The following is a 43,896-nucleotide window of genomic DNA, read 5'->3' as shown; positions in this document are numbered from 1 at the left end:
CCGACCGCTTGCGCGGCCATCGCAGAAATTTGTTTCGGCGTTCGGAACGCCTCAACAATGTTTGTTGACGTTTTGCTGTTCAGTTTTCAAGGTTCGTTTTGTTCGCCCTGTAAAAGCGACTCCTCTAATTTAACATCGTTAACTTTCAGAGTCAAGCGTTTTTTTAGGTTTTTTATTATCGCAGAAAACTTAATTGCCTTAGCGACGTGTATTATCATAATACGTATTGCCTAGTCCTGTCAACAATAAATTTTAAAAAAGTTAAACCATTTAAAAACCTGTTGTCTTTAAAACTATTTCATTATTACTTAACCCCCACCTTTCACCCTTTCCCCAAATGAAAAGGAGCTGATTTCATAATAGAAATCAGCTCCTTTTTAACCTTTAACATAATAGTAACGATGGAAGATTCCTTCACTTTTTGTCTTTACTCCTTTAACTGATATTAAGTCTTTCTCTACTAAATATTCGATAAAGACTTCTAAGTCTGAAGAGTAGTTTTTCAATTCTTCTTGTTCATGAAGTTCTTGGATCGTCCAACTCTCCTGCTTCTCCATCACTTCTCTAATATGTTGGGCTCCATCATTTGTCCGAGAATGGATATGGAATTCACTTGCTAAAAATAATAGTTCCAACCTTTTATGGATCGGTTCGTCACTTAAGATCAATTCTTCGTATAGCTTATAGATAGATGGTTCCATTTGTTTAACCTGCGACCAGACGGTCACTTCAGGAGGAAGCCCATTTTCCAATACAGAGAGCCGGGCCAAATTATGAAGTGATTCTACTATATGATTATAAGCATCCATATAATTCTTTTCTTCAAAAAATACTTTCCCTTCCAAATAACGTCGTATAAGCTTCGCAAATTCGATTCCCATCTTGATCTTTCGTCCGTAAAACGGATAGTCCTTCAATTCAGTCTTCAGCTTTTCCATAAATTCATTGCGGTCGTAAATGATCCGCCCGTGAAAGAGCCAGTCTACAATTTTACGATTGGTTCCCAGCAAAAGCCATTTTCGCAATTGCTTTTCAGTTACAATATGCATTGCTGCTTTTTTATCTAAGTATGTGTAATGTTTAGTGAAAACAGATGTATCGTTTTCTTTTGTAATAATCAGCAGCACCGAATCGAATGTATCGGTGATCGGACTGACTTTTTCCCTTTTCTCTACCAATACTACACCTAGGGTGCTTTCTTGGCTGGCGCGTTCCTGATAAATTGGCCGTAAAATTTGCTCCATTGAATTTCACTCCTTGAGTGGCTAACTTTTCGTATCTTCTTTCTTAAACTAACTGAATAAAAAAGCTCTTTTCCCCTTTTTCTCTAATTCGACATATTTCTATTAGATTCCTTCATTCGAAAATCATTATCACTTTTGAACACACATTATGATATAGTATGATGGATGCAAGGAGGAACGAAGAAATGAAACCTTATAAAAATAAAATCAATCGAATCCGGACTTTCGCATTGTCGCTGGTCTTTATCGGAATCGTTATTATGTACGTTGGCATTTACTTTAAAAACCAACCGTTAGTTATGGTCATCTTTATGTTGCTTGGTGTGTTGGCAGTCGTAGGAAGCACAGGGGTATATGCATGGATTGGACTTTTGTCAATGAAGACTGTTCCTGTAGAATGTCCAAACTGCGGCAAACAGACAAAAATGCTTGGCCGGGTAGATATGTGCATGCACTGCAATGAGCCATTAACGATGGACCCTTCCCTTGAAGGAAAAGAATTTAACGAAGAATACAATAAGAAAAATTCTTAACTATAACGAGAAGCTCCACCGGACATACAGTCCAGTGGAGCTTTTTTAAATTCTATTGCTGCATCGGCAATAAAAAAATGAGCATGGTAATCATGCTCATTGTGCTTTAGCAGGTTTTTCTACACAATCCTTACATGTCCCATAAAGCTCTAAGCGGTGATAATCCACTTGGAAACCTGTTACATGGGAAGCTAAATGCTCCACTTCATCCAAACCAGGGTAATGGAAATCGACGATTTTGCCGCAATCGCTGCAAATCATATGGTAATGGTCATGTGTTACAAAATCAAAACGGCTTGAAGAATCACCGTAAGTCAATTCCTTTACCAGTCCCGCTTTTCGAAATACACGCAAATTATTATATACTGTCGCTACACTCATATTCGGGAAAGTTTTCTCTAATGCGCGATAAATGTCATCCGCTGTTGGGTGTGCTGTTGAATGAATCATATACTCCAGAATCGCATGGCGCTGGGGCGTGATTCGTACACCTGTTGACTTCAAAGCATCAAGCGCGTCTTTTAATTGAACTTCAGACATCGCTGTGCACCTCACTTCATAAGTATTCTTACATTGTAATCGTTATAATTAGTGTACTTAAAAAGGAGGCTGGATGTCAAGAATACACCATATTGCAGTATTGTTCGGGGCTTTTTGTCATATTTATTGGCTGTGAAGTTCCTGTTCTTTCTTGCCAAGCTTAATGTTCACGAATCGGGCTGCGACAAATAAAAAATCAGACAAGCGGTTCAAATAAGCCAGTACAGTAGGCGAAACCTCTTCCCCTATCGAAATTGCGGTCCGCTCGGTACGGCGAACGACGGTACGGGCAACATGAAGGGCCGCTCCTGCTGGATGCCCACCCGGCAAGATAAAATTATCCAACTGTGGTACTTTCTCGTCATACAGATCAATCCATTGTTCAAGCTTCTCGACATCTTGCTCAGTCAGCTGCCATTTAACTTCTTTGCCTTTCGGCGTAGCAAGTTCCGCTCCTACATGGAACAACTTTGTTTGAATTTCATGGAACGCTTGATTTAGTTCTTCTTTTCCCTCAAAAAACTCTTCGGCCATATGGCCTACTGCCAAACCAATCATTGAATTCGCTTCGTCACAAGTTCCATATGCCTCAACCAGCACATCATTTTTGGCAACTCGGCTTCCGTATACAAGGGAAGTCATTCCCTTATCTCCTGTCTTCGTGTAAATCTTCATGGTCAATACCCCTTTTCCAGATTAACAAGATTTGTTGGGTTAAGATCTTCCGAGAGCCACTTGTGCAAATTGGGAATAAAAATATCCAACGCACGGTCTACGTATTTTTTTGAGTGGCTGGATGCATGAGGTGAAATCACAACATTTTTCATACTCCAATAAGGATGTTCGGGTGGCAGCGGTTCTTGTTCGAAAACGTCGAGCACCGCGTATCCAACAGCACCGTTTTCAAGCGCTTCCAGCAAAATTTGGTCTTCCACCAGATCACCTCGTCCGAAGTTCATGAAAATGGCATCCTTTTTCATCGCTTCAAAGTGTTCCTTTTTCAGCATGTGCTTTGTTTCTTTAGTGCTTGGCACAACCGAGATGATAAGGTCGGCTTCGGGCAGCTTCATCAGGATATCTTCAAAGGACGTCATTTCATCCATATAATCTGCGGCACTTCCAGATCGATTGCAGCCAATTGTCCGAACGCCGAATGCTTGAAGAAGCCGGCCAATTTCAGAACCAATTGCTCCAGGACCGAGGATCAATGCGGTTGAACCAAATAGTTCGGATGAACCGGTCTTTCGGTTCCATTGGTTATTTTGCTGACTCTCATAAATAAACGGTAGCGAACGTTTCAAGGCCAGCAAGTGAGCCAGTACCGATTCGGCCATTGGAGTTTTGTGGATGCCTTTCACATTCGAAACGGCAATTCCGCGTTCTTTCATTGCTTGGAGCGGCATTTTTTCCACTCCAGCACTCGCCACCATAATCCATTTCAACTTTTCAGCTTTGCTGATATCTTCCTCTGTTATATCTTCCCCATACGTTACTAAGATGTCCACTGACGGCAAGCGGGACTTTTCTTTGTACGTAAAATGAAAATCAACATCAGGAAATTCTTTTTCGAGTTTTTCCTGATGGGCTGTTTTTGGTAGAAACGTAAACAAAACTTCCATTCCGGTTTTCTCCCCTTTTCACTGGCTGCTGAGTGTTTTCAATATCTCCAAAACTTCTCTAATGTGGTCAGCTACTTTTACTTTCCGCCATTCTTTGATGATCGTACCGGTCGGATCGATCAAGAACGTCGAACGCTCGATTCCCATAAATGTCTTGCCATACATTTTTTTCTCCACCCATACTCCATATTCCTCCGACACTTTGTGGTCTTCATCCACTAAAAGCGAAAATGGTAGACCGTGCTTTTCGATGAATTTGTTGTGCTGATCAGCAGAATCGGCACTAACGCCAAGAATAACGGCGTTCATTTCAGAGAAATCCGCTTGCGCATCCCGAAAATCACAGGCTTGTGTGGTGCATCCCGGCGTCATGTCTTTAGGGTAAAAATACAATATGGTATATTTTTCTCCCCCAAAATCTTTCAATGAAACAATCTCCCCGGCTTCATTTTTCAATGTGAAAGCCGGTGCTTGCAATCCTTCTAAAGTGGCCAATTCCATCACTCCTTTTCTTTCCTCTATCGTAACCAACCGGAAGACAGGTTTCAATTTCTTTGGCACTCATGAAAAATATTGTCTACAATAAGAAAGAGCAATAAATAGGAGGCTTTAAAATGAAACATACAATCTCGGAACAACTGCACGAAGAAGCATTGCAGCACATCGTTGGCGGAGTCAACAGTCCATCACGATCCTATAAAGCTGTAGGTGGCGGTTCGCCTGTTTCCATGGAACGCGCAAAAGGCGCTTATTTTTGGGATGTCGATGGAAATAAATACATCGATTATTTGGCAGCTTATGGACCGATCATCACCGGACACGCCCACCCGCACATCACAAAAGCCATCACTCATGCCGCAGAAAATGGCATTTTATATGGAACGCCGACACGGCATGAAATCACTTTCGCCAAAATGTTGAAAGACGCAATGCCTAATATGGACAAAGTGCGCTTTGTCAATAGCGGCACGGAAGCGGTCATGACCACAATCCGCGTATCACGCGCCTATACCGGCCGCACGAAAATTATGAAATTTGCCGGCTGCTATCACGGACACTCTGATCTCGTTCTTGTTGCAGCTGGTTCCGGACCGGCTACTCTTGGAACGCCCGATTCTGCTGGCGTACCCAAAACAATTGCTGAAGAAGTGATTACCATTCCATTTAACGACCCTGACGCTTTTTCAGAAGCCATGGACAAATGGGGAGAAGAAATTGCCTGTATCCTAGTAGAGCCGATTGTTGGAAATTTCGGCATTGTGGAACCGAAAAAAGGTTTTTTAGAAGAAGTTCACCGCATCGCAAAAGAAAAAGGCTCTTTGATTGTTTATGACGAAGTTATAACGGCTTTCCGTTTCCACTATGGCGGCGCGCAGGACCTTCTTGGTTTGGTTCCGGATTTAACTGCACTCGGCAAAATCATCGGCGGCGGTTTACCGATTGGTGCATACGGCGGCAAAAAAGAAATCATGGAGACAGTCGCTCCTCTTGGACCAGCATACCAGGCGGGAACAATGGCTGGAAATCCAGCGTCTATCCAAGCGGGCATTGCCTGTCTAGAAGTGCTTCGTGAGGATGGTGTATACGAGAAAATGGACGAACTTGGCCGTCTTCTTGAGGAAGGGATTCTTGCAGCTGCAAAAGAGTTCAGCATCACTATTACCATTAATCGCCTGAAAGGCGCCTTAACGATTTACTTTACAGATGTGAAAGTTGAAAATTACGAACAAGCTGAAGCAACAGATGGGGAAATTTTTGGGCGTTTTTTCAAATTGATGCTTGAGCAAGGCATTAACCTAGCCCCTTCAAAATACGAAGCATGGTTTTTAACCACTGAGCACACAAAAGAAGATGTTGAAATTTCAATCCAGGCTGTCCGCGAAGCATTCAGACAGCTTTGATCGAGAAAATCCGCCATCGTAAAAGAAAGGAGAGCTTCATAACATGCAATTGGGCGCACGTATATTTAAAACTGGCATAGCAATTTCCTTAGCATTGTTTTTGGCTAATTGGCTAAATCTGCCAATACCTTTCGTGGCGGGAATATCTGCGATTTTTGCTATACAACCTTCAGTATATCGGTCATACCTAACAGTCTTGGACCAAATATACGGCAATTTGATTGGAGCCATTCTTGCAATCATCTTTGTATTGACGATCGGTTCTAATTATTTGACGATTGGGCTTGCCGCTGTTTTGGCAATTGTTATTATGGTGAAGTTGAATCTTAATAACCCGGTTCCTTTAACGCTTGTGACGCTTATTGTCATTATGGAATCGCATCAAGAACAGTTCCTGGAGTTTGCAGGGCTTCGGTTCTTAACAATACTGCTCGGCATTTTGTCTGCCTTTATCGTCAATATGATTTTTCTACCGCCTAAATACGAAACGCGGCTCTTTACATCCATCCATCAAGTGACGGAAGAAGTGATTCGCTGGATACGTGTTTCCATCCGGCACGCATCCGACTATTCTTCTGTCAAAAACGATATCAGTAAATTATCCGATAAACTGGATAAAGTAGATCAGTGGTATTCATTTTATAAAGACGAACGCAACTACACAAAAAAGCAACAATTTATAAAAGCCCGAAAACTGGTCTTATACCGGCAAATGATCGCCACTTCTAAAAAGAGTTTGGATGTGCTCAAACGGCTTCACCGTTATGAGAACGAAATGACCGATCTTCCCGAGCATTTCCATATGATGGTGCAGGAACGGCTCGAAAGCTTGGCTAGCTATCACGAACAATTGTATATGAAATATGTCGGAAAGCTGCGGCCTGAACATAGTGAAACAGCAGGAACAGATGCCGTGTTAAAACGCCATGAAGTAATGGATGTTTTTATCAGAGAAATCAATTTAGCCCATGAAGATACAGCAAGTGAATTTTCAACTTATCATTTGATGCATATATTATCTGCAATTTTGGATTACGAAGAACAATTGGAGCATTTGGATCTGCTTATTATCGCTTATTTGAATTACCACTCGGATGAAGTGGGTTCTGAATTGGAAAACACCATTTAAAAAACGTGCCTGGGCAATTGCCCAGGCACGTTTTTTATGATTTCATCCGCGGGTCTAGCGCATCGCGCAGACCGTCGCCCATTAAATTAAATCCTAAAACCGTCAGCATGATGGCAATACCGGGAAAAATCATGGTCCAAGGCGCATTGGTCAAGTAAGACCTGGAATCCGCCAGCATTTTCCCCCATTCTGGAGACGGCGCTTGTGCGCCGAGCCCTAAAAATCCGAGTGCAGCCGCTTCGATAATGGCAGTTGCAATTGCAAGTGTCCCTTGCACAATAACTGGCGCCATAGAATTCGGCAAAATATGAGAAAATAAAATTCTGTTGTCTTTCATTCCAATCGCTCTTGCAGACATAATATACTCGTCTTCTTTAATGCTCAATACTTTTGAACGGATCAAACGCCCGAAGTTTGGCACGTTGATCAGCGCAATAGCAATCAATGCATTGCGTAGCGATGGCCCAAGGACCGATACTACCGCAATCGCCAACAAAATGCTTGGAAATGCCAACATGATATCAAAAATGCGGGATATGATGGTATCTACCCAACGGCCATAATAGCCAGCAATAATTCCTAATGTACTGCCCACGACAGCAGATCCGATAACCGCTAAAAAGCCGACCCATAAGGATATTCTTGCGCCGTATACAATTCGCGACAGAATATCTCGGCCAAAATCGTCTGTGCCCATCCAATGTTCACTGGAAGGAGGCAGCAGCTTATTGGCCAAATTCTGTTCGTTGATTCCTTGTGGGGTAAAAAGCGGACCGAAAATCGCCATTAAGACAAAAAAGAGAACAATTCCCATACCGACTACTGCCACTTTGCTTTTTCGGAATCCTCGCCATGCTTCTTTCCAAGGCCCCGCCACTTTTTCCATTTTCATTTCATTTTTATCGATAGCTGATTGTGCCATTCTGCTTCTCCTCCTTCCTATTCATATTTAATGCGCGGATCGATCAAACCATAAAGCATGTCCACTAGCAAATTGATCATGACAAAAATAAACGCGACAATTAAAATTCCGGATTGGATAACTGGATAATCCCGGAAACCGATCGCTTCGTAAATATAGCGGCCGATTCCTGGCCACCCAAAGATGGTTTCTGTCAAAATAGCTCCGCCAAGAAGCAAGCCCATTTGAAGTCCGATAATGGTCAAAACTGGGATGATCGCATTTTTCAGAGCATGTTTGTAGACTACACGGAACATTTTCAATCCTTTCGAACGTGCAGTCCGAACATAATCAGAGCGCATCACTTCGAGCATACTCGAGCGGGTCATCCGTGCAATGATGGCCATCGGAATTGTCGCAAGTGCGGTTCCTGGCAATATCAAATGCTTCAAGACAATGGAAAATTGGGCGAAATTCCCTTGGATCAATGTATCGATCAAATAAAAGTGCGTTATAACATCAACCGGATCACGGACATTTTCTCTTCCTGTCGTTGGAAGAACCCCTAATTCAATTGAGAAAATCCATTGATTCATCAACCCCAGCCAGAATATCGGCATGGATACTCCAATAAGTGCAATGATCATCGCCAAATAATCAAACCATGAATTTTGAAACCAAGCGGAGATGATGCCTGCGTTGATGCCAATAATAACAGCAATGATGATGGCGAATACAGACAATTCAATAGTAGCCGCCAAATATGGCCATACTTCATCTGCCACTGGATTTCTGGTACGCAGTGATTCTCCTAAATCACCGGTAAAGAGCCCTTTTAAGTATTCAAAGTATTGGATATACCAAGGATTATCTAAACCGAGCGTCGTTCTTAATGCTTTTATTGCTTCTTCGGATGCTTGCTGGCCTAAAATAACTTGAGCCGGATCTCCCGGTATCGCGCGGATGATCAGGAATACGATAAAAGTCATGCCCAACAAGACCGGAATCAATTGGAAAATACGGCTACCAATATAGTGAAGCATTTTCTCCACCTCTCCATCCCTTGCAGTATGTATAAAAAATCATCTGAAATTGGTTAACCTAAGAAAAAAGGAGAGAAATCAATATGACCTCTCTCCTTAGAATGCCTACTGCAAATCAACAGTCGATAGTTTATCAGAGCCTGTTGGGTGTGCTTTAAAGTTCGTTACATTTTTCCCGCCCGCTAATAATGGCGTTGAATGCGCAAGCGGAACCCATGGTGCATCTTCGTGGATAATTTCTTGAGCTTGCGCGTATAATTCATTACGCTTGTCTTCATCCACTTCTGTTTGCGCTTTGATCAAGATATCGTGTAATTCTTGATTTTCGTAATATGCGTAGTTATTTGAACCGATATTGTCTTTGTCGAGCAATACATATAGGAAGTTATCGGCATCGCCGTTGTCCCCTGTCCAGCCTAATAAGAAAGCGTCTGCTTCTCCAGCTGCTGCTTTTTCAAGATAAGTAGCCCATTCAAACGAAACGATTTTAGCGTTAACACCAATATCCGATAAGTTTTTCTGAATTGCTTCCGCCACTTTTTGGCCATCCGGCATATACGGACGAGGAACTGGCATTGCATATAGCTCCATATCAAAGCCATTTTCAAGTCCAGCTTCTTTTAATAGTTCTTTTGCTTTTTCAGGATCATACGGATAAGGTTCGATGTCATCGTTGTATCCGCTGATTGATGGTGGAATCGGGTTTGCCGCAACATCTCCACGCCCTTCGAAGAATGCATCAACAATAGCTTGTTTATCGATTGCGTAGTTCATTGCTTGACGCACTTTTGGATCATCAAAAGGTTCGCGTGTATTCGTCAATCCTAAGTAGCCTATGTTCATGGAAGGACGCTCGAACAATTGAAGATCGGCATTTCCTTCGATAGTTGTTGCGTCTGATGGCGTGATGCCATCTGCCAAGTCAATTTCACCAGACAATAACGCGTTCAAACGAGCCGAGTTGTCCGGAATCGAACGGAATACAACTTTATCCAATTTCGGTTCGCCTTCGACCCAGTACTCATCGAATTTTTCTAACGTTACTGTGTCGTTGCGTTTCCATTCGACAAATTTGAATGGCCCGGTTCCTACTGGGCTGTCGCCGAACTTGTCGCCAGCTTCTTCAAAAGCAGTTGGTGATGCAATCCCGAAAGAACTCATCGCCAAGTTTTTCAAGAAAGGCGCTTGTGGACGTTTCAATTTGAATTCTACTTCGTAATCGCCAGTTGCAGTAACTGATTCGATAACATGGCCTTCATCGCTGCCGAAGCCGCCAAACATTGAACCATAGTAAGGGAATTTATCAGCATCTCCGCCTGCCCAGCGTTCAAAGTTTTTAACAACTGCCTCTGCATTGAAATCTGTTCCGTCATGGAACTTCACGCCTTCTTCCAATACAAAGTTGTACGTCAGGCCATCTTTAGCCGCTGTCCACTCTTTTGCTAATCCAGGGTGAATTTCTGTATCTTGCTCACCAAAGTTTACCAATGTATCAAAAATGTTTTTCGTGACTTTGTAAGACTCGCCGTCAGTTACTACGATTGGATCGAGGGATACAGAGTCACCGCCGCGTCCAAAGATCAGTGTTTTTTCTTCCGCTGTTTCCTCTTCATCTCCGCCACCGCTTTCGGTGCCTTCTGAAGTGTTTCCTGAACTACAGCCGTAAAGCGCTGTCGACAATAGCATCAGCATAAGCAATGCTAGTGACAAGAACTTTTTATTTCCCAAATTAACCCCTCCGTTTGTGTTTTTTATTATCATTGCGGCCTGGACTCTTCGTAAAGATGGCAGGCTACAGAATGACCTTTTTCAACTTCTGCAAAAATCGGCACTGTTGTTTCACAAATATCCATCTTAAAAGGGCAGCGCGTATGGAACCTGCAGCCGCTTGGAGGATTTGCCGGGCTTGGAATATCCCCTTTGATCACAATTTGCTCCCGTTTGAAATCCGGATCCGGTACGGGAACAGCAGCGAGCAGGGCCTGCGTATACGGATGCAGCGGCTTTTCGTAAAGATCTTCGCTGTTGGCTAGTTCCGCCATCTGCCCCAGATACATTACGCCTACGCGATCACTGATATGACGGACTACCCCAAGATCATGGGCAATGAATATATAAGTAAGTTTCAGCTCCTTTTGAAGATCCTGCATCAAGTTCAATACTTGCGCCTGGATAGAAACATCAAGGGCTGAAACTGGCTCATCTGCAATAATCAGCTTTGGATTCGTCATCAATGCTCTGGCAATGCCGATGCGCTGGCGCTGTCCGCCGCTGAATTGATGCGGATAGCGTTTGGCATGATAGCTGCTGAGACCGACAATTTCTAGAAACTCATGTACTTTCTTTTTTCGTTCTTTCGGATCGCCGATGTTGTGGACGTTTAACGGCTCCATCAGAATTTTTTCGATGGTGTGGCGCGGATTCAACGAGGCATAGGGATCTTGAAATACCATTTGAATGTCACGGCGCGCTTTTCTCATTTCCTGATTGGAAAGTTTGGTAAGCTCCTGGCCATCAAAAAACACTTTGCCTTCTGTTGGGTCCAATAAGCGCATAAGCATTCGTCCGGTCGTCGATTTTCCGCAACCGGATTCACCTACGATACCTAAAGTTTCGCCTTCGGCAACAGTAAACGAAACATCATCGACAGCTTTTACATGGTTCTTTACTTGCCCAAACAGCCCCGACTTTATCGGGAAATATTTTTTAAGTCCTTCAACTTTTAATAGCGGTTCGGTCATGCGCCGTTGCCTCCTTTGGATCAAATAGGAAACAGCGTGTTTTGTGGTTGCCCGCTGTTTGATACAAGTCTGGATTTTCAGTGATGCATCGGTCAAAGGCAAATTCGCAGCGCGGGGCAAATTTGCATCCCGTATGGATAGTTCCAGGTTTTGGCACGTTTCCTGGAATAGAGTAAAGGCGTTCTTTCTTAAAGCGCATATCTGGCACAGATTCAAGAAGTCCGCGCGTATAAGGATGCTGCGGATCTTTGAAAATCGTTTCCACTGGACCCTCCTCGACCACTTTTCCTGCATACATGACGATCACCCGTTCACACGTTTCCGCCACTACACCCAAATCGTGGGTAATCAATAAAACTGCAGTATTTAATTTTTCGTTTAGATTTTTAATCAAGGTCAATATTTGGGCTTGGATCGTTACATCGAGGGCGGTCGTCGGTTCATCAGCAATCAGCACTTTTGGATCGCACAACAAAGCCATTGCAATCATGACCCGCTGCCGCATTCCGCCTGACAGTTGATGAGGATATTCTTTCATCAAATCTTCCGCACGCGGCAAACCGACCAAACGCATCATTTCAACAGCGCGGTCCTGAATTTGTTTTTTTGACCAGTCGCGTTTGTGGATTTTAATTGCTTCTCTCAATTGATCGCCGATTGTAAAAAGAGGATTTAAAGAAGTCATAGGCTCCTGGAAAATCATCGCAATATCATTACCGCGGATTCCACGCATTTTTTTCTCAGGCAGCTGGGTTAAATCTTTATCCTGAAATAAAATTTCACCGCCGGTAATCTTTCCAGGTGGGCTTGGCACAAGGCCCATAATCGACAAGGAAGTAACGCTTTTTCCGCAACCGGATTCTCCTACGATGCCTAACACTTCCCCTTCTCGTATGTGAAAATCTACATTATCCACAGCCGGAACTTCTCCATCATCTGTGAAAAAGGACGTTTTTAACCCTTTTACATCTAATATCTTTTTGCGCTCCCCCACATCCTCACCCCTTTTCCGCTTCATTGTTCTGAAAATTATTTTTATTCTTATTATACGTAATATTAGGTTGATTGCAATAGTATCCTAAAAACTTCCGGCTTTTAGACTCATTCCAAATATATAAAAAAGCCCCCTAAAATGGGGGCTTAAGCACTATTATACGAAATGCTGTACTTGAAACAGATTATGGTATATTCCTTGGCGCTTCATCAATTCGTCGTGGGTTCCTTTTTCAACCAATTTGCCGTGGTTGATTACAAGGATCTGGTCAGCATGGGTAATGGTCGATAAACGATGCGCGACAATCAAGGTGGTCCGGTCATGCGCTAATTTTTCAAGCGAGTCCTGGATCAAAGATTCGCTTTCCAGATCCAACGCGGATGTCGCTTCATCCAAAATAAGGATTGGCGGATTTTTTAGGAAAACGCGGGCAATCGCCACACGCTGCTTTTGCCCGCCAGACAACTTGACGCCACGCTCACCTACTTTGGTGTCGTAGCCTTCCGGCAGCAATTCGATAAATTCGTGTGCATTTGCCGCTTTCGCCGCCGCTACCACTTCTTCATCCGTGGCGCCAGGACGGCCCATAAGAATATTGGATTTTACCGAATCGCTGAATAAAATTGAATCTTGCAGCACTAAACCGATCTGGTCCCGAAGCGAATGGATCGTGACATCTTTTAAATTATGGCCATCCATTAAAATGCTGCCGTCCGTTACGTCGTAAAATCTTGGAATAAGGGAAACGATGGTGGATTTCCCGCCGCCGCTCATTCCGACAAACGCAACCGTTTCACCTGGCTTGACCGTGAAGTTCAAATCGGACAGGACTGCTTCCGTACTATCGCTGTAATGGAAAGAAACACCACGGAATTCCAGTTTTCCATCCACGTTTTTTAAATCGCGGGCATTTTCTTTATCCTTCACATCATAATCTTCATCCATCAATTCAAAAACGCGGTCCATCGACGCAAATGATTGAGTCAAGGTGGTGGATGAATTGACCAGACGGCGAAGCGGATTGTACAAGCGTTCAATATAAGCGATAAATGCTACCATTGTTCCGACTGAAAGATTTCCCTGTATTACTTGATAGCCGGCATAGCCTATCACTAATAATGGAGCGATATCGGTTATGGTGTTGACGACCGCAAATGCTTTGGCATTCCACTTCGTATGATCAACCGCCTTTTCAAGAAATTGATCATTGTTTGCATCGAAGATTTTTTGTTCATGTTTTTCCAGTACAAAGCTTTTGATGATGCTCATTCCCTGGACTCGCTCATGCAAATAACTTTGGACATTCGCTAACGCTTGAGAGCGTTCGCGCGTCAAGTCCCGCAAGCGGCCAAAGAAATATTTGACGCTGAAAGCATAGAATGGAAATGCCAGGAGCGTAACAAGTGTCAGCGGAACATCCATTGTCAGCATAATGCCAATCGCAATCAGAATGGTCGCAAGGTCAAGCCATAAATTCATCAAGCCAATCATGACAAAGTTTTTCGTTTGCTCTACATCGTTTATGACTCGGGAAATCACTTCCCCTGCCCGTGTGTTGGCATAAAAGCGCAAGCTTAAGCGCTGCATGTGGCCGTATAGTTCCTGACGAATGTCGTAGAGGATTTTATTGCTGACAAGTTGCGCATAGTACTGACGGTAGTATTCAATAGGAGGACGGAAAATAAAAAACAGAATCGCAGTACCGCCAAGCCACATGTAAAGCTGCCTTAGCTTTTCACTACTTGATAAAGCTTCTGCTCCGATAATGTCATCAATTACGATTTTGATAAGCAACGGGATAAAAAGCGGAATGGCGAATTTAAATATTCCAATGACTATAGTTAAGAAAATTTGCCAATTGTACGGTTTGACAAACTTCATGTAACGCTTCATGCTGCTCAAGGCTTTCACTCCAATCTTTTCAAAATGAAAAACCTGTTGCCAGGCAACAGGCTTTCATTTTACTCACGAATCTTGTATTGCCTATGAAATTCATAGCGATTCGTCCATACTTCAATGAAGTCCGGGGCGAATGGGCCTCTCCGCTGTTTGATCCAGCCGATCAACTTTTCCACATTGCGATGAAGAATTTGATCGATCACTTCAGGATATCCCATTTGCCGTTTATGTTCCTCATATTCGTCTTCATCCAACAGCGTGTATGACATGTCCGGAAACACTTTTACATCCAAATCATAATCGATGTATTTTAAAGATCCATTATTATAAACGAATGGAGAACTTACATTGCAATAATAATAGACCCCATCTTCACGCAGCATGCATATGATATTAAACCAATGTTCCGCGTGGAAATAACAAATGGATGGTTCACGCGTCAACCACGTTCTGCCATCGGATTCTGTCACCATCGTCCGCTCATTTGCACCAATTACAATGTTGTTTGTTCCTTTTAGTACAGTTGTTTCCTGCCAGACACGGTGGATTCGGCCGTTGTGTTTGTAACTGTGGATTTGTATCGTTTCTCCCTCCGCAGGAATCGCCATGTACCATCCCACCTTCTTGTCTAAACCCTATATTTTCTGCTATTTCAACATTATATCAATCAATTCTGAAAACATACAGTAATAAGACGGAAGGACCAAAGGATTATAGGACGACTGAGCGGCCGCCGTCGACGATAATTGTCTGTCCGCGAATCATGTCTGCAGCATCTGAAATCAAGAACAGCGCCGTTTTGACCATGTCGTCGATTTCAACCATGCGCCCTGCTGGCGTATTAATGCGTGCATCATTCAGTAATTCCTCGCGGTTCGGGAAATGTTTCAGCGCATCTGTGTCAAGCGCTCCGCCGGAAACCGTATTGACCGAGATTCCTTTAGGCGCTAGTTCCACAGCCAAATAGCGGGTGATGGATTCAACAGCCGCTTTTGATACTCCGATTGTTGTATAGTTCTCCAAATACCGGATTGAGCCGAGCGAAGAAATACCGACAATCTTGCCGCCTTTGTCCATCAACTTCGCAGCTTCCTGCGCTCCGAACAGCATGGCTTTAGCGTTGATGTTCATCGTCCAGTCCCAGTGAGATTCTTCCAACTCCATGATTGGGCGAAGAACGCCAGAAGCTGCATTGGAAACAAATACATCCAAACGGCCAAATTCTTCTTTGATCGTTTCAAACATGCCGCGCAATTTTTCAACGTCGCCGACATTGGCGCGTACAAGCAACGCTTTTTGACCACGCGCTTCCACTTCTTTAACCGTTTCAAGTGCAGCAGTTTTGCTGCGGGCATAGTTGACCACAATGTCATACCCTTGGTCAGCAAGCGCAATTGCCATCGCCTTGCCGAGTCCTCTGCTGCTTCCTGTTACTAATGCTACTTTTTGTTCTGCCATAATCACACATCTCCTCTAAGTTGTAATGCTGTTTTCATTTTTTGAACAGGTCCAGCTATCGGCAATAAATCCAGTTCTTCTGCCGTCACCCATTTCATATGGGGAGGAATCTTTAAATTTTTTCCTTTGGCAATAAAGCCATCCACATTCCATGTTAAATGAGAAAAGACATGTTTAAAAGAAGTTATTTTTTCAACGCCATCAACTACACCGCTGAAATTCTCGGAAAGCTCTTCCTCAATTTGGAGCGGGAGCACCTCATCTGTTAATTCCATCATTGGAAACTGCCACATGTTTGCCAGCAATCCAGTGGTCGGCCGTTGTTCCATTAAGATGGCGTCTCCTTCTTTAATCGCTATCATTGCAAACTGCATGGCCTTGTTTTTCTTCGCCTTTGTTTTGATGGGCAAATCATGCTGTTTGCCTTTATCGAAAGCTGCGCAATGTTCCCGCACCGGACACAACAAACATTTCGGCGATGTCGGTGTACAAATTAAAGCTCCGAGCTCCATCAACCCTTGGTTGAATGACGACGGATCTTCATGGCTGATGATTTCGGTCACCGCTTCTTCAAATAATTTACGTGTCTTCGGCTTGGCAATATCTTCTTCAATCAACAAAATCCGCGATAACACGCGCATGACGTTTCCATCAACGGCATGTTCAGGAATGCCGTAAGCGATGCTCAAGACGGCACCGGCTGTGTACGGTCCGACTCCTTTTAGAGAAGAAAAATCTTTTCGGTTGTCCGGCACAATGCCGCCGTAATTTTCCGCCACTTCTTTAACTCCAGCCTGCAGATTGCGCGCACGGGAATAGTAACCGAGCCCTTCCCATTCTTTTAGCAGGATTTGCTCATCCGCTTCTGCAAGGTCATACAATGTCGGAAATTTCTCGACAAATCGTTTGTAATACGGGATAACGGTATCTACCCTCGTCTGCTGCAACATAATTTCAGAAATCCATATTTGATAAGGATCTGCAGTGCGCCGCCACGGCAAATCCCTTTTTTCTGCTAAAAACCATCCAATTAAATCTTCTTGAAATTGCTTTTTATCGATGTTGATTGTCATTGCCTCCAATTGGGAAGATTATTTCCCAAGAATTTCGGGTATTGTAGCATCATTAGTAAGTGTTATTATTTTAACAAAATATAGCGATTACAGACAAAAGTTATCTTTTAAAGAAAGGGGATGAAGCAATGGATACAGGCACCCACATTGTGATGGGCATTTCACTTGGCGGCCTTGCCATGGCTGATCCGGCAGTAGCTGGACATCCGATCACCATGACTGCGGTAATCGCAGGAACCATCATCGGCTCTCAAGCCCCTGATATTGATACGGTTTTAAAATTACGAAATAATGCCGTTTATATCCGGCATCACCGCGGCATTACTCATTCCATACCGGCAGTTATCATTTGGCCGATTTTAATAACCTTTGTTTTAGGAATGATCTTCCAAGAAGCCAACTTACTCCATCTGTGGCTTTGGACGTTTTTAGCTGTATTTCTTCACGTCTTTGTGGATATTTTCAATTCGTATGGTACACAAGCTCTTAGGCCATTCTCAAACAAATGGGTCGCGCTTAGTGTCATCAATACGTTTGATCCGATCATTTTCGGCGCCCATCTGATCGCTTTGATGTTCTGGGCGTTCGGCACAAACCCGGTTTGGACGATCGCTACCTTATACGTTGTTCTATTCTTTTACTATGTGATCCGTTTCGCAGTGCAATCGGCAGTAAAGCATGCTGTCCGCAACACTATCCCAGACGCCGAAGAAATCATTGTCGCACCGACTATGCGCTTTTTTCAATGGCGTATTGCGGCAGACTCTAAGCGCCACCATTATGTAGGACGGGCTTACGGTCGGTCAATCAATATTTACGACAAATTTCCGAAAACACCGTTGCCGACTTCCAATTTGATGCAGGCTGCTTTAAAAGACAAAAACGTAGCGGCGTTCGTTTCTTTCTCCCCTCTTTACCGATGGGAAATTAGTGAAATTGACGATATTTACGAAGTCCGTTTGATCGACTTGCGATACCGCAGCAACGACTACTATCCGTTCGTTGCCGTTGCACGCTTGAATCATGAATGCAAAGTGATTCAGTCCTACACCGGCTGGATCTTCAGCGAAGATAAGTTGAGAGAAAAACTGGATTTTAGTATGAATTAGCGAAAACCGGAAGTTTTTTTCTCTCACGCTTGGAGTTGGAGATTGGTCCGTACTTTGGGACACCAACTACAAAAAAAGGTTTCTTTTATAACAAGCTAAAACGCACACTTTGGCAGTGTGCGTTTTTTCATTTAATCTTGTTCGTTCAGCAAATGTGCGTATTTCGGATTGCGTCCGGCAAATTCATGGATTTTGTCACCGTAGCTTTGAATCCATTGGCGGATGACTTTTTCAACCACAGCCGTCCCCTGGTAATCGTAACCGGCTTTGGCGTAAGAAGCCTCGAAATCCGATACCAATAATTCAATCCACACACGAGCTTTTTCTTCTGACAAATTCGGATTTTTTTCTTGCAATTCAGCGGTCAATTCTTCAATCTTTTCATTCATCCTGTTACATCCCTTCTTTCAATGGACGGAGCATGGAAATCGGCAATGCTTCCAAATGCCTTTCGCCGCCGAGACGGTATCCCCAAGCAAAACGGCCGTTAAAATAATCAATCTTGAAATATTTACCCGGATCGCCCTCGATCCGATATACTTCGCCTTTTTTAAAATCATTTGGATCCATCAAATAGGCGGCTGCCATAATGGCCTTACGCTCCAGCACTGCAAACTCGTTGACTATGCCGAGCTGCTCTGCTTTTCTCGCCTTTTCTTTCAAGCGCGCGATTTCAGCGCGCAATTCATGTTCAGTCATCTGGCTATAACGCTTATGCTCAGTCATTTTCTTGCTCCTTCATATCTAAATATTCATTGATTACTTCTGCCGGAAAACCTTTTTGATATAAACCTTGTTTGACTTTCGATTTCAAATCATAGCCCGTCAATTTACTGCTATGTTTTCTCCATAATTTATCGCCTTGTTCTTTCACACTGTCCGTCCACTGGTCTTCATCTTTTTCCAGGTCCAGCCCTTCAACTGCTTGCTGGATAATTGCACGCGAGTAGCCTTTTCGCATCAAGAAGTCATTAATTTTTTGTTTGATTTGGCTTGGGGTTTTCTTTTGTTCTTTCGTTGCGATTTTCTCTGCCAATCCTCTTGCGATTTCCAACTGCTCTTCTTCTGAATAGGAATCTAAAACGTCTTTTTGCATTTGTTTGTCAATTCCTTTCTTTTGCATGTCTTGCTGAATGGCTCTTGGCCCTTTTTTTCCGGACTTCATTTGCGTCCGCATAAGCGCTTCTGAAAATGCACGATCATCTAGAAATTTCAGTTCATATAACTTTTTAACCGCTTCATCTATGACGGCATCGCCGTATTCTTTTTCTTTCAGCTTTGTTCGCACTTCTCCTTCGCTTCGCATACGAAATCCAAGATAATGCAAAGCTGCATTGAACGCTTTTCGGATTTGATCTTCAAATACCATTTCTTCAATGGTCCATTGATCCAATTCTTTCCCTTTTGTGAGCTGGTACCTGACCAGTACCGCTTCATCCACACTAAAAGCAAACTTCTCCTCAAAGAAGATATTGTATCTTTCAGGGTTATTTTTACCTTGCGAGATTTTTGTAATAATCGGCATTAACCGGCACCTCTCTTCTCCATTTATTATACACCTTATGCAAGCTTAAATGCATGGATTCCGGGTAGAATAAAGGAAATGGAGGCGATGGAGATGAAAATAGCAATCACGGGCGGAACCGGTTTTGTCGGAAAGGAATTAACGCGCTTATTGCACATGCAAGGCTGGGAAATTTACATTTTGACGAGGCATCCAAAGCAATCATCATTAGGCATTTCTTATGTAGAATGGCTGACAGAAGGAGCGCAGCCGGAAAAGCAACTTGAAGGAATGGACGCGTTTGTAAATTTAGCTGGCGCTTCAATCAACGCCGGACGTTGGAGCAACGAACAGAAAAAAGAAATCCATGATAGCCGGATAAGCGCCACAAAAGAAGTTTTGCGCATATTAAAAGCCCTTGACAAAAAACCTGAAGCGTTGATTAATGCAAGCGCCGTGGGCATTTATCCTGCTTCACAATCTGCAACTTACACGGAAGCGTCCACAAATTACGGAAACGACTTTCTCGCTAAAACAGTAATTGATTGGGAACAACTTGCGGATCAAGCGAAAGCGCTTGGCATCCGCGTAGCCTACGGCAGATTCGGCATCGTTTTGGGCAAAGACGACGGGGCGTTGCCTCTCATGGCACTTCCCTATAAATTATTTGGCGGCGGTACGGTCGGTTCAGGCAGACAGTGGCTTTCCTGGATTCATATTCACGATGTTGCCCGTGCTATCCAGTTTGCCATCGAAACGAAAACACTTGAAGGCCCTTTCAATGTTACGGCTCCCAATCCGGAACGCATGAAGGAATTTGGCAAAGAAATTGCAAAGGCACTTGGACGCCCGCACTGGATTCCAGTTCCTTCTGCCGCATTAAAACTTACGCTTGGGGAGAAAAGCCGGCTTGTTTTGGAAGGTCAGCAAGCACTTCCCGTTGTTTTACAGAAGCACGGTTTCGAATTCACCTTCCCTCACTTGCAATCGGCACTGGCTGATCTTTACAAATGAGGTATAATGAAAGGATGATTAATCGAAGGACGTGAGAACATTGAACGAAAAACCCATCTTTGAAGAAGGACAGAAGTTTCCTTTGACAATCAAACGGCTCGGCATTAACGGCGAAGGCATCGGCTATTTCAAACGCAATGTCGTTTTCGTGCAAGGTGCGCTGCCAGGCGAAGAAATTACGGCGCAAGTGACCAGCATTAAACGCAATTTTGCAGAAGCACGAGTCTTGAAAATTCGGAAGGCGTCCCCACATCGCCAAACACCGCCGTGCCCAATTTATGAAACATGCGGCGGCTGCCAATTGCAGCATATGACATATGAACAGCAATTGGTTGAAAAGCGGGATCTTGTAACCCAGGCACTCGAACGTTATTTGAAAGGGGTCAATGTCCCGATTGAACATACAATCGGCATGGAAAACCCTTGGCATTACCGCAACAAAAGCCAATTTCAGACAAGATTGAAAGGAACAAAGGTCATTGCAGGGCTGTTCGCGGAAGGTTCGCATCAGCTGCTCGATATCGAACAATGCATCGTCCAGCATCCTGATACCACCGTCATTACTAATGCAGTAAAGCGCATATTAGAAGAACTGAAAATACCGATTTACGACGGCAAGACGATGAAAGGCATCATTCGAACGATTGTTGTTCGCACGGGATTGCAGACCGGAGAAATTCAACTTGTGTTAATTACTACCCGATCAAAGATTCCACAAAAAGAATTGCTTATGGAAAAATTGAAACAAATTGATATTAATTTGGTTTCGATTGTCCAGAACATCAACAAAGAAAAAACTTCCTTGATTTTTGGTGATGAGACTGTCACGCTTTACGGCAAGGATACCATTCATGAAGAGCTTGGCGAACTGGCTTTCGATTTGTCAGCACGCGCGTTCTTCCAACTTAATCCTGTTCAGACAGTCAAGTTGTATGATGAAATCAAACGTGCTGCTGACTTGACCGGCAAGGAATCAGTTGTGGATGCTTATTGCGGCGTTGGCACTATCGGCTTATGGCTCGCCAATAGCGCGAAGGAGCTCCGGGGCATGGATGTTATACATGACAGTGTTGTGGATGCAAAATCCAACGCCAAAAAAATGGGAGTCACTGCAAAATACGTTACTGGCACCGCAGAAAAATGGCTCGAAACATGGAGCAACGAAGGGTTCGTACCGGATGTATTGACGGTCGACCCTCCGCGTACCGGGCTCGGCGATTCGCTATTGAAAACAATTTTAAAAGTAAAACCGAAACGCTTTGTCTATACGTCATGCAACCCGTCAACATTAGCCAAAGATTTGCAGCAATTAACGAAAATCTACCGAATCGAGTATATTCAGCCTGTTGATATGTTTCCACAAACGGCTCAAGTAGAAGCTGTCACAAAACTCGTATTGAAATAATCAAAAGGCGCAGGAAGCAAAATTGCTTTCTGCGCCTTTTTTATTTACTCCTGCGATACAGGAGTTTCTTGCCGTCTGGAATTGCCTTTCAATATGATAATGAAACCGATGAAGAGCAACATAGCCGCTATTAGCAATAGAAAACTAAAACCTTCAGCGTATTCAACAAACAGGCCTCCTAAAAATGGCCCGCCCAAACTGCCGATACTAAAAGCGATGCCGCACAATAAATTTCCGGTGGGCAACAGATCTTTGGGCATCAAATCCGCCATATACGAAATGCCTAAAGAGAAAGTTGATCCGACAAACATGCCAGCCCCTGCAAAAAAGGCTACCGTCAGCCAAGCGTTCGTTTCATAAAAGCTTGCCGCCCCAAATATCGCTGCTCCGCCAACAAGTGCAATGATCAAGACGTTTTTCCTGCCGATCCGGTCGCTTAATACACCTAGCGGCAACTGTGTTGCAATAGCACCTGCTGAAAAGGCGGCCAATATAATAGACACCAAAGCAACATCGATGGATTGCCGCAACGCATAAACCGGGTAGATGGCGTTTAACGAAGCCTCCAAAAAGCCATAACCTAGAGGCGGCAAAAATGCGATCCAGGCAATTGCAATGGCCGCTTGGAAACGTCCAAAAACACCTTTTGACGAGTGAATATCCCCGGTTGTAATTTCTGGAGAGCCATTTTTCAGTAAAAATACAAAAGACCAAGCAATTAAACATAAGATAGCCGATACAATAAATGGCAATGGCTCAAAAATGTTAACGAGGGGCACAAATAGAGGCCCCGCCCCAAAACCGATGCTGAACGACATGCCGTATATGGCAATATTGCGGCCTAGCCGATACTGGGGCGAAGTGCTGGTTATCCACGTTTGCGTCGAGAAATGCAGCGCTTGGTCCCCAATACCGATCAATACACGCAACACAAACCAAAATGCGACGCTTTTCCATAAGGGAAACGATAAAAGCGACACAATCACCAATGCCCCACCGAACAAAATTAACGGCTTGAATCCGAACTTCCGCAAAATTGGTTCCATGAATGGTGCAATAACAAGTGTTCCTATGTATAGTCCTGTAGCGCTTAAACCATTCAGTGCCGAAGATACACCATCTTGTTCAAAAATAACAGCAATCAATGGCAGCAGCATGCCTTGCGAAAAACCTGAAATGGAAACAATCGCTACTAAAATCCAAAAACGCGCGCGCTCGCTCCTTAAAAAATATGTCATAAAATCCTCCCAGCAATACGCATTCTTCTGTAAAATTCAGTCAAATACCATATTAGCATATGGAGCGCTTAGAGTATAAATTTATAACAAGAAATAGATCAGTCAGCATGAAGATAAAAGCAAGTAGCTTGAATCGAGGAAAATCCTGTTACTAGTTATAGATTAGGAAAATGCGCATTATAAAAGGCTCTGTCCGTTTCTGCTAGCAGAATGCGGATGAGCCTTTAAGTTTTTATCCTATCCATTTGTGTTTTCATAATAACATTCTCGGCTATGCCGCCGGTTGAATGTATAAATTCCCTCCTTTATAAAACGAGATTGCCGACTAATTGTTTGTTATTCATCCCCTCCCGCTTTTTATTAACATTACCTTAACATAAACACTGAAGAATGTAAATTTTCTAACTACTTCATAATAAAATTCTTTCTAAATGCCTACATGTGTTGATATTTTCCCAGCTATCCGCTACTATTAACATGCGAAATGAGGTGTACCGAATGGGCAAAGGCATAACGAATAAACAAGAACAAGTCGTTTATATGAAAGAGCGTTTGAATATGTTTTTGGAAGTTTTAGATGCGATTGAACCGGAAGATACCGAGCTTGAAGATATTGACCGCTTGATTGCCATGGTTGACGAACTGGATGAGAAAATGCAGCAATTTAAAGTCACTCCACCTGATGAAGCACAAGAATAACATAAGAAAAAATCCCCTAGCCTTTAATGGTTAAGGGATTTTTTTAATCTTCTTGGCTTTTTTCGGTGGCTTTAAGATCGCGACGCCCTTGCATAACTGCATTGATTTGGCCGCCGACCATCAAGAGCATGGCACATACATATAGCCACAGCATCAAAATGATCATGCCGCCAAGACTACCGAAAGTCGGCGAATAAATGGCAAGGTTGTTGATATAAACGGAGAAGATAAAAGAAACACCGAGCCAGCCGATTGCGGTAAACGCCGCTCCTGCCAATACACTGGCAAAATCCAGTCGAACGTTTGGGGCTACCCAATAAATGACGGAGCTAAGGACAAAAATGATAAGGCCAGGAATGGTAAATCGAAGAGCGTTCCAAGTGGCCAGAAACCCTTCTTCCAAACCGGCATACGTAAAGATGATAAGACCGATCTGCCTGCCGAAAATCGGTAATGCAAGTGCAACTGCCAAAATGAGCATCAGCAAAACGGTGTTTACCATCGACATGCCTTGGGCAACCCAGATTGGACGTCTTTCTGCAACGCCATAGGAACTATTCAACGATTTGATAAGCGCATTCATTCCGATGCTGCCCGACCAAATCATCGCCAAAATCCCGAAAGACAAAAGCCCTCTATTTTGAGTCGTTAACAGTTCATTTAACGTATGTTCAATCAGTATAAATACTTCGTGAGGTGCCACTTCTTGAATGAAACTGTAGATTTGCTCTTCCGACAAGTTCAAATAAGGCACGAGGGTAACCAAAAAAATGAGCAAAGGAAATATCGACAAAAGGAAAAAGAACGCTAATTGCGCTCCTACTCCCATTACGTCGACATCGTAAATCCTTTTATTCAATTCTTTGAAAAACCCGGAAAAGGTTTTTACGTCATGAGACATATGCAAATTATGCAGCCGCTCTTCCGATTGGTGCCGTTTTTCTTCTTCCCCGGGGCTAATGGCAATTACGCCTTTTTTCCGGAATTGTAAGAATTTGAACTGCCACTGTTATTTCCTGATGAAGATGGTGCTGATAAACTGCCACCAGTATTTGATGAAGAAGATGAACTTCCACCATCAGTTAAAGTTGTAGATGGTGATGGATTATCCTCTTTAACTGCTGCAATCACATCGTTTTTAGAATCGATGACAGCGTCTTTCGTTTCAACAAACGCCTCTTTTGTTTCTAAAGCCAGCTCTCTTACTTGAGGTGTCAATTCTTTCAACTCATTGACTTTTTCCCCTACGTAAGATGCATCTTCTGAAATACGGTTATAAAGGTTTTGCGCTTTGTTAGCTTGCTGCTGAACTAATGTTTGCAATTCTCTTCTATTTGTTGCGTAATATTGTGCATTACTTCCTAATTTTTTTGATTTCCGTACAACATCGTTGCGTGTATTGCGGTCAAATAGAGAAACAATAAGTCCCATTGCCGCTCCTACTAAAATACCTGTCATTAATTTGTTTTGGCTCATCCTGAATTCCTCCCAATAATATAGTACTTGCGTCTCTTTGGATTTTTTCCCTAATCTACTGAATTTTAAACTCTTCGTAAATTTTATTTTCAAAAAACCTTGACTCTTTGTCTAATATTTTGGAATATAAAATCTTAAGAAGGGAGAAATGGTAGAGAAAACAAAAGCTATATCAGAAGGATAAGGGGATGAGTACATGGAACGGATTGAAGCAATTCTAGGCAGTATTAGCAGTTTTGTATGGGGGCCGCCGCTTTTAATTTTATTGGTTGGAACCGGAATTTATTTAACAGTGCGGATCGGCCTTTTACAAATACGCTTGCTTCCTTACGCATTGAAATTGGTTTTTACAAAAAATCAAGACAAAACATCTCAAGGGGATATCAGCCATTTCCAGGCTCTTTCCACCGCCTTGGCGGCTACCGTTGGGACCGGTAATATTGTCGGTGTTGCAACAGCTGTTATACTAGGCGGTCCTGGAGCGGTTTTCTGGATGTGGTTTTCTGCTTTCTTCGGGATGGCTACTAAATACGGAGAAGCAGTATTGGCGGTTAAATACCGGATCGTTGATGCTAAAGGGCAGATGGCCGGCGGGCCGATGTATTATTTGGAGCACGGCCTGAAACAAAAATGGCTTGGCGTTTTATTTGCAATTTTTGGAGCGATTGCCGCCTTTGGTATCGGTAATGGAACTCAATCAAATTCCGTCGCTATTGTTGTGCGCGATACCTTTGACGTGCCTACCTGGATTACAGGTTTGATTTTAATGATTTTTGCTGGCGCGGTTATTTTAGGTGGTATCACAGCAATTGGGAAAGTTACTTCCTATTTTGTTCCAGTCATGGCGCTTTTCTATCTTATTGCAGGCTTGACTGTCATGATTTTAAACCTTGAATTGATTTTGCCGGCAATCGCGACAATCTTCAGTTCTGCCTTTACAGGCGAAGCGGCTGTAGGCGGTGCAATCGGGGCAGCTATCCGCTATGGGGTTGCACGAGGCGTATTCTCCAACGAAGCGGGCCTTGGATCGGCACCAATCGCAGCAGCAGCAGCGAAAACAGACTTGCCTGGCCGTCAAGCGCTTGTATCGATGACACAAGTGTTCATCGATACCTTGGTTATCTGTTCAATCACGGGAATTACAATTGTCATGTCTGGCATGTATACCGACAAGAGTTTACAAGGTTCGGCGCTGACAACAGCTGCATTCGAACAATTTTTAGGGCCTGCAGGACCTATCGTAGTGGCAATCGGTTTAATTTTCTTTGCTTCTTCCACTATCATCGGCTGGGCGTATTATGGTGAAAAATGCTTCCAGTATTTATTCCGGAACCCAAGCTTACTGATTGTTTACCGCGTTATATTTATTGCAGTTGTTTTCATTGGGGCTACGGTTTCCCTTGATGTGGTCTGGATGTTCTCTGATGTCATGAACGGCTTGATGGCGATACCAAACTTGATCGGCTTGCTTGGCTTGTCCGGTGTAATCGTGTATGAAACCAAGCGCATCGTTTCAAAAATCAAAGAAGAAAAAGAAGCAGCACGCTCTGGAAATTGACATTCGTTTTGAATAATGGAATGATAAAGTGAAACTTCAATCAGCAGAAGTTCCCCTTTTGCTGATTGCCAGTTGAACCAAACGGTATCATTGGCGACATACCATCGTCTTTTGAAACAGTGAAGTTCTTACTTAATTGAAAGGCAGGGACTTATCATGGATTTATCAAAACCATCAAATGAAAATGTCACCTTCATGATTGAAGAAATAAAAACAAAATTGCGCATGGTCAACGTCGATGCCATGAAGTCTGAGCACTTCAACGCTTCTCAGTATGAAGACTTGCGTGAGTTGTACGAAATGGTCGCCAAACGCGACTCATTCAGCCCTAATGAAATGGAAGCCATTGCTTCTGAATTAGGTTCCTTGCGAAAATAAAAAAGTCCCGGAAGAATAATTCTTCCGGGACTTTTTTATTTTCAGCGCGACAGCTTTTTCAGCTTTCCTTCTGGTATTGCACAATGTACCAGCTGCCTTCTTTTATGACCGTGTGGATGCCGATCATGGTGAATCCTGCTTCTGCGCCCCATTCGGTCAGTTCTTCGGTAGTCGGCAAACGATATAAATTGTCGAAGGAAGAGAAAAAGCTGTTAAAAACATTGGCGAATGGCGGACTGTCGGTGCTGCCCGCGATCGGTGTCACAATCGATAACACTCCATCTTCATTCAACCAGCTGGCCAGTTGATGGTAAAGTTTTTGGCGGTCTTCCAAATCAATATAATGGATAACGTTGTTCATCAAAATCAAATCTTGGGGAGTTTCTGGCGCATATTTCCATAAATCTGCATTTTCAATGTTGATGTTGTTCAGTCCAGCGGTTAATTTTTTTGCGGTTTCAGTGACTGTTGGACTTATTTCTATTCCTGTAAATTGAGTGCTTGGAAAACGTTCAGCTAATTTTTTAATATAGCCAGCTTCACCACATCCGATATCAAGAACGTTTCCGCCTTTTTTCTCTTTTAATTGTTTTGCCATTTTTGGCATGGCCAAAACTTCAAGCAAACGGCTGGTCTCTGCAACAGTAGGCGCGTGTTTTTCCTCGTCAAAATGGCGGCGTTTCCCTTCCCGCATCATTTCAGGATAGCTGAGAAGTGTCGGGATATGCAATTCCATCATTTCTTTCAATAATACACCAGATGAGTTTTGGCCTTTCGGCTTCGGCAGCTTCCACGTGTTCCATGTTTTGTAGCGGTTTCTGCCGGCTTCTTTCAAATGCCCTATAGAAACCCCGACACTCACCCATTGCTCCAATAAGGCTTCATCAAGCTGCAAAGCATCTGCAACATCGAACTTCGTAACCGGCCTTTCAAACGCTTTAAACAAGTCCAGCTCATAGCCGACATAGGCATGCCAACTATATAAAAAAGGTTCGTTCCGTTTCATATACATTCGTGCTTTCAGCATTTTCATTACATCTATCATAAAAGTCCCTCCACTTTCCATGGGTAATCATCTTCTCTTGTAAAGTATTTCAATTCTTTCAGGTCCGTCGGCAAATTCTTCGACCGGATCGGCATAAGACCCCCTTGAATGAACCGGTCATGAAAATTTTCTTTCCACATGCCAAGACCTGAAACATTCAGCATCTGCTTAAAGTGGAGAATCGGATCTTCTTCCATTCGTTCAAATGTTCTTTTTCTGATAAAACTGACCGGCTTGAACGGGAACGAATAAGCCAAGGCTGCCAAATGGCTTAGCTGCAGCACATGATCAGCCCGTCTATAACGAACCTTTTCGTACCACGTTAGATTAGCCGGATCGGTTTTTCCGCTTTCAAGCATATCTGCTGTCAATTCACCTAATATATCGGCATCTTGAATGGCCATATTCATTCCTTCACCCGCCATCGGGTGTACGGCATGGGCAGCATCGCCAATGATCGCCTTATTTTCTTTCACATAGGAAGGTGCATGGAACATGACCGGTATCATTAACTGGATTTCTTTCCAGTCCGTCAACTTTTGTACATACCCATCTACAACTGGCGCTAAATCCGTGTAAAGTTTATGGAAGTGGCTAATCGGTTTTTCTTTTAACTGCTTGTAATCCCCTTGAGGAATCAAATACACGCTTCTCACTTTTCCATCTGGCAATGGAAACAAACCTAAAAAACGATTGTATGTAGAGACGATTTGTCCGTCTGTAAATTTTTCATCCCGTGGAAATGTGACAGTCAGAAAATGGTGATTATAAGTAGTTTGTTTGACTTCAATCCCCATTTCTTTTCGAGTTATGGAAGAACGTCCTTCCGCACCGAAAAAATAGTCTGCCTCCACTTCAAACTGTTCTTTTCCCCTTTGCAGCAATGCTGCCTGTTTTGTAAAGCCCTTGCATATACTTCCACTCAAATAATGAAAATGTTGATAGGTAGAGGCGAGCTGAAGCATCAAACCCTTCAGTTCTTCGTGTGGCATCATATACGAGGCACTGTATTTACCAGGAAGGACACTATAATCCATAAAAGACTGGTCAAGCACTTTCAATGAACTCGACAACTCGAGCATATCCAATACTTTGATTTCATTGGCACGTGCATGGACTTTTTCAAACAAGCCCAGATCATCAAAAATCTTCATGCTTTTCGGCTGCAGCAATTCTCCTTTATATGTGGCAGGAGCTTTAATCTGCCGTTCTGCAAGGACGACTTTCACTCCCCGTTGCACCAGTTTGAGTGCAAGCGTCAAGCCGCCAATGCCGCCGCCGCTGATGAATACATCTGTTTTCATGCTTCTCATCCCCTTCTTTTTCTGTACCCGTATTTAAAGTCCTGGGAAACATTTTATAGAGCGGAATCATAGAGGGATTTGCAGCTGCAATCTTGTTTTGCCGAATAAAAGAGGCTCCTATGACTTTTTTTTGCTAAATGGGCGAATATACATTGCGAAGGGTGATTGAATATTGCTACTATGAAAAAGATGAGAGGAGAGATTTAATTGACGTCTTTTAATGATAAATTATCTCGATATGCTGAATTAGTTGTAACTGTTGGAGTTAACATTCAACCTGGCCAACCGCTTTATATCGCGGCAGCTATTGAAGCAGCCCCGCTAGTACGTTTGATTGCGAAAAAAGCATATGAATACGGTTCAAAACAGGTACATATTGATTGGAACGATGATGAAACAAGCCGATTGCGTTTTGAATTGGCTCCCGAAGAATCGTTTTCAGAGTTTCCTGCTTGGAAAGTCCAAGAGCGTGAGCAGTTGGCAGAACAAGGTGCGGCGTTTCTCAGCATCGTTTCTCAAAGCCCTGACCTTCTGAAAGGCATTGACTCGAAACGAATTTCCGCTGCCCAAAAAGCGGCCGGAACGGCTTTAAGCAAATACCGCCAAATGGTACAATCGGACAAGGTGAGCTGGTCTGTGATTGCGGCTCCTTCCAAAGCATGGGCGGCAAAAGTTTTTCCGGACCTTGCCGAAGAAGCGCAAATTGAAGCGCTATGGGAAGCGATTTTCAAAGCAGTACGCGCAGATCTTGATGAACCGGTTGAAGCATGGCTTGCCCATGACAAAACACTTCATACTAAAGTTGATTATCTAAACAGTAAGAAATATAAAAAATTGCACTATACATCTCCAAATACCGATTTGGAAGTTGCTCTTCCTGATGGCCATCTTTGGTGCGGTGCCGGTTCGGTGAACGAAAAAGGCGCTGCATTCATGGCCAATATGCCGACTGAGGAAGTTTTCACAGTACCGCATAAAACAGGCGTGAATGGGTATGTATCCAGTACAAAGCCCCTTAGCTATGGCGGTAATATTATTGATGAGTTTAAAATTACTTTCGAGAACGGCCGAATCACGGACGTAACAGCTGCTCAAGGAGAAGAAGTTTTAAAACAGCTGGTGGCTTCGGACGAAGGCTCACACTTCTTAGGCGAAGTTGCGCTTGTACCGCATCAGTCACCAATTTCCGCTTCAAATATTTTATTTTACAATACTCTGTTCGACGAAAACGCATCCAACCATTTTGCCATTGGCAGCGCTTATGCATTCTGCCTCGAAGGCGGCAAAACGATGTCCACTGAAGAGCTGGAAAAACACGGGTTGAACCAAAGCATTACACATGTCGATTTTATGGTCGGCTCTGATAAAATGGATATTGATGGCATATTGGAAGACGGGACGCGTGAACCGATTTTCAGAGACGGCAATTGGGCTTTTTAAGGTTCTGAAAATCGACACTTAATTTTCTGTTGATTTTTCGGTATAATGTCTATTGATGATTATAAACAGGAGAGGAGTTGTCCTATATGATTTACGGTATTGCAGTCACCCTTGGATTTATGGTCGTTATCGGCCTATTTTTCGTAACACTTATGCATTTTCTTGGAAAAGAACTGCATTCACACGATGCGGAACATGTTGATCCGATACCAGCGAAAATATATCGAGATTTTGAAGAGGAGCGTTCTTAACGCCCTCTTTTTTTATTTCAAATGACATATACTTAACAAGAATAATACAATTAGATGTCAAAATGATTACAAAACATACATATAGAACTATTTAACGCGCCATAAAATTACCTTTAGTCCTTCTTAATGTTACAAAAAACTCCCCTCTCTCTTTCACTAGTTTTTTTCGTGGTAAAATGCGAAAGGAACTTGTTTTATAATAGGAGGAGTTTGTGCATGTTTTCTTCAACAGATATTGGTATTGACTTAGGAACCGCAAATATTTTAGTATACACCAAAGCGAAAGGCATCATTTTAAACGAGCCTTCAGTTGTTGCATTAGATACAAAAACAAATAAAGTGCTGGCAATAGGCGAAGATGCAAAAGCGATGATGGGCAAAACACCAAGCCACATCCGTGTTGTCCGTCCGCTTAAAGACGGCGTTATTGCCGATTTCGAAGTAACCACCGACCTCTTAAAAATCGTTATGCAAAAAACGGCAAAAATCATGGGTGGTGCATTCCGTAAACCGAATGTTATGATCTGCACTCCTTGTGGAGCAACTTCTGTAGAACGCCGGGCCATTCACGATGCCGCCAAACAAAGCGGCGCAAAAAATGTTCACTTGATCGAAGAACCGGTGGCAGCTGCAATCGGCGCCGATTTACCGGTAAGTGAACCTATCGCCAGCGTTATTGTCGATATCGGTGGAGGTACGACGGAAGTTGGCATCATCTCTTTCGGCGGTGTGGTATCGTCCAACACAGTAAAAGTAGCAGGAGATCGAATGGATGAAGACATCATTCAATATGTTCGCAAACATTACAACGTGTTAATCGGCGAACCTACTGCTGAAAAAATCAAAAAAGAAATCGGCTATGCTCTTATTCCCCATAAAGCGGAAACATTGGAGATCCGTGGCCGGGATGTTATGACAGGCTTGCCGAAAGTTGTTTCGCTGACATCTACTGAAATCCAAGAAACATTAAAAGAACCATTGTTAGCAATTCTGGAATGTATCCGCGCAACTCTTGAAAATTGCCCAGCTGAACTATCAGGGGACATTGTTGACCAAGGTGTCGTCATCTCAGGCGGCGGCGCCCTATTAAAAGGAATGCAGCAATGGTTATCGGAAGAGATTTCCGTTCCTGTCCATACCGCTCCGCAGCCGCTTGAATCTGTGGCCATCGGTACAGGACGCTCTCTTGTGATGATGAATAAACTTGAACGAATTTCAAAATAACAGAAATCCGGAAGCCCACAGCTTCCGGATTTTTTTTACGCTTTATTCGTCTTTTTCTAAAATTTAGATTAAAATATGAAAGAGAAATAGCTAAGGAGGAATTGCCATGTCAATGTTGAACGAAATTTTGGAGTATAATGAAGGGTTTGTTGAGGACAAGAAATACGAACAGTTTATCACAACTAAATTTCCGGATAAGAAAATCGTTATTTTAACGTGCATGGACACCCGTCTCTTTGAATTGTTGCCAAAAGCAATGAACTTGAAAAACGGTGACGTAAAAATCGTGAAAAGTGCGGGGGCTGTCATCAATCATCCGTTCGGCGGTATCATGCGCAGCTTGTTTGTCGCTGTCTATGCGTTGGGAGCAGATGAAATTTACATAATTGGCCATCATGACTGCGGTATGGCTGCAATTGAGCCGGATGCGGTCCTCGAAAAGATGAAAGCACGAGGAGTTGATGAGAAAACAATCGAGATGGTGAAATACTCGGGAGTCGATTTGGAACAGTGGCTAAGAGGATTTGACAATGTTACTGACAGCGTTCGCCATAGTGTCGATATGGTCAAAAATCATCCTTTGATGATTCCTTCCGTTCCGGTTCATGGCTTAGTAATCGATCCGAAAACCGGCAAACTGGATCTTGTTGTCAATGGAAATGAAAACCGCTGAGAATTTCTCAGCGGTTTTTTTGTACATAATAATAATATTCGAGCAATGTTCCTTCTTTGCCAAACTGGCGCAGAAGCGATGTGATTTGCCCTCTATGGTACGAAGCATGATTGATAAATGAGAACAGCATATCTTCACGTGTGTTTTCACACTCATCGCCCCGTGTATTCTTGAACTTTAACGGCTCTTGCCATTGCTCATCCGTAATGGAAGCAAAATACAATTCCATTTCGGCATGCAGCAGCATGAATGATTCTTTCGCCTTTTCAACCGTCGAGACGTCTAAGCGTTCAAAAGCTGGCTGTTCGATGCCATGCATCCTTAAAAACCAAAGCCGTTCAACTCCAATAGTATGTTCTATTGTTTTTTGGATGGTTGAAAATGAATTTCCGCCTTCACGTACGTAAATCTCTTCTTCAATGGGTTGAATGTGGTCCAGACATGCTAAAGTGGCCCATTTATGATATGAAAAAAGTTTATCTTTGTTCATTCTGCACCTTCTTTCACTTTGTCCCCTATTCGAATAACCATCTTCTTATTTCTTTCCACCATCTTTTATAGGCGGCCTTGCCCTTTCAAAATTCGCTTTCTAACAGCGCAAAGTGAAAATGATCTTCCCATATGCCATTGATGTGCAGGAATTCCCGCAAAAGCCCTTCATTTTGGAATCCGGATTTTTGCAGCACCCGAATCGAACCTAGATTGCGAGGAGAAACATAGGCTTCCAGCCGGTGCAGCCGCAATTGTTCAAATCCAAAGGTGACGATTAGCCGAACAGCCTCTGTCGCAATCCCTCTTCCAATATAGGCTTCATCAATCGAATAACCGACAAGTCCGCTTAAAAAAGGCAGCCGTTTGATGCCGTACATCGAGATATGGCCAATCAAGCGGTTGGAGCCATGTTCAAATATACCAAAACTATACTCCCTGTTTTCCCGCGCCTGGTAAATAGCTTCTCTTATCTTTTCCCGTTGGACTGCAATTGTAAAATAACTGTCCCGATGGCGCGGTTCATAGATGGCCCAGTAATCCCGGTTGCGAAGGAGCAACTGTACCATCTCATTTGCATCTTCTACAGCCAAAGCTCGGAGATAACATGTACGGCCATTAAATAAGAAATTCATATCATTCTACAGAAGACGTTAATGCGATGAATTCTTCTGCGTCTTTCACACACAAAGCAATTCCTTTTTCCCAGAACGCTTCTTGTGTGATGTCTTCGCCCAAATGCTTCATCGCCAAGTCTTCAGCTGTCATGATGGCTGTATCGCGCAGAAGAGCCATGTACTTTTCTTCAAATCCGGTGCCTTCTTCAAGCGCTTTTGCGTAGATGCTCAAAGAGAACAGGTAGCCGAATGTATATGGGAAGTTGTAGAACGGAACATCTGTAATATAGAAATGCAACTTTGAAGCCCAGAAATGAGGATGTGAAGAGCTAAGTCCTCCTGCAAAACCTTCTTGCTGCGCTTCTTCCATCAATTCGCTCAAACGCCCAGCTGAAACAACACCTTTTTTGCGTTCTTCGTAAAACCGGGTTTCAAACAAGAACCGGGAATGGATGTTCATGAAAAATGCCACACTTCTTTGCACTTTATCTTCGAGCAACGCAATCTTCTCTTCTTTTGTTTCGGCGTTCTTCACCGAAGCATCCGCTACAATCATTTCTGCAAATGTAGAAGCCGTTTCCGCCACATTCATCGCATAAGAACGGTTCAATGAATGGACCGGGCGCAAGGCATAGGTATGAAAAGCATGTCCTAATTCATGCGCAAGCGTTGCTACATTTGACATCGATCCGCTGTAAGTCATGAAGATACGGGATTCTTCTGTCAAAGGCAGTCCTGTGCAAAAACCGCCTGGACGTTTATTCGGGCGATCTTCCGCTTCAATCCACCCCTTTTCAAAAGCCTGCTCTGCAAATTCCGCAAGTTCCGGACCGAATTTTTTAAAATGTTTTAAAATGAATTCAGCACCTTCTTGATAAGAAAATTGCTGTGTGCTTTCTGTTACAGGTGCATCAACGTCATACCAATCAAGGCCGTCTTTTCCAAGCAGTTCTCCTTTTTTGTTTAAGTAATCAACAAAAGGCTGTTTGTTCTTGCTGATGGCCCCCCACATGGCATTTAGCGTTTCTTCTTTCATGCGGTTGATATGAAGCGGCTCTTGCAACGGATTTTCCCATCCACGCTTTTTATATGTTGCTAAGCGGAAACCGGCGATTGAATTCAATGTTTTAGCGAAGAATTCTTCTTTTTCCGTCCATGCCGCTTCCAATTTTTCATAGGATTCCTGTCGTACCGCTGCTTCCTTATGTGAGCTTAAATTGTCCGCTTGGCCGACTGACAAAGTTCTTTCTTCGCCATCTACAGTCATCGTAATTTTGATTTCTCCAACGAGCATATCGTACAATTGGCTCCAGCTATGGTAACCGTCCACGCTCAATACTGTGATGAGGCTTTCTTCTTTTTCAGACAGCTGCATTTTCGCTTCTTCACGCCATTCGTTCAACAGGAAGCTAAATTCACGAAGCACTCCATCTTCCAGCAAACTTGCCCATATGCCGTCTTCTGTCTTAGCCAAATCCTGCTGGACTTTTTGAACTGCTGATTGAAAACGCGCTCCCATAGATGATGCTTCGCTTTGCAGCAGCGCCGCTTTTTTATCTTCCGTATCTTGCGCCATCAAACAGCCGATGAACGCATCGGATTGATGCAAATGAAGCATCATGTTTTTTACTTCTTGAAGCAAGCGAGCTACCTGCTGGGCATCTTCTTTTGATGCCGGCACTTTGAAGCCGCGTGCCAACGCTTCAAACTCATTCAATTTAGGTTCGGCGTTGTCCATATGTAATCTCAGTTCTTTGGAGTTGCTTCCTCCCGGAAACAGTACATCCAAATCCCATACTTCGGAAAATTTAACTGTCATTGTCTTTCCTCCTACTAAACTTAATTTTCTAAAAACACTTATAAGTATATCATTATTGGAGATTAGGCGGAATAAAATCCGCTTTCCGAAATAAGATAGCAGTAGAAAAACTTTGCAGAAATTTCTATTTTACTATTATTATGGATTCTGTAGGTATTTGGTATTTGTTGAACCGAATAGGGACAGGTATACTGAATACAAGGAGGGATATTTAATGGTTCGAATACTAGTGATGACTATTGCTTTTTTGAGCATTGTTATTTTTAACGCTTTAGCAAACATTCTGCCGATCAACGGACAAACGACTGGCGAAATTTCTAATCGGCTGCCTGTATTGATCACACCGGCTGGTTATGTATTTTCTATCTGGTCCGTCATCTACATATTGTTCGCCATTTGGATTGTTGGTTGGTGGATTCGCGTAAAAAACGGTGAAACTCCCTCTATTAAAATCCTATTGTATTTTACGCTGAGTGCCGTATTGAATATCGTATGGTTATTTTTATGGCATTATGAATTTTTCAGTTGGTCCATCGTTGCGATGGCAGCTTATCTTTTGTCAATTATTGGGCTTTACCTGCAATACGACAATACTGAGCGAAAAGTGACAGAAAGAATGCCGGTTTCCGTCAACCTTGGATGGCTCATCGTTGCAACCATTACAAATATTAATTATGTTCTCACTTACTATAACTGGAGCGGTTGGGGTCTCAGTGATCAATTGTGGACCGTCATTATGTTGACAGTCGCAACTGCCATTGCTCTTCATATCCGTTTCCATCATTTTGATATTGCGCTTGCCCTCGTGTTCATCTGGGCATTCATCGGTATTGCTGTAAAAAATGGCACTAATGAACTGCTCGTAACCACCGCTTCTTTGTTTTTAAGCGGCGTCATTGCAACCGGCATCTTGCTCATTAAGAAAAGGCCCGCATAAGCGGGCCTTTTTACGTTCAATCTAATTTAGTTAGAAGAATTGGTTCGCCTTTTGTTACAAGGACTGTGTGTTCGATTTGAGCAACGAGCGATTGATCTGGCGTAATGAACGTCCAGCCGTCTCCCGACTCAATGATATGCTCGGCTTTTTGCGAAATGAACGGTTCTACGGCAAGAACCATACCCTCTTTTAAAATAGTTGTCTCCCAAGCATCGTAATAATTCAAGACATGTTGTGGTGCTTCATGAAGAGATTTCCCGATGCCATGGCCAGTCAAATTTTTGATAACGAATAACCCATGGTCTTTCGCTTCGCGTTCAACTGCTTTACCGATTTGATTCAGTTTTGCACCTGCTTTGACTTTCGTCATTGCGCGTTCAAAAGAAGAAAGAGCCACTTCACAAAGTTTTTCTTTTTCAGGATGCCCATCCCCCACTACAAAAGAAATGCCTGTGTCTGAGAAATAGCCTCCGTATGAACCGGAAACGTCGATATTTACGACATCGCCTTCCTGAATGATCCGCTTCCCTGGCATGCCATGGGCAACTTCTTCATTGACGCTGATGCATGTATAGCCGGGAAAATCATATTCTGATTTCGGCCCTGATACGCCGCCAAGTTCTTTGAATAGCCGTCCGCCTAGCTCATCAAGTTCTTTTGTTGTAATGCCGGGTTTAGTCGCAGCTTTCATTTCTTCCCGAATTTTAGCGACCATTTGGCCGGCTTTTTTTAACATTTCAATATCTTTCTCAGTTGTTGCAATCATCGAATACCCTTCTTTCAACTTTTCTAGCAAAAATTATACCATAAGAAAAGAGGACTCTCCTAATGATAGTCCTCTTTTCTTAATTACGCTTTGCTGTCTACCAGTTTTGGAGCAGCTGCAAATAGTGCCGAACAAACCGCTGCCGCAAGCAAGAAAACTGGAATCATGTACGTAGCGTTATAGATGGCTGAATAGATTAAAACATTGCCTTCTGCATACATGCCAAAGAATAAGACGCCAGTGATTACATGGACCACATAGCGCAATAATGAAGCAAACAAAACGCCCGCAATAATGGCTGTGACCATTTTCCCTGTTCTTCCGTTTCTATGGCCATCCAGGTAATTTCTCCGCGTAATTCCCGCTAAACCGACCACAGAGTAAGCAACCAGATAATCCAAAATTACCTGCAAGACGACAAATCCGAAGGACAAAGGGGTCACTGAGATGGTCCCGGTAACAATTTGCAACAAGCCAACTAATAAGCCCGTCAATACGCCTGCCAGTACGCCTCTTCTAAAGGCCATTAAGACGATGGGAATCATCACCAAGCTGACAGATCCTCCTTGCGGCATTTTAAAGGCTACAAAATCTAATACAAATCCTAGAGCTCCGAAAATCGCAATCTCCATCATCAACAAAACGCGTTTATTTCTCATAATTTCCTCCTTATGTGTTTTGCACAACACCAGAAGGGACAGCAGAATAAAACCTTTTTTCCATATAAAAGCGGCGTCAGGATAGAGCCTGACGCCGCGTAAGGGCAGGTTTCCATCCACATCCCTGCGCAAGCATTAACTTACAGGTTCGAAGGGTAAGAACAAATTTGTTCACTCTCAGCAAAAGCTCCCCTTGTGGTGTATACATTAAATTAGGTAACATTAACATTGTACCTAAGCAATGGAGCGAAAGCAACAAGACAGTTTGCAAATAAGCCAAGGAGGTGAAGGCAGCCGATTGATTTGGCTGCCCTAGGATGATCGAACTTTTAAAGGAATTGATCAAAATTAAAAGCGATAACCAGTCAGGCGCAAATAAAGCGCTTCTATTCTGCGCTGACTGGCTTAAATCTCATGGCCAGGAAACTGCAATTCACAAAAATAACGGTTATTTAATGCTGACAGCTGTGAAGGGACAAGGAAACGAAACGATTGTTTGGAATGGCCATGTCGACGTTGTGCCCGGGTACGATAACCAGTTTGATCCTGTTGAAAAAAATGGCCGGATCTATGGCCGTGGTTCTGCCGACATGAAAGCTGGGGTTGCGGCTATGATGACAGCGTTTGTAGAACTTGACGCTGAAGCTTTGAGCCGTGTTGTTCAATTGCACATTGTAACGGACGAAGAAACCGGCGGCCATAACACCTCTGAGTGGCTGGTCAGTCAGGGATTCACCGGTGACTTTGTCATTTGTGGGGAACCAACGGGTTTAAAAGTGGGGCTTCAATCAAAAGGCGTTCTGCATATGGACTTGATGTTCAAAGGCAAACCCGCCCATGGCAGCCGTCCATGGGAAGGGCTCAACGCAATTGAATGTGCAATGGCTTTCCATAGGAAAGTGGCGGATTTGCCTTTCCAGCAGGAAGCGACTCCTTATTTTGCCCACCCATCGGTTAATCTTGCAATTATCAACGCCGGCGACCGTTATAATGTTGTACCGGATCGTTGCAATATGTCTTACGATATTCGCTTTTTGCCTGGACAAGAGCCGAAAGAGATTATCCAACAAATGAAGGATCTTGCTGATACACTCGAATTGGACATGACCTATAAAGCAGATTCCTCCACTCCGGCGTTAATAACTAAAGCCGAACATCCATATATCCAGTCACTGCAGCAGGCCATACGACAAACGACAGACTCAGAACCTGTTCTTTTTGGCCAGCATGGTGCTGCAGATACCCGTTATTACGCGCCTACTATGGGCGGCGAAGGCGCCATCGAATTCGGTCCAGCTGGCAGTGACTGGCATGGGGACGAAGAATATATAGTAATTTCTGGCCTGTACGACTATAAAGCCATTTTGCTGTTGCATGCTCTTTCTTGAAGATTAAGGTTTGCGGTTTCCCTTTTTAGGGAACTTGTATAATACCTTTACTATGAATGGAGAGATGATGATGGGAATAGGCCGTATCGTAAAAACTGCCATTAAATATGGACCAATCGCTTACCCGATTATCCGTAAAGCCATGAACAAGCGAAAAGCAGGCAGCGCTCAAAACACACCACAATATAAGCCAGAACCACGCAAGCGCTAAATGCTTAAAAGCCGTTCCGAATACTTCGGAACGGCTTTTTGTTTGTTATAAATATGGCAGCGGTTTACGCAGAGCCAAGTAATTCATTTTCAGTTGATCAGATGGGCGAGCAGCAGTTCTTTCCTCTGAAGCCGGTCGTGCTTCCTGTTGTGCTTCCTGTTGTGCTCTGATTTCCTCAAATGTCAGTGGATTTGGTTCTGGCAATTCCCACTCCTCTATTTTCCAGCCTTTCTGGTATTGCTCGAAAAAAGCATTTGCCATTGCTTGGTACCCTAGTAAATTCGGATGAACATCACTCGGGTTTGGAACTTTATCCGTCCCATTTTTGCCAAACTTCTTATCGACAGAAACAAATGTGGCTCCCGCTTTTGTAGCGCTGTTTTTTAAAATCTCATTGAGCCGGTCAAGCTGTTCTGCTGTTCCTTCTTTTTGGTTTTCCCGTACATGCGGATATGCAAAATAATAACCCATCACATAGACATCAGCATTTGGGGCCCTTTTTTCCAGTTCCGACAGAATGGCTTCCATGTTGATTCGGGCTTCATTCAATGCAAAGTCAGCCTGAATCTGCTGAAATGCGAGCGACCCTTCTTCTGGATTTGATTGGACTAGGCGCAACAAATCATTGGCTCCTGCAGACAGCGTAATGATATTTGCAGACGCCAAAGCTTCTTTCGCTTGCTCTGATTGGATCCGTTCCAATACATCCCTTGTCGTAAAGCCAGGAAACGCCAATTGCTTTGTGTAAAAAGCGACAGGCTGATGCCGAGATAGCTCTTGAGCAATCAAGTCTGCGTATCCTGTATCAATTTTCGAATCCGGCGTCTGTCCTGCGGCAAGAGAATCACCTAGCGCTACATAAATAGCCGGCACTTTTATTGCCGCATGTGCAGAAAAAGAAGAACTTGAGAATACCAATGCCAGTAGTGCTGCTACAACTATTCTTTTCAATGCAATCACCTCTTAAAAAGCCCAATTTCCGTTCCGGAAAATCGGTTCTCTTGAACCATCTTCAAAAACACCATCAATGTCCATGTTTTCACTGCCAATCATGAAATCTTCATGGACGATGGACGTGTTCAAACCGATCGATTCCAATTGCGCGCGTTCCAAATCACGGGCACCTTCATAGCATGTTGGATACGAATCGCCGATTGCTAGATGATTGGAAGCATTTTCGTCAAATAACGTATTAAAGAATAAAATATTGGAATCTGAAATCGGCGAATGATGCGGCACCAAAGCCACTTCTCCTAAATAAGCGGCGCCGGTATCTGCATTGATCATTTCATTAAGTAATTCCTGTCCCGTCTCCGCTTTCGCGTTGACAATTTTTCCCTTTTCGAACTCCAATGAAAACCCATCAATGATATTTCCTTGATAAACGAGCGGCTTGGTATTGCGGACTTGCCCTTCCACTCCATATTTGGCTGGAACCGTATAGACTTCTTCGGTCGGCATATTGGCGATAAAAGCATTGCCTTGAGGCGTTCGGGCCGCCCCGGTAAGCCATTTGTGCTTTTCCGGAAGTGTAATGGTCAAATCTGTGCCAGGAGCTTGATAATGCAACTTGGCATATTTTTTTTCGTTCAATTGGGAAGCACGTGTCTCCAGCGCTGCAATATGCTCTGTCCACAATTGGACAGCATCCCCTTCGCCGATGCGAACAGTTTTAAAGATCGCTTCCCAGAGCTTTTGCATTCCTTCTTCAGCTTCAAGGTCCGGGAATACTTTTTTTGCCCATTTCCGGGAAGGAATCGCTACGATCGACCATGCTACTTTATCAGATCCGACAGCTTGCCGGTAACGTTCTAAAGCTTTGCCGGCTGACTTCTGCGAATCGGTCAACCGCTTGGCTGGAATGCCTGTCAATAAATCCGGATCTTCTGCATCAATCCATAGAAAAGAACCGCCCTTGTCAATCACTTCGTCGCGTTGAACAACTGACCACTTCGGATATTCCTGGAACGCTTCATCCGGTGCCAATTCATAATGGATTCTTGTCTGGATGGGATCACTGTAGTTGACTTGAACCGTCTTTGCTCCGGCTTCATAGGCTTTTTTCACAACTTGGCGTGTAAATTCAATCGTATCTGTTGTGGTATTTATAACGATGAGCTGGCCTTTTTGTACATTCAATCCAACAGAAACAGCCAGTTCAGCGTACTGCTCTAATTTCTCTTCAAATGTCATGGTTATTTCCCCTTTGTGGAAACTGTTTTGCTTGAGCCTTCAATCAACTTGCCCCCATGCAATACTTTTTGCACTGGTTTCGAAGGCAGTTCTTTCGTGAATTTTTTGTAATGGCGCTCATCCGGATAAGCGAGAAGCGTCAATACTTCCCCATCAGCTCCCGCCCTTCCTGTTCGACCGGAACGATGCAAGTATTGTTCGACTGTTTGCGGCACATCGACGTGGATAACATGCGTCACTTGATCAATGTCCAATCCACGGGCCGCCACTTCCGTCGCTATTAGTACAGATACTTCGCCTTTACGGAATGAATCCAGCGCTTTTTTACGCTCATCTTTTTTCATTTCAGAATGCAGCGCCACAATTTTTGCATCTCGGAACTTCAACTTGTTTTCCTTCATAAGCAACTGGTCCAAGTTATTGACAAACGCTAAAGCTTTCACGCCTTCTATATTGGAAATCTTGCGAAGCATCTCGGTTTTATCCCGTTCATCCACTTTGATGAAAGAATGCGTCACTTTGCCGAGCATCGGCAAATCTTCAGCCGACACCTGCAAGCGGGTCGGGTGGGTCATCAGACGTTCTGCCACTAATTCAACTTCTTCAGTAATCGTCGCCGACACCAATACCAATTGGCGGTCGTGCTGTGTTTTTTCAATTAAATCTTTCATCGTATTGCGGTGTTCACGCGCCATCAATTGGTCGCCTTCATCTAAAACCAGCATGCGTATTTCGTGCATTTTCAATTTTTTGCTTTTTACCAGTTCGTTCAATCTCCCTGGTGTTCCGACTACAATGGTCGGCTTCTTCTTTAGTTTTTCAAGCTGGCGCTGCATATTCGCTCCGCCAATCAATTGAGTAACGGTTACATCCGTACCTTCTGTCCATTCCCGCAGCACGTTGACGATTTGCATCGAGAGCTCTTGGGAAGGAGCAATGATCATCGCTTGTGTTGATGATTTTTCAGGATTCACGCGCTGCAGAATCGGCAAAACGTAAGCAAGTGTTTTGCCGGATCCTGTCGGAGATTCTGCAACGATGTCATTGCCGGCCAACATTTCCGGAATCATTCGTTCCTGGATCGGCATCGGCGTTTCAAACCCTGCTTTCTTCCATTTTTCTTGCCATATTGGATTAAGTTCGTTTATAAAAGTCATGTAGATTCCACCTTCTTTTGAATGCCTCTAGTGTATCATATTTGGCGCTGCAACGCTGTTTTGGAAATGAAAAGGCTGGCCCTCTCTTTAGGAGGCCACTGAAAAACCCTAAGAAAAAGCATCGAATTTCTGATTTTAGAAATTTGGTGCTTTTTTTGTTGTATACTGGTTCTAACTTCAAGGAGGGATAACCATGATGCCAGACAGACCGTCCATGAAACCCAGTCCTTATGCCGCCCTTTATGATCTTGTCATCCCCCACGACCA

The 43,896-nt window shown here is 43.4% G+C and carries 46 protein-coding genes and 1 riboswitch; of the genes, 16 read left to right on the top strand and 30 right to left on the bottom strand.

Annotated elements, in window-relative coordinates; translation table 11 throughout:
• Positions 1-377: 377 nt before the first annotated feature.
• Positions 378-1,244, bottom strand: coding sequence for a nucleotidyltransferase-like protein (locus tag B0H99_RS16565; protein ID WP_106534797.1), 867 nt, complete (start codon positions 1,242-1,244; stop codon positions 378-380).
• 185 nt (positions 1,245-1,429) lie between these two features.
• Here B0H99_RS16565 and B0H99_RS16560 point away from each other — a divergent pair, with 185 nt between their 5' ends.
• The gene (locus tag B0H99_RS16560) at positions 1,430-1,777 is read left to right on the top strand and encodes a YgzB family protein (RefSeq protein WP_106534796.1); all 348 of its coding nucleotides are present in this window, start codon (positions 1,430-1,432) and stop codon (positions 1,775-1,777) included.
• A gap of 96 nt (positions 1,778-1,873) precedes the next feature.
• On the opposite strand, the gene perR is transcribed toward B0H99_RS16560, so the two are convergent.
• The 4 genes from perR to bcp all read right to left on the bottom strand — a co-directional run bounded on the left by perR (position 1,874) and on the right by bcp (position 4,431).
• Positions 1,874-2,317 carry a peroxide-responsive transcriptional repressor PerR gene (gene perR, locus B0H99_RS16555; RefSeq protein WP_106534795.1) on the bottom strand — a complete coding sequence of 148 codons (444 nt, stop codon included), beginning with the start codon at positions 2,315-2,317 and terminating at the stop codon, positions 1,874-1,876.
• 123 nt (positions 2,318-2,440) lie between these two features.
• Positions 2,441-2,992: a cob(I)yrinic acid a,c-diamide adenosyltransferase gene (locus B0H99_RS16550; protein WP_106534794.1), complete on the bottom strand. Its 552-nt coding sequence runs from the start codon at positions 2,990-2,992 to the stop codon at positions 2,441-2,443.
• A 2-nt stretch (positions 2,993-2,994) separates the two neighbouring features.
• Positions 2,995-3,936, bottom strand: coding sequence for a D-2-hydroxyacid dehydrogenase (locus B0H99_RS16545; protein WP_106534793.1), 942 nt, complete (start codon positions 3,934-3,936; stop codon positions 2,995-2,997).
• A gap of 18 nt (positions 3,937-3,954) precedes the next feature.
• Positions 3,955-4,431 carry a thioredoxin-dependent thiol peroxidase gene (gene bcp / locus B0H99_RS16540; protein ID WP_106534792.1) on the bottom strand — a complete coding sequence of 159 codons (477 nt, stop codon included), beginning with the start codon at positions 4,429-4,431 and terminating at the stop codon, positions 3,955-3,957.
• A gap of 119 nt (positions 4,432-4,550) precedes the next feature.
• Here bcp and B0H99_RS16535 point away from each other — a divergent pair, with 119 nt between their 5' ends.
• Entirely contained in the window at positions 4,551-5,837 is a 1,287-nt protein-coding gene (locus B0H99_RS16535; RefSeq protein WP_106534791.1) for a glutamate-1-semialdehyde 2,1-aminomutase, read from the top strand.
• A 43-nt stretch (positions 5,838-5,880) separates the two neighbouring features.
• Complete coding sequence (locus B0H99_RS16530) at positions 5,881-6,966, top strand: FUSC family protein (protein WP_106534790.1); 1,086 nt, start codon at positions 5,881-5,883, stop codon at positions 6,964-6,966.
• A gap of 34 nt (positions 6,967-7,000) precedes the next feature.
• On the opposite strand, the gene nikC is transcribed toward B0H99_RS16530, so the two are convergent.
• The 9 genes from nikC to mutY all read right to left on the bottom strand — a co-directional run bounded on the left by nikC (position 7,001) and on the right by mutY (position 17,075).
• On the bottom strand, positions 7,001-7,888 hold the full coding sequence (nikC, locus tag B0H99_RS16525) for a nickel transporter permease (RefSeq protein WP_106534789.1): 888 nt from the start codon (positions 7,886-7,888) through the stop codon (positions 7,001-7,003).
• A gap of 17 nt (positions 7,889-7,905) precedes the next feature.
• A complete protein-coding gene (locus B0H99_RS16520) occupies positions 7,906-8,910 on the bottom strand; it encodes an ABC transporter permease (protein WP_106534788.1) in 1,005 nt (334 codons plus the stop codon).
• Positions 8,911-9,015: 105 nt separating this feature from the next.
• Positions 9,016-10,638 carry an ABC transporter substrate-binding protein gene (locus B0H99_RS16515; RefSeq protein WP_106534800.1) on the bottom strand — a complete coding sequence of 541 codons (1,623 nt, stop codon included), beginning with the start codon at positions 10,636-10,638 and terminating at the stop codon, positions 9,016-9,018.
• Between the two features lie 29 nt (positions 10,639-10,667).
• The gene (locus B0H99_RS16510) at positions 10,668-11,651 is read right to left on the bottom strand and encodes an ABC transporter ATP-binding protein (RefSeq protein ID WP_106534787.1); all 984 of its coding nucleotides are present in this window, start codon (positions 11,649-11,651) and stop codon (positions 10,668-10,670) included.
• Positions 11,626-12,645 carry an ABC transporter ATP-binding protein gene (locus B0H99_RS16505; RefSeq protein WP_281258878.1) on the bottom strand — a complete coding sequence of 340 codons (1,020 nt, stop codon included), beginning with the start codon at positions 12,643-12,645 and terminating at the stop codon, positions 11,626-11,628. The genes B0H99_RS16510 and B0H99_RS16505 overlap by 26 nt, the downstream gene beginning before the upstream one ends.
• A gap of 156 nt (positions 12,646-12,801) precedes the next feature.
• Positions 12,802-14,547 (bottom strand): ABC transporter ATP-binding protein, encoded by a 1,746-nt coding sequence (locus B0H99_RS16500; protein ID WP_106534785.1) that lies wholly within the window; start codon positions 14,545-14,547, stop codon positions 12,802-12,804.
• Positions 14,548-14,606: 59 nt separating this feature from the next.
• Positions 14,607-15,152: a nucleoside tri-diphosphate phosphatase gene (gene ntdP, locus B0H99_RS16495; RefSeq protein WP_106534784.1), complete on the bottom strand. Its 546-nt coding sequence runs from the start codon at positions 15,150-15,152 to the stop codon at positions 14,607-14,609.
• Between the two features lie 103 nt (positions 15,153-15,255).
• The gene (fabL, locus tag B0H99_RS16490; protein ID WP_106534783.1) at positions 15,256-16,002 is read right to left on the bottom strand and encodes an enoyl-[acyl-carrier-protein] reductase FabL; all 747 of its coding nucleotides are present in this window, start codon (positions 16,000-16,002) and stop codon (positions 15,256-15,258) included.
• A 2-nt stretch (positions 16,003-16,004) separates the two neighbouring features.
• Positions 16,005-17,075 (bottom strand): A/G-specific adenine glycosylase, encoded by a 1,071-nt coding sequence (gene mutY, locus B0H99_RS16485; protein WP_106534782.1) that lies wholly within the window; start codon positions 17,073-17,075, stop codon positions 16,005-16,007.
• A 128-nt stretch (positions 17,076-17,203) separates the two neighbouring features.
• Here mutY and B0H99_RS16480 point away from each other — a divergent pair, with 128 nt between their 5' ends.
• A complete protein-coding gene (locus B0H99_RS16480; RefSeq protein WP_106534781.1) occupies positions 17,204-18,184 on the top strand; it encodes a metal-dependent hydrolase in 981 nt (326 codons plus the stop codon).
• Between the two features lie 131 nt (positions 18,185-18,315).
• On the opposite strand, the gene B0H99_RS16475 is transcribed toward B0H99_RS16480, so the two are convergent.
• The 3 genes from B0H99_RS16475 to recX are packed head-to-tail and all read right to left on the bottom strand — an operon-like array spanning position 18,316 to position 19,709.
• On the bottom strand, positions 18,316-18,573 hold the full coding sequence (locus tag B0H99_RS16475) for a YfhJ family protein (RefSeq protein WP_106534780.1): 258 nt from the start codon (positions 18,571-18,573) through the stop codon (positions 18,316-18,318).
• Positions 18,574-18,577: 4 nt separating this feature from the next.
• Positions 18,578-18,910, bottom strand: coding sequence for a YfhH family protein (locus B0H99_RS16470; protein ID WP_106534779.1), 333 nt, complete (start codon positions 18,908-18,910; stop codon positions 18,578-18,580).
• On the bottom strand, positions 18,903-19,709 hold the full coding sequence (recX, locus tag B0H99_RS16465) for a recombination regulator RecX (protein WP_106534778.1): 807 nt from the start codon (positions 19,707-19,709) through the stop codon (positions 18,903-18,905). The genes B0H99_RS16470 and recX overlap by 8 nt, the downstream gene beginning before the upstream one ends.
• A gap of 93 nt (positions 19,710-19,802) precedes the next feature.
• On the opposite strand from recX, the gene B0H99_RS16460 reads away from it, so the two are divergent.
• Entirely contained in the window at positions 19,803-20,702 is a 900-nt protein-coding gene (locus B0H99_RS16460) for a TIGR01777 family oxidoreductase (RefSeq protein WP_106534777.1), read from the top strand.
• 40 nt (positions 20,703-20,742) lie between these two features.
• Positions 20,743-22,107, top strand: a complete 1,365-nt coding sequence (gene rlmD / locus B0H99_RS16455) for a 23S rRNA (uracil(1939)-C(5))-methyltransferase RlmD (protein WP_106534799.1) — start codon at positions 20,743-20,745, stop codon at positions 22,105-22,107.
• A 44-nt stretch (positions 22,108-22,151) separates the two neighbouring features.
• Here rlmD and B0H99_RS16450 read toward each other — a convergent pair whose 3' ends face one another.
• Positions 22,152-23,345, bottom strand: coding sequence for an MFS transporter (locus B0H99_RS16450; RefSeq protein ID WP_106534776.1), 1,194 nt, complete (start codon positions 23,343-23,345; stop codon positions 22,152-22,154).
• A 498-nt stretch (positions 23,346-23,843) separates the two neighbouring features.
• Here B0H99_RS16450 and B0H99_RS16445 point away from each other — a divergent pair, with 498 nt between their 5' ends.
• The gene (locus B0H99_RS16445) at positions 23,844-24,044 is read left to right on the top strand and encodes an SE1561 family protein (protein WP_106534775.1); all 201 of its coding nucleotides are present in this window, start codon (positions 23,844-23,846) and stop codon (positions 24,042-24,044) included.
• Between the two features lie 43 nt (positions 24,045-24,087).
• Here B0H99_RS16445 and B0H99_RS16440 read toward each other — a convergent pair whose 3' ends face one another.
• Both B0H99_RS16440 and B0H99_RS16435 read right to left on the bottom strand, forming a co-directional pair.
• Complete coding sequence (locus B0H99_RS16440; RefSeq protein WP_245894555.1) at positions 24,088-24,903, bottom strand: YihY/virulence factor BrkB family protein; 816 nt, start codon at positions 24,901-24,903, stop codon at positions 24,088-24,090.
• Positions 24,904-25,010: 107 nt separating this feature from the next.
• The gene (locus B0H99_RS16435; RefSeq protein ID WP_106534774.1) at positions 25,011-25,520 is read right to left on the bottom strand and encodes a YtxH domain-containing protein; all 510 of its coding nucleotides are present in this window, start codon (positions 25,518-25,520) and stop codon (positions 25,011-25,013) included.
• A gap of 196 nt (positions 25,521-25,716) precedes the next feature.
• Between B0H99_RS16435 and B0H99_RS16430 the strand changes: the two genes are divergently transcribed.
• On the top strand, positions 25,717-27,078 hold the full coding sequence (locus B0H99_RS16430) for an alanine/glycine:cation symporter family protein (protein ID WP_106534773.1): 1,362 nt from the start codon (positions 25,717-25,719) through the stop codon (positions 27,076-27,078).
• Positions 27,079-27,234: 156 nt separating this feature from the next.
• On the top strand, positions 27,235-27,456 hold the full coding sequence (locus tag B0H99_RS16425; RefSeq protein ID WP_106534772.1) for a DUF1128 domain-containing protein: 222 nt from the start codon (positions 27,235-27,237) through the stop codon (positions 27,454-27,456).
• A 58-nt stretch (positions 27,457-27,514) separates the two neighbouring features.
• Here the strand turns inward: B0H99_RS16425 and B0H99_RS16420 are convergent, their stop codons facing one another.
• Entirely contained in the window at positions 27,515-28,501 is a 987-nt protein-coding gene (locus B0H99_RS16420; protein ID WP_106534771.1) for a class I SAM-dependent methyltransferase, read from the bottom strand.
• Positions 28,498-29,805 carry an FAD-dependent oxidoreductase gene (locus tag B0H99_RS16415; protein ID WP_106534770.1) on the bottom strand — a complete coding sequence of 436 codons (1,308 nt, stop codon included), beginning with the start codon at positions 29,803-29,805 and terminating at the stop codon, positions 28,498-28,500. The genes B0H99_RS16420 and B0H99_RS16415 overlap by 4 nt, the downstream gene beginning before the upstream one ends.
• 207 nt (positions 29,806-30,012) lie before the next feature.
• Between B0H99_RS16415 and B0H99_RS16410 the strand changes: the two genes are divergently transcribed.
• The 4 genes from B0H99_RS16410 (at position 30,013) to B0H99_RS16400 (ending at position 33,393) form a co-directional block, all read left to right on the top strand.
• Positions 30,013-31,245, top strand: a complete 1,233-nt coding sequence (locus B0H99_RS16410; protein ID WP_106534769.1) for an aminopeptidase — start codon at positions 30,013-30,015, stop codon at positions 31,243-31,245.
• An 86-nt stretch (positions 31,246-31,331) separates the two neighbouring features.
• On the top strand, positions 31,332-31,496 hold the full coding sequence (locus B0H99_RS17895) for a hypothetical protein (RefSeq protein ID WP_181313696.1): 165 nt from the start codon (positions 31,332-31,334) through the stop codon (positions 31,494-31,496).
• A gap of 216 nt (positions 31,497-31,712) precedes the next feature.
• Positions 31,713-32,720: a rod-share determining protein MreBH gene (gene mreBH / locus B0H99_RS16405; RefSeq protein WP_106534768.1), complete on the top strand. Its 1,008-nt coding sequence runs from the start codon at positions 31,713-31,715 to the stop codon at positions 32,718-32,720.
• Positions 32,721-32,826: 106 nt separating this feature from the next.
• On the top strand, positions 32,827-33,393 hold the full coding sequence (locus B0H99_RS16400) for a beta-class carbonic anhydrase (protein WP_106534767.1): 567 nt from the start codon (positions 32,827-32,829) through the stop codon (positions 33,391-33,393).
• A 7-nt stretch (positions 33,394-33,400) separates the two neighbouring features.
• Here B0H99_RS16400 and B0H99_RS16395 read toward each other — a convergent pair whose 3' ends face one another.
• From B0H99_RS16395 to B0H99_RS16385, 3 genes are all read right to left on the bottom strand, one after another.
• The gene (locus B0H99_RS16395; RefSeq protein ID WP_106534766.1) at positions 33,401-33,883 is read right to left on the bottom strand and encodes a DinB family protein; all 483 of its coding nucleotides are present in this window, start codon (positions 33,881-33,883) and stop codon (positions 33,401-33,403) included.
• A gap of 85 nt (positions 33,884-33,968) precedes the next feature.
• Positions 33,969-34,517: a GNAT family N-acetyltransferase gene (locus B0H99_RS16390; protein ID WP_106534765.1), complete on the bottom strand. Its 549-nt coding sequence runs from the start codon at positions 34,515-34,517 to the stop codon at positions 33,969-33,971.
• Position 34,518: 1 nt separating this feature from the next.
• The gene (locus B0H99_RS16385) at positions 34,519-36,318 is read right to left on the bottom strand and encodes a M3 family oligoendopeptidase (RefSeq protein ID WP_106534764.1); all 1,800 of its coding nucleotides are present in this window, start codon (positions 36,316-36,318) and stop codon (positions 34,519-34,521) included.
• Positions 36,319-36,532: 214 nt separating this feature from the next.
• Between B0H99_RS16385 and B0H99_RS16380 the strand changes: the two genes are divergently transcribed.
• Entirely contained in the window at positions 36,533-37,255 is a 723-nt protein-coding gene (locus tag B0H99_RS16380) for a tryptophan-rich sensory protein (RefSeq protein WP_106534763.1), read from the top strand.
• Between the two features lie 16 nt (positions 37,256-37,271).
• Here the strand turns inward: B0H99_RS16380 and map are convergent, their stop codons facing one another.
• Complete coding sequence (map, locus tag B0H99_RS16375; protein WP_106534762.1) at positions 37,272-38,021, bottom strand: type I methionyl aminopeptidase; 750 nt, start codon at positions 38,019-38,021, stop codon at positions 37,272-37,274.
• Between the two features lie 83 nt (positions 38,022-38,104).
• Positions 38,105-38,680 (bottom strand): energy-coupled thiamine transporter ThiT, encoded by a 576-nt coding sequence (thiT, locus tag B0H99_RS16370; protein WP_106534761.1) that lies wholly within the window; start codon positions 38,678-38,680, stop codon positions 38,105-38,107.
• A gap of 104 nt (positions 38,681-38,784) precedes the next feature.
• Positions 38,785-38,884, bottom strand: a riboswitch (TPP riboswitch).
• A gap of 113 nt (positions 38,885-38,997) precedes the next feature.
• Between thiT and B0H99_RS16365 the strand changes: the two genes are divergently transcribed.
• A complete protein-coding gene (locus tag B0H99_RS16365; RefSeq protein ID WP_106534760.1) occupies positions 38,998-40,068 on the top strand; it encodes a M20 family metallopeptidase in 1,071 nt (356 codons plus the stop codon).
• 70 nt (positions 40,069-40,138) lie between these two features.
• Positions 40,139-40,279 carry a hypothetical protein gene (locus B0H99_RS17890; RefSeq protein WP_181313695.1) on the top strand — a complete coding sequence of 47 codons (141 nt, stop codon included), beginning with the start codon at positions 40,139-40,141 and terminating at the stop codon, positions 40,277-40,279.
• 45 nt (positions 40,280-40,324) lie between these two features.
• On the opposite strand, the gene B0H99_RS16360 is transcribed toward B0H99_RS17890, so the two are convergent.
• From B0H99_RS16360 to B0H99_RS16350, 3 genes are read right to left on the bottom strand one after another with little or no spacing between them, the layout of a single operon-like run.
• A complete protein-coding gene (locus B0H99_RS16360) occupies positions 40,325-41,239 on the bottom strand; it encodes an SGNH/GDSL hydrolase family protein (RefSeq protein ID WP_425440392.1) in 915 nt (304 codons plus the stop codon).
• A gap of 3 nt (positions 41,240-41,242) precedes the next feature.
• Complete coding sequence (locus B0H99_RS16355; protein WP_106534758.1) at positions 41,243-42,472, bottom strand: aminopeptidase; 1,230 nt, start codon at positions 42,470-42,472, stop codon at positions 41,243-41,245.
• A 2-nt stretch (positions 42,473-42,474) separates the two neighbouring features.
• Positions 42,475-43,629, bottom strand: a complete 1,155-nt coding sequence (locus B0H99_RS16350) for a DEAD/DEAH box helicase (RefSeq protein ID WP_106534757.1) — start codon at positions 43,627-43,629, stop codon at positions 42,475-42,477.
• Between the last annotated feature and the right edge of the window lie 267 nt (positions 43,630-43,896).

This window comes from Planomicrobium soli, from assembly GCF_003014655.1.
Classification (GTDB): Bacteria; Bacillota; Bacilli; order Bacillales_A; family Planococcaceae; genus Planococcus; species Planococcus soli_B.
Note: the sequence above shows the minus strand (reverse complement) of the source record. Positions and strands in the feature narration are given on the sequence as shown.

Coding starts and splice junctions, on each gene's coding strand:
- recX (WP_106534778.1), bottom strand. CDS start 19,709: ATGCCGATTATTACAAAAATCTCGCAAGGTAAAAATAACCCTGAAAGA.
- mreBH (WP_106534768.1), top strand. CDS start 31,713: ATGTTTTCTTCAACAGATATTGGTATTGACTTAGGAACCGCAAATATT.
- B0H99_RS16350 (WP_106534757.1), bottom strand. CDS start 43,629: ATGACTTTTATAAACGAACTTAATCCAATATGGCAAGAAAAATGGAAG.
- B0H99_RS16415 (WP_106534770.1), bottom strand. CDS start 29,805: ATGAAAACAGATGTATTCATCAGCGGCGGCGGCATTGGCGGCTTGACG.
- B0H99_RS16425 (WP_106534772.1), top strand. CDS start 27,235: ATGGATTTATCAAAACCATCAAATGAAAATGTCACCTTCATGATTGAA.
- B0H99_RS16450 (WP_106534776.1), bottom strand. CDS start 23,345: ATGACATATTTTTTAAGGAGCGAGCGCGCGCGTTTTTGGATTTTAGTA.
- B0H99_RS16470 (WP_106534779.1), bottom strand. CDS start 18,910: ATGACTGAGCATAAGCGTTATAGCCAGATGACTGAACATGAATTGCGC.
- B0H99_RS16390 (WP_106534765.1), bottom strand. CDS start 34,517: ATGAATTTCTTATTTAATGGCCGTACATGTTATCTCCGAGCTTTGGCT.
- mutY (WP_106534782.1), bottom strand. CDS start 17,075: ATGACAATCAACATCGATAAAAAGCAATTTCAAGAAGATTTAATTGGA.
- B0H99_RS16355 (WP_106534758.1), bottom strand. CDS start 42,472: ATGACATTTGAAGAGAAATTAGAGCAGTACGCTGAACTGGCTGTTTCT.
- perR (WP_106534795.1), bottom strand. CDS start 2,317: ATGTCTGAAGTTCAATTAAAAGACGCGCTTGATGCTTTGAAGTCAACA.
- B0H99_RS17895 (WP_181313696.1), top strand. CDS start 31,332: ATGATTTACGGTATTGCAGTCACCCTTGGATTTATGGTCGTTATCGGC.
- nikC (WP_106534789.1), bottom strand. CDS start 7,888: ATGGCACAATCAGCTATCGATAAAAATGAAATGAAAATGGAAAAAGTG.
- B0H99_RS16530 (WP_106534790.1), top strand. CDS start 5,881: ATGCAATTGGGCGCACGTATATTTAAAACTGGCATAGCAATTTCCTTA.
- B0H99_RS16535 (WP_106534791.1), top strand. CDS start 4,551: ATGAAACATACAATCTCGGAACAACTGCACGAAGAAGCATTGCAGCAC.
- B0H99_RS16445 (WP_106534775.1), top strand. CDS start 23,844: ATGGGCAAAGGCATAACGAATAAACAAGAACAAGTCGTTTATATGAAA.
- B0H99_RS16385 (WP_106534764.1), bottom strand. CDS start 36,318: ATGACAGTTAAATTTTCCGAAGTATGGGATTTGGATGTACTGTTTCCG.
- thiT (WP_106534761.1), bottom strand. CDS start 38,680: ATGAGAAATAAACGCGTTTTGTTGATGATGGAGATTGCGATTTTCGGA.
- B0H99_RS16560 (WP_106534796.1), top strand. CDS start 1,430: ATGAAACCTTATAAAAATAAAATCAATCGAATCCGGACTTTCGCATTG.
- B0H99_RS16520 (WP_106534788.1), bottom strand. CDS start 8,910: ATGCTTCACTATATTGGTAGCCGTATTTTCCAATTGATTCCGGTCTTG.
- B0H99_RS16460 (WP_106534777.1), top strand. CDS start 19,803: ATGAAAATAGCAATCACGGGCGGAACCGGTTTTGTCGGAAAGGAATTA.
- B0H99_RS16480 (WP_106534781.1), top strand. CDS start 17,204: ATGGATACAGGCACCCACATTGTGATGGGCATTTCACTTGGCGGCCTT.
- B0H99_RS16400 (WP_106534767.1), top strand. CDS start 32,827: ATGTCAATGTTGAACGAAATTTTGGAGTATAATGAAGGGTTTGTTGAG.
- ntdP (WP_106534784.1), bottom strand. CDS start 15,152: ATGGCGATTCCTGCGGAGGGAGAAACGATACAAATCCACAGTTACAAA.
- B0H99_RS16550 (WP_106534794.1), bottom strand. CDS start 2,992: ATGAAGATTTACACGAAGACAGGAGATAAGGGAATGACTTCCCTTGTA.
- B0H99_RS16365 (WP_106534760.1), top strand. CDS start 38,998: ATGATCGAACTTTTAAAGGAATTGATCAAAATTAAAAGCGATAACCAG.
- B0H99_RS16510 (WP_106534787.1), bottom strand. CDS start 11,651: ATGACCGAACCGCTATTAAAAGTTGAAGGACTTAAAAAATATTTCCCG.
- B0H99_RS16380 (WP_106534763.1), top strand. CDS start 36,533: ATGGTTCGAATACTAGTGATGACTATTGCTTTTTTGAGCATTGTTATT.
- B0H99_RS16395 (WP_106534766.1), bottom strand. CDS start 33,883: ATGAACAAAGATAAACTTTTTTCATATCATAAATGGGCCACTTTAGCA.
- B0H99_RS16430 (WP_106534773.1), top strand. CDS start 25,717: ATGGAACGGATTGAAGCAATTCTAGGCAGTATTAGCAGTTTTGTATGG.
- fabL (WP_106534783.1), bottom strand. CDS start 16,002: ATGGCAGAACAAAAAGTAGCATTAGTAACAGGAAGCAGCAGAGGACTC.
- B0H99_RS16475 (WP_106534780.1), bottom strand. CDS start 18,573: ATGAATGAAAAGATTGAAGAATTGACCGCTGAATTGCAAGAAAAAAAT.
- B0H99_RS16435 (WP_106534774.1), bottom strand. CDS start 25,520: ATGAGCCAAAACAAATTAATGACAGGTATTTTAGTAGGAGCGGCAATG.
- B0H99_RS16545 (WP_106534793.1), bottom strand. CDS start 3,936: ATGGAAGTTTTGTTTACGTTTCTACCAAAAACAGCCCATCAGGAAAAA.
- B0H99_RS16420 (WP_106534771.1), bottom strand. CDS start 28,501: ATGATAGATGTAATGAAAATGCTGAAAGCACGAATGTATATGAAACGG.
- map (WP_106534762.1), bottom strand. CDS start 38,021: ATGATTGCAACAACTGAGAAAGATATTGAAATGTTAAAAAAAGCCGGC.
- B0H99_RS16565 (WP_106534797.1), bottom strand. CDS start 1,244: ATGGAGCAAATTTTACGGCCAATTTATCAGGAACGCGCCAGCCAAGAA.
- B0H99_RS17890 (WP_181313695.1), top strand. CDS start 40,139: ATGGGAATAGGCCGTATCGTAAAAACTGCCATTAAATATGGACCAATC.